The 54,239-nt window shown below is 66.4% G+C and carries 43 protein-coding genes and 2 riboswitches; of the genes, 18 read left to right on the top strand and 25 right to left on the bottom strand.

Annotated elements, in window-relative coordinates:
* Positions 1–31: 31 nt before the first annotated feature.
* Entirely contained in the window at positions 32–490 is a 459-nt protein-coding gene (locus B3T59_RS14815; RefSeq protein WP_005207860.1) for a succinate dehydrogenase hydrophobic membrane anchor subunit, read from the bottom strand.
* Positions 491–502: 12 nt separating this feature from the next.
* On the bottom strand, positions 503–910 hold the full coding sequence (gene sdhC / locus B3T59_RS14810) for a succinate dehydrogenase, cytochrome b556 subunit (RefSeq protein ID WP_005207859.1): 408 nt from the start codon (positions 908–910) through the stop codon (positions 503–505).
* 220 nt (positions 911–1,130) lie between these two features.
* On the opposite strand from sdhC, the gene B3T59_RS14805 reads away from it, so the two are divergent.
* From B3T59_RS14805 to B3T59_RS14795, 3 genes are all read left to right on the top strand, one after another.
* Positions 1,131–1,532 carry a cytidine deaminase gene (locus B3T59_RS14805; protein ID WP_287003989.1) on the top strand — a complete coding sequence of 134 codons (402 nt, stop codon included), beginning with the start codon at positions 1,131–1,133 and terminating at the stop codon, positions 1,530–1,532.
* A 1-nt stretch (position 1,533) separates the two neighbouring features.
* Complete coding sequence (locus tag B3T59_RS14800) at positions 1,534–2,835, top strand: thymidine phosphorylase (RefSeq protein WP_287003987.1); 1,302 nt, start codon at positions 1,534–1,536, stop codon at positions 2,833–2,835.
* Between the two features lie 559 nt (positions 2,836–3,394).
* Positions 3,395–4,522 carry an adenosine deaminase gene (locus B3T59_RS14795; RefSeq protein WP_005207855.1) on the top strand — a complete coding sequence of 376 codons (1,128 nt, stop codon included), beginning with the start codon at positions 3,395–3,397 and terminating at the stop codon, positions 4,520–4,522.
* Between the two features lie 30 nt (positions 4,523–4,552).
* On the opposite strand, the gene B3T59_RS14790 is transcribed toward B3T59_RS14795, so the two are convergent.
* From B3T59_RS14790 to B3T59_RS14780, 3 genes are read right to left on the bottom strand one after another with little or no spacing between them, the layout of a single operon-like run.
* Complete coding sequence (locus B3T59_RS14790; RefSeq protein ID WP_287003984.1) at positions 4,553–5,845, bottom strand: primosomal protein; 1,293 nt, start codon at positions 5,843–5,845, stop codon at positions 4,553–4,555.
* A 58-nt stretch (positions 5,846–5,903) separates the two neighbouring features.
* Positions 5,904–6,851 (bottom strand): C40 family peptidase, encoded by a 948-nt coding sequence (locus B3T59_RS14785; protein ID WP_287003982.1) that lies wholly within the window; start codon positions 6,849–6,851, stop codon positions 5,904–5,906.
* Entirely contained in the window at positions 6,848–7,171 is a 324-nt protein-coding gene (locus B3T59_RS14780; protein WP_287003980.1) for a type VII secretion target, read from the bottom strand. The genes B3T59_RS14785 and B3T59_RS14780 overlap by 4 nt, the downstream gene beginning before the upstream one ends.
* A 104-nt stretch (positions 7,172–7,275) precedes the next feature.
* Here B3T59_RS14780 and upp point away from each other — a divergent pair, with 104 nt between their 5' ends.
* On the top strand, positions 7,276–7,899 hold the full coding sequence (gene upp, locus B3T59_RS14775) for a uracil phosphoribosyltransferase (RefSeq protein WP_287003978.1): 624 nt from the start codon (positions 7,276–7,278) through the stop codon (positions 7,897–7,899).
* A 46-nt stretch (positions 7,900–7,945) separates the two neighbouring features.
* Here the strand turns inward: upp and B3T59_RS14770 are convergent, their stop codons facing one another.
* From B3T59_RS14770 to B3T59_RS14755, 4 genes are all read right to left on the bottom strand, one after another.
* Positions 7,946–8,740, bottom strand: a complete 795-nt coding sequence (locus tag B3T59_RS14770; protein WP_287003976.1) for an ABC transporter ATP-binding protein — start codon at positions 8,738–8,740, stop codon at positions 7,946–7,948.
* 53 nt (positions 8,741–8,793) lie between these two features.
* Entirely contained in the window at positions 8,794–9,432 is a 639-nt protein-coding gene (locus B3T59_RS14765) for a hypothetical protein (RefSeq protein WP_287003974.1), read from the bottom strand.
* Between the two features lie 48 nt (positions 9,433–9,480).
* Positions 9,481–11,058, bottom strand: a complete 1,578-nt coding sequence (locus tag B3T59_RS14760) for a phospho-sugar mutase (protein ID WP_287003972.1) — start codon at positions 11,056–11,058, stop codon at positions 9,481–9,483.
* Between the two features lie 32 nt (positions 11,059–11,090).
* Positions 11,091–11,903 (bottom strand): purine-nucleoside phosphorylase, encoded by an 813-nt coding sequence (locus tag B3T59_RS14755; protein ID WP_287003970.1) that lies wholly within the window; start codon positions 11,901–11,903, stop codon positions 11,091–11,093.
* 58 nt (positions 11,904–11,961) lie between these two features.
* Here B3T59_RS14755 and B3T59_RS14750 point away from each other — a divergent pair, with 58 nt between their 5' ends.
* Both B3T59_RS14750 and B3T59_RS14745 read left to right on the top strand, forming a co-directional pair.
* Entirely contained in the window at positions 11,962–12,675 is a 714-nt protein-coding gene (locus B3T59_RS14750) for an enoyl-CoA hydratase/isomerase family protein (RefSeq protein ID WP_005207846.1), read from the top strand.
* Positions 12,672–13,838 carry an amidohydrolase gene (locus B3T59_RS14745; RefSeq protein ID WP_064865159.1) on the top strand — a complete coding sequence of 389 codons (1,167 nt, stop codon included), beginning with the start codon at positions 12,672–12,674 and terminating at the stop codon, positions 13,836–13,838. Before B3T59_RS14750 ends, B3T59_RS14745 begins: the two co-directional genes overlap by 4 nt.
* Before the next feature lie 34 nt (positions 13,839–13,872).
* Here B3T59_RS14745 and B3T59_RS14740 read toward each other — a convergent pair whose 3' ends face one another.
* Entirely contained in the window at positions 13,873–14,355 is a 483-nt protein-coding gene (locus tag B3T59_RS14740) for a gamma-glutamylcyclotransferase (RefSeq protein WP_039856596.1), read from the bottom strand.
* Positions 14,356–14,521: 166 nt separating this feature from the next.
* Between B3T59_RS14740 and B3T59_RS14735 the strand changes: the two genes are divergently transcribed.
* The 5 genes from B3T59_RS14735 (at position 14,522) to B3T59_RS14715 (ending at position 20,224) form a co-directional block, all read left to right on the top strand.
* The gene (locus tag B3T59_RS14735; RefSeq protein ID WP_005207843.1) at positions 14,522–15,925 is read left to right on the top strand and encodes an NAD(P)H-quinone dehydrogenase; all 1,404 of its coding nucleotides are present in this window, start codon (positions 14,522–14,524) and stop codon (positions 15,923–15,925) included.
* Positions 15,926–16,207: 282 nt separating this feature from the next.
* Entirely contained in the window at positions 16,208–17,455 is a 1,248-nt protein-coding gene (locus B3T59_RS14730) for a hypothetical protein (protein ID WP_287003967.1), read from the top strand.
* Positions 17,452–17,937, top strand: coding sequence for a hypothetical protein (locus tag B3T59_RS14725; RefSeq protein ID WP_005207841.1), 486 nt, complete (start codon positions 17,452–17,454; stop codon positions 17,935–17,937). The genes B3T59_RS14730 and B3T59_RS14725 overlap by 4 nt, the downstream gene beginning before the upstream one ends.
* 36 nt (positions 17,938–17,973) lie before the next feature.
* Complete coding sequence (locus B3T59_RS14720) at positions 17,974–19,716, top strand: glycerol-3-phosphate dehydrogenase/oxidase (protein ID WP_287003965.1); 1,743 nt, start codon at positions 17,974–17,976, stop codon at positions 19,714–19,716.
* 85 nt (positions 19,717–19,801) lie between these two features.
* Complete coding sequence (locus tag B3T59_RS14715; RefSeq protein ID WP_005207839.1) at positions 19,802–20,224, top strand: pyridoxamine 5'-phosphate oxidase family protein; 423 nt, start codon at positions 19,802–19,804, stop codon at positions 20,222–20,224.
* Between the two features lie 10 nt (positions 20,225–20,234).
* On the opposite strand, the gene B3T59_RS14710 is transcribed toward B3T59_RS14715, so the two are convergent.
* Together B3T59_RS14710 and B3T59_RS14705 are read right to left on the bottom strand one after the other, a co-directional pair.
* Positions 20,235–21,047: a DNA-formamidopyrimidine glycosylase family protein gene (locus B3T59_RS14710; protein ID WP_064865173.1), complete on the bottom strand. Its 813-nt coding sequence runs from the start codon at positions 21,045–21,047 to the stop codon at positions 20,235–20,237.
* The gene (locus B3T59_RS14705) at positions 21,040–25,707 is read right to left on the bottom strand and encodes an ATP-dependent helicase (protein ID WP_287003963.1); all 4,668 of its coding nucleotides are present in this window, start codon (positions 25,705–25,707) and stop codon (positions 21,040–21,042) included. Before B3T59_RS14705 ends, B3T59_RS14710 begins: the two co-directional genes overlap by 8 nt.
* Positions 25,708–25,760: 53 nt before the next feature.
* Positions 25,761–25,915: riboswitch (cobalamin riboswitch) on the top strand.
* A 22-nt stretch (positions 25,916–25,937) separates the two neighbouring features.
* Here B3T59_RS14705 and B3T59_RS14700 point away from each other — a divergent pair.
* Both B3T59_RS14700 and B3T59_RS14695 read left to right on the top strand, forming a co-directional pair.
* Entirely contained in the window at positions 25,938–26,165 is a 228-nt protein-coding gene (locus B3T59_RS14700) for a CbtB domain-containing protein (protein WP_005207836.1), read from the top strand.
* A gap of 25 nt (positions 26,166–26,190) precedes the next feature.
* A complete protein-coding gene (locus tag B3T59_RS14695; RefSeq protein ID WP_287003962.1) occupies positions 26,191–27,009 on the top strand; it encodes a CbtA family protein in 819 nt (272 codons plus the stop codon).
* A 78-nt stretch (positions 27,010–27,087) separates the two neighbouring features.
* On the opposite strand, the gene B3T59_RS14690 is transcribed toward B3T59_RS14695, so the two are convergent.
* On the bottom strand, positions 27,088–27,759 hold the full coding sequence (locus tag B3T59_RS14690) for a (2Fe-2S)-binding protein (protein WP_287003961.1): 672 nt from the start codon (positions 27,757–27,759) through the stop codon (positions 27,088–27,090).
* Positions 27,760–27,890: 131 nt separating this feature from the next.
* Here B3T59_RS14690 and B3T59_RS14685 point away from each other — a divergent pair, with 131 nt between their 5' ends.
* Positions 27,891–29,123 (top strand): acyl-CoA dehydrogenase family protein, encoded by a 1,233-nt coding sequence (locus tag B3T59_RS14685; RefSeq protein ID WP_287003960.1) that lies wholly within the window; start codon positions 27,891–27,893, stop codon positions 29,121–29,123.
* A gap of 7 nt (positions 29,124–29,130) precedes the next feature.
* Here the strand turns inward: B3T59_RS14685 and madC are convergent, their stop codons facing one another.
* The 10 genes from madC to B3T59_RS14635 all read right to left on the bottom strand — a co-directional run bounded on the left by madC (position 29,131) and on the right by B3T59_RS14635 (position 43,457).
* Entirely contained in the window at positions 29,131–30,666 is a 1,536-nt protein-coding gene (madC, locus tag B3T59_RS14680; RefSeq protein WP_414652100.1) for a MadC family VWA domain-containing protein, read from the bottom strand.
* A gap of 1 nt (position 30,667) precedes the next feature.
* Positions 30,668–31,765 (bottom strand): MadB family AAA-type ATPase, encoded by a 1,098-nt coding sequence (locus tag B3T59_RS14675; protein ID WP_287003959.1) that lies wholly within the window; start codon positions 31,763–31,765, stop codon positions 30,668–30,670.
* A gap of 132 nt (positions 31,766–31,897) precedes the next feature.
* Positions 31,898–33,169, bottom strand: a complete 1,272-nt coding sequence (gene mdo, locus B3T59_RS14670; RefSeq protein WP_287003958.1) for an NDMA-dependent methanol dehydrogenase — start codon at positions 33,167–33,169, stop codon at positions 31,898–31,900.
* A gap of 190 nt (positions 33,170–33,359) precedes the next feature.
* Positions 33,360–34,070, bottom strand: a complete 711-nt coding sequence (locus B3T59_RS14665; RefSeq protein WP_197500809.1) for an MgtC/SapB family protein — start codon at positions 34,068–34,070, stop codon at positions 33,360–33,362.
* 321 nt (positions 34,071–34,391) lie between these two features.
* Positions 34,392–35,666: an Nramp family divalent metal transporter gene (locus tag B3T59_RS14660; RefSeq protein ID WP_287003957.1), complete on the bottom strand. Its 1,275-nt coding sequence runs from the start codon at positions 35,664–35,666 to the stop codon at positions 34,392–34,394.
* Between the two features lie 183 nt (positions 35,667–35,849).
* Positions 35,850–38,678, bottom strand: coding sequence for a molybdopterin-dependent oxidoreductase (locus B3T59_RS14655; RefSeq protein ID WP_064865597.1), 2,829 nt, complete (start codon positions 38,676–38,678; stop codon positions 35,850–35,852).
* Positions 38,675–39,520, bottom strand: coding sequence for an FAD binding domain-containing protein (locus tag B3T59_RS14650; RefSeq protein WP_064865600.1), 846 nt, complete (start codon positions 39,518–39,520; stop codon positions 38,675–38,677). Before B3T59_RS14650 ends, B3T59_RS14655 begins: the two co-directional genes overlap by 4 nt.
* Positions 39,521–39,548: 28 nt before the next feature.
* Positions 39,549–40,928, bottom strand: a complete 1,380-nt coding sequence (locus B3T59_RS14645; RefSeq protein ID WP_287003954.1) for an 8-oxoguanine deaminase — start codon at positions 40,926–40,928, stop codon at positions 39,549–39,551.
* Positions 40,929–41,310: 382 nt separating this feature from the next.
* Positions 41,311–41,916 carry a L,D-transpeptidase gene (locus B3T59_RS14640; protein ID WP_287003953.1) on the bottom strand — a complete coding sequence of 202 codons (606 nt, stop codon included), beginning with the start codon at positions 41,914–41,916 and terminating at the stop codon, positions 41,311–41,313.
* A gap of 86 nt (positions 41,917–42,002) precedes the next feature.
* A complete protein-coding gene (locus B3T59_RS14635) occupies positions 42,003–43,457 on the bottom strand; it encodes a short-chain fatty acyl-CoA regulator family protein (protein WP_287003951.1) in 1,455 nt (484 codons plus the stop codon).
* Between the two features lie 118 nt (positions 43,458–43,575).
* Here B3T59_RS14635 and prpD point away from each other — a divergent pair, with 118 nt between their 5' ends.
* The 4 genes from prpD to B3T59_RS14615 all read left to right on the top strand — a co-directional run bounded on the left by prpD (position 43,576) and on the right by B3T59_RS14615 (position 50,699).
* Positions 43,576–45,087 (top strand): 2-methylcitrate dehydratase PrpD, encoded by a 1,512-nt coding sequence (prpD, locus tag B3T59_RS14630; protein WP_287003950.1) that lies wholly within the window; start codon positions 43,576–43,578, stop codon positions 45,085–45,087.
* Entirely contained in the window at positions 45,087–46,052 is a 966-nt protein-coding gene (prpB, locus tag B3T59_RS14625; protein ID WP_287003949.1) for a methylisocitrate lyase, read from the top strand. Before prpD ends, prpB begins: the two co-directional genes overlap by 1 nt.
* Positions 46,049–47,179: a bifunctional 2-methylcitrate synthase/citrate synthase gene (locus B3T59_RS14620; protein WP_287003948.1), complete on the top strand. Its 1,131-nt coding sequence runs from the start codon at positions 46,049–46,051 to the stop codon at positions 47,177–47,179. Before prpB ends, B3T59_RS14620 begins: the two co-directional genes overlap by 4 nt.
* A 130-nt stretch (positions 47,180–47,309) precedes the next feature.
* Complete coding sequence (locus B3T59_RS14615) at positions 47,310–50,699, top strand: pyruvate carboxylase (protein ID WP_287003947.1); 3,390 nt, start codon at positions 47,310–47,312, stop codon at positions 50,697–50,699.
* Positions 50,700–50,814: 115 nt separating this feature from the next.
* Here the strand turns inward: B3T59_RS14615 and B3T59_RS14610 are convergent, their stop codons facing one another.
* Together B3T59_RS14610 and metE are read right to left on the bottom strand one after the other, a co-directional pair.
* On the bottom strand, positions 50,815–51,447 hold the full coding sequence (locus B3T59_RS14610) for a nucleoside/nucleotide kinase family protein (protein ID WP_251724043.1): 633 nt from the start codon (positions 51,445–51,447) through the stop codon (positions 50,815–50,817).
* 96 nt (positions 51,448–51,543) lie between these two features.
* Positions 51,544–53,868, bottom strand: coding sequence for a 5-methyltetrahydropteroyltriglutamate--homocysteine S-methyltransferase (gene metE / locus B3T59_RS14605; protein WP_287003946.1), 2,325 nt, complete (start codon positions 53,866–53,868; stop codon positions 51,544–51,546).
* 142 nt (positions 53,869–54,010) lie between these two features.
* Positions 54,011–54,229, bottom strand: a riboswitch (cobalamin riboswitch).
* Positions 54,230–54,239: the final 10 nt, after the last annotated feature.

Here is a 54,239-nt window from a genome sequence, read left to right as displayed (position 1 = left end):
TAACGGTGTTCCTGCATCTTCAGTGGTCTCCTTAGTTGGCGCTGTTCACGTCGAAGGTGAGCAGCGCGTAGGTGCCCAACACCAGCACGAGGATCATCGAGACCCCGAGCAGCACGTTCAGCCAGAAGCGGGTCGAGTCCTTGCGCGAGTAGTCGGCGATCACCGTGCGCACGCCGTTTCCGCCGTGCAGCTGGGCCAGCCACAGCATGGTGAGGTCCCAGATCTGCCAGAAGGGTTCACGCCAGCGGGCCGCGACGAACGAGGCGTCGATGCGGTGCACGCCGTTGTCCCACGCCAGCATGATGAACATGTGGCCGATGGTCAGGATGATCAGCGCCAGGCCCGAGAAGCGCATGAACAGCCATGCCCACTTCTCGAAGTTGCCGCCCCGCGGCTTACGCGGCGAGCGCGGATTGTCGAGGCTGGCGGGCCGGTCGTACTGCGTGCCCAGCGACTTGGCGACGTTCTGTGAGGCAGGAGATGTGGTCATTGTCGTATCTCCTTAGAACGAATACTCGATGAGGATCTGCAGGAGTCGGATCGCCGCGGCACCGAAGACCACCACGAACAGTCCGAGAATCACCCACAGCATCTGACGCTGGTACTTGGGGCCCTTCGACCAGAAGTCGATCAGGATGATGCGCAGGCCGTTGAGTGCGTGATAGAGCACGCACGCCACGAGCGCGATCTCCATGAGACCGATGATCGGGGTCTTATAGGTGTTGATGATCTCCGAGTACTTGTTCGGATCAATACGAATCACGGCAGTGTCGAGCACATGCACGAACAAGAAGAAGAAGATCGTCACGCCGGTTATGCGGTGCAGCACCCAGGACCACATGCCTGGATCGCCGCGGTACAGCGAACGTTTGCGCACCGGCTCCGGTGCGACCTCGGTCTCGGAACTCATCGGGGAATTGGCCTCCAACATCGTCGATGGACGCGGTGGCACCGGCTGGGTGTCACCTTGGACCCATGCAAGAGACTTTAAACCTATGCTGAGTGAGTCGTTAAATTGCCCGAACCGATCTGCGGGACAAGGCATTACGAATTAGGTTTGCCTTACCAAGCTTGTTTGGGTATCTCCCATCACATCGACTCCGATAGCGACCGCGCGGCAGGAGAGTGTCTTGACCCCCGATATCGATTGGAATCTATTGCGGGACAGCGCAACTGGAATGATTTCGCGCGCATATGCCCCGTATTCTTCGTTTCCGGTCGGGGCGTCGGCACTCACAGGCGACGACCGAATCGTGGTTGGTTGCAATGTGGAGAATGTCTCATACGGACTCGGTATCTGCGCCGAGGTCGGCCTCGTCGCGTCGTTGATCGCGTCGGGCGGCGGTCGACTGCTCGCAGTCAGTGTGTGCGACGCCACCGGGTCGATTCTGATGCCGTGTGGGCGCTGTCGACAGGTCCTCTACGAACACGGTGGCGGTGATCTGCTCGTCGACCATCGAGCCGGACCGACGACGCTGGCGCGACTGTTACCCGACGCATTCGGGCCCGACGACCTCGACGCGGTGCGGTGACATGAGCGACCTCATCCACGCGACGTCGGTGATCGCGACCAAGCGCGACGGAGCGGAACTCACCACGCCGCAGATCGACTGGGTCGTCGACGCCTACACGCGCGGCGACGTCGCGCCCGAGCAGATGTCATCGCTGCTCATGGCTATTGTGCTGCGCGGAATGACGCGTCGCGAGATCGACGACTGGACCCGCGCCATGATCGACAGCGGCACACGGATGGACTTCTCCGGATTACGTCGTGGCGGCGCTGTGCTGCCGACCGTGGACAAGCACTCGACAGGCGGCGTCGGCGACAAGATCACCTTGCCGCTGGCTCCGGTCGTCGCCTCCTTCGGCGTCGCTGTGCCTCAACTGTCCGGCCGAGGCCTCGGACACACGGGCGGCACGCTCGACAAACTCGAATCGATCCCCGGCTGGCGAGCCGACCTGACGACCGCTGAGATGCACGCGCAGCTCGAGAACGTCGGAGCGGTGATCTGCGCCGCGGGCGCCGACCTGGCGCCAGCCGACCGCAAGCTCTACGCGCTGCGTGATGTGACGGGGACTGTCGAGTCCGTCCCGTTGATCGCCAGCTCGATCATGAGCAAGAAGATCGCCGAAGGCACCGGGGCGCTTGTCCTCGACGTCAAGGTCGGGTCGGGAGCGTTCTTGCCCGACGAGGCGCTCGCGCGACAACTGGCGCAGACCATGGTGTCGCTCGGCGTCGACGCGGGCGTCCGGACCACGGCGCTACTCACCGACATGGATTCCCCCCTCGGGTTGACGGCGGGCAACGCGGTCGAGGTCGCCGAGTCCCTGGAGGTGCTGGCCGGCGGAGGACCGTCGGACGTCGTCGAACTGACGATTGCGCTCGCACGTGAAATGCTCGACGCCGCAGGCGTTTTAGACGCCGACCCGGCCGCCGCACTGGCCGACGGCAGCGCGATGGACACGTGGCGCGCCATGATCACCGCGCAGGGAGGCGATCCGGATGCTCCGCTACCACGCGCACCGCACACCGACGACGTGACCGCGCAGACGTCCGGATACGTCCACCGGATCGACGCGCGGGCCGTCGGCGATGCCGCGTGGCTGCTCGGCGCCGGACGGTCACGACCCGGCGAAGCCGTCCAGGCGAGCGCGGGGGTTGTGATGCACGCGAAGCCCGGCGACCGCATCAGCGCAGGCTCGCCGCTGTTCACGCTCCACACCCAGACACCGGAACGATTCGACGCCGCGCGCGCGAGGCTCGAGGAGGCGGCCGTGATCTTGCCGGATTCGCCGTCGGCCATCCGGCCGATCGTCCTCGACCGCATCGGTTAGACGTCTGCCTGAGGCCTTTCGCCGGGCGAGCCGGGCGCGAACCAAGGTGCGGCTTGGCCGATGACATCGCCTGCCGTTTCCGCTGCCGCCTCTGGCGGAAAGGTACTGGGCCAGTACACCTGCACCACCGGCGCGAGGAAGCAGAGCAATGCGGTGACGATTCCCCACGGGCGTGCACTCAGTGCCGCGATGAACGCTACGCCGATGGCTGGCCACCGGGGCGCGGACCGCGGCGGCAGAGCAACACGAGCCCGGGCAGAATCGAAAACAGCGAGCCGCCGATTCACACGACGAGTATGACCACCTTGGGGATATTCGGGTTGTCAAATGGCCCTATGTCGCCGCTTGCCAGACCCAGCGGATCGAAAGACATGCGCCGACCCCAAGACGCACGACTGCACCGTAGGGTCACTCGAAGCGAGGATTCGTCCGAACATACGAGCACGATTTCATCTGACCGGATCAACGAGGCCGGTGGGATTGCTCGGCGAGCGCGACCGCCGGGAAACTGCGCGTGTCCGGGCATGCCGTCGGTCGGCGCTGTCGGTAAGTTCGGGTCATGTTCTCGACGTCGACCAGCAGACCCCTCGACCTGAGCACCCTCGCGCTCGCACCGAAAGTCTTGCTCCACGATCATCTCGACGGCGGGCTCCGACCGTCGACCGTGCTCGAACTCGCCACCGAGGTCGGCTACGACGACCTCCCCGCCACCGATGCCGACTCGTTGGCGCGCTGGTTCCGGGAGGCCGCGGACAGCGGGTCACTCGAGCGATACCTGGAGACCTTCGCGCACACCGTTGCCGTGATGCAGACGGCATCTGCGCTCGAGCGCGTGGCCCGGGAGTGCGTCGAAGATCTTGCTGCCGATGGCGTCGTGTACGCCGAGATCCGTTATGCGCCCGAGCAGCACCTCGAGCGAGGACTGACGCTCGACGAGGTCGTCGAGGCAGTGCTGCGCGGGTTCGCCGAGGGCGAGGCGGTCGCCGCTGCGGGTGGGCGACCGATCACGGTTCGCTGCCTGGTGACCGCGATGCGTCACGCCGCCCGTGCGCGCGAGATCGCCGAACTCGCGGTGCGCTATCGCGACGAGGGTGTCGTCGGATTCGATATCGCCGGTGCGGAGGCGGGCAATCCGCCGACCCGGCATCTCGACGCGTTCGAGTACATGCGCGCCAACAGTGCGCCGTTCACCATCCACGCGGGCGAGGCATTCGGACTACCGTCCATCCACGAGGCGATCGCGTTCTGCGGAACCGACCGACTCGGCCACGGGGTGCGGGTGATCGACGACATCACGTTGCCCGACGGCGTCGACCTCGCGGCGTCGTCGTTTGCGGGTGCAGAACTCGGAGAGATTGCGAATGTGGTGCGCGACAAGAGGATTCCGCTCGAACTCTGCCCGAGCTCAAATGTGCAGACCGGCGCTGTCGCCTCGATGGCCGACCATCCGTTCAACGCGCTTGCGCGTCTGCGATTCCGGGTCACCGTCAACACCGACAACCGGCTGATGAGCGACACCACGATGAGCAAGGAGTTCTACCGGCTCGCGCAGCAATTCGGTTATGGCTGGGCCGATTTCGAGCGATTCACCGTCAACGCGATGAAGTCGGCGTTCATCCACTTCGACGAGCGCCTCGCGTTCATCGACGAGGTGATCAAGCCCGGCTACGCCGTCCTGATCGGCTGAGCGGGCAACCGACCTGCAGGCGGTGGCTCCTCAGCGCTTGATCTCGAGGCGGTCCTCGAAGTCATGCTCGAGTGCGCGCCACGCCTCGGCCTCGTTGTCGAACGGTGCCGACGGTGCCAATCGCTTCGGGTCCGGATTGATCGCGTAGTCGACGAACCAGCCGAGCGGGGTCGTGCTCGCCAAGGCCTCCGAGACTGCGTCGTCGTCGGCGTAATCGGCTGCGTCGGAGAACAATTCGACGGCGAGGTCGAGTTGGTTGCGGTCGATGCGGCGCGGGCCGTCGAGGATGTCCTCGGCCAGTCCGGGCAGCACGTACACGTTGTCGTCGATGACGTCGAACTCGAGCGCCCCATCGGTTGCCTCGGTGCGGACGTCGGTGAAGGTCGAGACGTCGGTGAGGTCGTGGTCGTTGTTCTCGGCGAGGAACTTCGAGAGTGTGCGCGGCGAGGTGAACACGAAGATCTTGCCCCGTGTACCGAGGAATACGGGATCGTCTCCGAGGTAGCAGCGCAGCGAGAGGTACTCACCGGTCCCGGTGACGATCTTGATCGGGTCGATGCCGACGCCCGCCCAGAAATCGTCGTCGTCGATGTCATCTAGGTCGTCTTCTTCGGAGTCGTCTGCGCCTTTCGCGGCTGTGACAACCGCCGCGGCCTCGGCGTCTTCGGAGTCGTCGTCGAGCAGGTCGATGTCGTCGTCGGGTTCGTCCTCGTCCTCGGCCGACGCGGCGGCTTCGAGTTCGTCGGCGGCGACCGTGACGGCCGCAGCGTCGACGTCAGGGGTCGTGATGACGTCATCGATGGAGTCGAGGACGTCGTCCCAGTGCTTGGCGATGAGACGTCCGATGCGGACCCACAGGTCGACGCCGTCGCGGCCCTCGAAGTTGCGGGTACCGGTGGTCACCGCGCCGAGGATCGGATTGCCGTTGAAGAACTTGGTGACGGTGATCAGTTCGCAGACCTCGCCGAGGATGCGCACGATCTCGAGCGCGTCCTCGAGTTCGGCGATCACCTCGGGCGTCGGGTCTTCTGCCGCGAGTTCCGGCACACCGACGAGATCGTAGGTGTGGCGGTCGTCGGGGATCAGTTCGTCGGCCGAGAGCTGCTTGACGGTGTCCCACGCGGGATGCTCGACGAGGTCGTTGTCGGTGTCGGTGCGGACGAAGCCGACGAGCTCGGCGACGCCGGGGAATACGTACAGGTCATCGTCGAGTCCGAGGAATGCCTCCCACTCGTCGTCGCCCTCACGCCAGCGTGGCGCCCACAGGGTGAAACCGTTTCCGTTGGTGAGTCCGAGTTCGATGGGAACGATGTCTCCGGCCATGAGGCAACAGCGTAGCGATGATCGCTGTGAACTCGATACCTGCCCCGTCCGCCCGGGATCACTTCGGCCGGAAGAAGCCCTGGAATCCCTGCCCCGCATTGGTGGTACGCAACGGCGAAACACCCACCGGATCGCCGGCCTCCACAAGCTGATCGTTGCCGATGTACATGGCGACGTGTCCATCCCACACGGCGAGGTCGCCGGGCAGCAACTGATCCTGTGTGACCGCCATGCCTGCGGTGTCCTGTTCCTGCGCCAGTCGAGGAAGTTCGACGCCCGCCTGGCGGTAGGCCCACTGGGTGAATCCACTGCAATCGAAGCCGTCGGGCGTGGTGCCACCCCAGACGTAGGGCACACCCTGCTGGCTCAGTGCTGCACGGACCGCGGTGGCAGCGCGTTCATTCGGTGCGTAGGCGACCGAACCGTCGGGGAGAGTGACCGCTACGCCCTTGCTTGTCGGCGACGTTGTGTTCGCGGCGGGCCGCGAGCCGACCTGCGCCGGCGCTTCGTGGCGGCCGAGTTCGCTCATCGCTCTGGTGTCGTCGGCGAGGTCGGCCTGTGCACGCGACACGATCGACAGCCCGCGCTGCACATGGTCGACTGCGACCGGCACGATGGCCACCAGGCCTGCTGGCGTCGACAGCGCGGGACCCATCGCGGTAGCCGCACGCTCGAACGAATCGACCAGCTCGCGCAGCTGTCGGGCCGCGAGTTCGATTCGAGCACTTGCGGTTTCCACCAGTGTGGCAATCTGCCGTCCGTCGTCGTCGACGGCGGTCGAGGCGCGGGCAGTGCGTTCGGCTGCCGCTACGGCGCCGCGTGACCCGGTTCCGTGCCACCCGTTCTGCACCGCCGACGTCGCCGCTGCCGAGGTTCGACGCACCTCGTCGAGGTCGGTGCTCGCCGACCGGATCGTCGTGGCGGGGTTCTCGACGGGCAGCACCCCGGTACCGAGTGCGGTGATCAGGATGCGTAAGGGCGCGATGAGGATGTCGACAGTGATCATGGCAGGCGGAGCCCCATGTCGGAGGCGTTCGCGGCGTCGGCGTCGGAGTAGGCGACGGCGGCGGTCGTCGTGGTGGTGCCGATCCGATCGTGAGCGCCGGCAATGGCGTCGAGACGCTCGGCGCGGGCCTGCATCGTCGCGGATAGTGCCGCGAGGAACTCGGCTCCGATCACGCCGAACGTCGGTGTCAGCGCCGCGAGGTCGGTACGGCTGGCAACAGCGTGTGCGGCGACACGGTGCTCTGCGGTGCGCTGGGTGTCCGCGTAGGCGTCGAGTGTGCCGGTGTCGAGTGAGGTTCGTTGGGAGGTGAGGTCCGTCATGCGAACTGAGACGGCGAGAAGCCCCGATCGGTTCCATCGAACTGCGTTCTCGTGGCTGCCGGACAAGCGCGCACTGCCGGTGGACGCGCCCTAGAGTGATCCGCATGCAGGTACAGATCGTCGAACATCCGCTTGCCGCGGCCCGGCTCACCACGTTGCGCGACAAGACAACCGGTAACGCGGAATTCCGTGCTGCGCTGTCGAGTCTGACGCAGATGCTCGTGTACGAGGCGTTGAGCTCTGCGAAATCCGCGGTCGTCGAGATCGAGACGCCGTTGCAGCCCTACACGGGGTCGAAACTCGAATGTGCGCCGCTCCTCGTTCCGGTCCTGCGCGCGGGGCTCGGCATGGTCGAGCAGGCGCTCGCGATGGTGCCCGAGGCGCACGTCGGATTCGTGGGTATCGCGCGCGACGAGGAGACCGCCCAGCCGGTGCCGTACCTCGAATCGCTGCCCGACGATCTGTCCGGGTTCCCGGTGTTCGTCCTCGATCCGATGCTCGCCACCGGCGGATCGATGCTGCACACGATCGAACTCCTCGTCGCACGCAACGCGACGGACATTACCGCGGTCTGCGTCGTTGCTGCTCCGGAAGGTGTTGCCGCACTGGATGATTCGGGGCATCCGGTACGACTGGTGGTCGCTTCTGTCGATGACGGACTCAACGAGGCCGCCTACATCGTGCCCGGACTCGGCGATGCGGGCGACCGCCAGTTCGGCCCTCGCTGAGGACCCCACATGGAGGACGCAGCGGGGATGTCGACGCCGAAGCGCGTTACGCGGCCGTCGCCGACCAGCGACCGTCGTGTCGTCGGACAGAGACCGGGTGGTCGAAGCAGGCGCTGATCGCGTCCGAGGTCAGCGTCTGAGCAACGGGTCCCGACGCCGTCACCTCGCCGTCGCGGAGCAGCATCGCGTGCGTCGTCGAACTCGGCAGATCCTCGAGGTGATGGGTGACAAGAACGCTGGCGAGGCGATCGACGTCTGCGCGCAGGCGGTCGATGGCCGACAGCAGACGTTCGCGCGCGGCGAGGTCGAGGCCAGTCGCGGGCTCGTCGAGCAGCAAGAGCGCGGGACGTGGCATGAGGGCCCGCGCGATCAGCGTGCGACCCCGCTCGCCCTGGCTCATCACCGGCCACTCGGAGTCTCTGCGAGCACTCATACCCAACATCTCGAGCAGGTCGTCGGCGTGGCGATGCTCCTCGTCGGTGTAGACGTGGCGGCGGTCGAGCTCCGGGGTGTTGGTGAGTCCGGTCAGCACGACGTCGTGTGCGGTGATCGGCACGTCGATACGCCAGCGCGGGTCGACGTGACCGATGTGGGTTCGCAACTCGCGCATGTCGACCCGACCGAGCCGACGACCGAGCACATCAACGGTTCCGGTCGTGGGATGACTGCGCGCGCCCAGGATCGCCATCAGCGTCGACTTGCCCGCGCCATTGGGTCCCAACAGTGCCCAGTGCTCGCCCGGCGAGACCGACAGGTTGACGTCGTGCAGTAGTTTTCGTCCGCTGCGGACGACGTCGACCGATGAGGCGTTCAGGACTGGCGCGTCGGGGGAGGTCACCAATCAGTTGTAATCCAGCGATCCCGACGCCCCGTCACTGGGTATGGAGGCGCAGGTCAGGATGCGCTCCAGTACGCGCTCATCGGCTCGGTGGCGATGGTCTCGCCGTTCTTCTCGATGTCGAGTTGGCTCGGCCCCACGACGTAGGTCACGTTGCCGTTGGTGGCGCTGTAGGTGTTGCCGCTGCGAGTCGGATAGCCGACCTCGACGGAATTTCCGTCGGCGTATCCCTTGTAGTACCAGCGTCCGGACTGCGAACCGACCTGGCAGATCACGATCTGCGAGCGATTCGTCTGGGCGATCACCATCGCCGGGTCGTCGGCCGCGTTGCAGCGCGGACCCCCGGTGAACCCCTGCCAGTCGGTTCCCGCGATGTCGGGGGTGGCGTGCGGGGTCGTGGGGCTACCCGTGTTCTGGTTGCCATTGTTCTGGGATTCGGTGGGGCGAGTGCCGTTCTGGGCACCACCGGAGCCGCCCGTGGTGGTCGCGGGTCCGACGCTGGCCGGTGCCCCGGTCGTCGGCACAGCTGAACTCGACGCCGCCGCCGAGCTCGAATCGTCGCCTTCGAGACGCGGGAGCAGGATGAGCGTGGCCAGAACGACGCCGACGACGAGGAGGACTCCCGTCACGATCGCGATGATCACCGCCGGAGACGACCACGGCGACCGCTGCGGGGGCAGCTGGGGGTAGGTCATGCGGAGCATTCCTTCCGTCGGTGACCCGTTGCCGGACTGTGGTGTCGATCAGGTGCGGCCATACTCGGCGAGTTCGGCCGCGACACGCAGCGTCATGTCGTCGAGCAGATGGACCAGTGCACGGGTATCTGCACCGTATGTCGTTGGCGCGGGCGATTGTGTTGCCGACACCACGAAACCGGGAGGTGTCGTCATTTCGATGTAGTACTTGAGCTTCGGCTCGGTGCCGGAGGGGCGTGCCATCACCCGCACCGACATCCCGTCACCAGCCACCCCGCTGAGCGCGATCGCGTCCGTGCGCAGGCCGTCGTCGCGGCGGGCGTAGTCCTCGGCGGTCACGGCGATGCCTGCCAGTGTGCTCGGCGGTGAGGTGCGTAGACGGTCCATCAGTGCAGCGATCACGGTGGTGTCGNNCGCCGCGCTGATGCCGTCCTTGTCGCGCACCGCGTCGGGGTCCACACAGTGCCCGATCGCCTCCTCGTAGGCGTAGCGCAGCGGTTCGCCCGCGCGCACAAGCCATTTGAAGCCGGTCAGCGTCGTGACATGACGTGCGCCCACGCGCCTGGCGATCTTCTCCAGCAGACTGCTCGACACCAGCGTGCTCGCAACGACCGGTGGCGAGCCGTCGGGGCCTGCGGCGGCGTCGGAGAGGATGAACGAGCCGAGCAGCGCACCTGTCTCATCGCCGGTGAGCATCCGCCAGGTGCCGTCGACGCGCGTGCCCACCGCGCACCGGTCGGCGTCGGGATCGAGTGCGATCGCAATGTCGGCTTCGACCTTCTCCGCGCATGCGAGCAGCAGGTCGCTTGCCCCCGCCTCCTCGGGATTCGGGAAGGCCACGGTGGGGAAGTCCGGGTCGGGGTCGAACTGTTCGTCGACGACGTGGACGTCGGTGAATCCGGCGCGCGCAAGGGCATCGACGGCGAGCGCGCCGCCGACGCCGTGCATCGGCGTCAGCGCGATTCGCAGTGAGGCGTCGGCGACCACCGGGAAACGGGTGCTGATGCGGTCGAGGTAGCGGCCGACGATCTCGTCGGCGCGGGGATCGTGCACGACGTCTCGGCGAGGAACGTCGACGGCGTGGGGCGATGCGGCGATGAGTTCCTCGATCTCACCGTCGGCCGGCGGAACGATCTGGGCGCCCCCCGCAAGGTAGACCTTGTAGCCGTTGTCGCCGAGCGGATTGTGGGATGCCGTGATCTGGACACCCGCGACGGCGTCGAGATCGCGACACGCGAACGCCACCAGCGGCGTCGGACCCGGCGCGGGAACCACGACGACGCGGAAGCCTGCCGCCGCGAGGACCTGCGCCGCCGCAGCGGCGAACTGCTCGGAACCATGACGGGCATCACGACCGACCACGACCGAACCGCCCCGGTGTCCGTGCTCGATCAGCCACGCGGCAAGGCCCGCCGTCGCTCGGGTGACGACTGCGACGTTCATTCCGTTGGGGCCCGCGCGCACCGGGCCACGCAACCCCGCGGTGCCGAACCGTAGCGGTGCGGCGAAACGCTCGGCGAGGTCGGGGCCGTCCAGTGCGGAGAGTTCGGCGCGGGTTGCGGGATCGGGATCGGCGGCGATCCACGCGGCGACCCACTCGTCCTCGACTCCTTCGCTCAGATCCATGACTCCGTCTCTCGCGTCCTCGACTCCGCCACTCACGCCGCGCCGAGTTCTTCGATGATCGCGGCGAGCAGCGTGCCCATCCGTGCCGCCGACGCCCGCCCGACCTCGAGAACCTCGGTGTGGCTGAGCGGTTCTCCGGTGATCCCGGCCGCGAGGTTGGTGACCAGCGAGATACCGAGAACCTCCATCGCCGCCGCGCGGGCGGCGATCGTCTCGTGCACCGTCGACATCCCGACCAGGTCGGCGCCGATGGTCCGGAGCATCCGGATTTCCGCGGGGGTCTCGTAGTGGGGTCCGGGTAGTCCCGCGTACACCCCTTCGGCCAGCGACGGCTCGATACCGCGGGCGACGCCGCGCAGGCGCGGGGAGTAGGCATCGACCAGATCGACGAACTGCGCACCGACAAGCGGCGAGCGCGCGGTGAGATTGAGGTGGTCGCTGATGAGGACCGGTTGGCCGACGGACATGTCGTCGCGCAGGCCGCCCGCCGCATTGGTGAGCACGATCGTGCGGGCACCGGCCGCAGCCGCAGTGCGTACCGGGTGGACGACGCGGGCGAGGTCGTGGCCCTCATAGGCGTGAATCCTGCCCAGCATCAACAGGACTCGACAGTTTCCGATCCGCACCGAGTGGATGACGCCGCCGTGTCCTGCGGCCGTCGGCGGCAGGAAGCCGGGGATGTGCGCCATCGGCACGGACGCGATCGGTGCGCCGAACGCCTCAGCCGCCGGGGCCCAGCCGGACCCGAGGACGACCGCGACGTCGTGTGTGGAGGCATCGGTTTCGGCTGCGATGGTCGCTGCCGCGGAGATGGCCGCGGCGTCGGCGTCGACGGTGGGATCCATGGGCATCACACTAGGGGCATCCTGCGTGCGGCGTGTGACCAGGCGATAAGGTCGACCCATGCCGTATCTGTCTGACGCAGCGCAGTCCGAGAATCCCGATATCGCCTACCTGTACCTCGGGTCGCCGGGTGTCGAACTCGACGAGAACAATCCCGAGAACCGGTTCAGCCCTGCGTGGCTCGACGCGATCGAAGGCCTGCTCGACGAGATCGCGGCGGGCCCGGCCAAGGGCCTGGTGATCACCTCGACAGGCAAGTTCTTCACCAACGGACTCGATACCGACTTCGTCTTCGCCAACGCGTCGGAGCTGCCCGCGTACCTCGACCGGGTGCATGCGCTCTACGCGAAGGTCCTGACGCTTCCGCAGTCAACGGTGGCGGCGGTCAACGGTCACGCGTTCGGTGCGGGCGCCATGCTCGCGCTCTGCGCCGACTACGTGGTCATGCGCACCGAACGTGGCTTCTGGTCGCTCCCCGAGGCCGCGTTGAACATGCCGTTCCCGCGCGGGATGGCAGGACTGCTCACCACGCGCCTGCCGGATCGCACCGCCACAGAGGCCATGCTGACCAGTCGCCGCTACGGTGCGGCCGACGCCGTGACGGCGGGCATCGTCGACGACGCTGTGGCGGCCGACGACCTGCTCACGCGGGCGAGTGAGGTCGCCGCTGAGCGTACGGCGGTCGCCGGGCCGAACCTCGCCAACGTCAAACGGGCACTGCGGCAGCACCTTCTCGCCGATCTCGCGGCCCCGACCCCTGCAGCGCTGCTATGAGCGACGGCGCGTCGATCATCGACGACTGGTGGGCGGCTCACCGCGCCGACGTCGTCGGCTGGCGGCGTGCCATTCACCAGCAGCCCGAGTTGTCTCGGCAAGAGGTCAAGACCACCGAGATGGTCATGGCGCTTCTCGGAGAAGTGGGCCTGAACCCCACGCGTCTTCCGCTGGGCACTGGTGTGGTCTGCGATCTCGGCCCGACGACGGGTCAGCGCATCGCGCTCCGTGCCGACATGGACGCGCTGCCCATCACCGAGCACACCGGATTGCCGTTCTCGTCGACCGTGGAGGGTGTCTCGCACTCGTGCGGCCATGATGCGCACACCGCGATCCTGATCGGGGTGGCCCGACTGCTCGCGGCCGTGCCGTTGCTACCGGTCGGTGTGCGACTGATCTTCCAGCCCGCCGAGGAGGTCATGCCCGGCGGTGCGCTCGACGCCGTCGCCGCCGGAGTGACCGAGGGCGTCAGTCGGATCTTTGCGCTGCACTGCGATCCCCGACTTCCTGTCGGCTCGGTCGGCCTCCGAGCCGGCGCGCTGACATCGGCGGCGGATCACATTGAACTGCAAATACATTCGCCCGGCGGGCACACATCGCGCCCGCACCTCACCGGCGACATCGTGTACGCGATGGGTACGGTGATCACCGGACTCCCCGGTGTGCTGTCGCGCAGGGTCGACCCCCGCTCGGGCACGGTCATGGCGTGGGGTGCGGCGCATGCGGGCAACGCGCCCAACGCGATTCCGCAGGAGGGCATGCTGCGGGGCACCGTCCGCACCGGAGACCACGGCACGTGGGACGAGTTGGAACCGTTGGTGCGCAGTGTCGTCGGGCAACTGCTCGGCCCGCTCGGAGTCTCCTACGACCTGTCCTACTTCCGTGGAGTGCCGCCGGTGGTCAACGACGAGACCGCGATCGCGATGTTGGCGAAGTCGGTATCGACGCTAGGGCCACAGGCCATCGCGGACACCCCGCAATCGCCTGGGGGAGAAGACTTTTCGTGGTATCTCGAGCACGTTCCGGGTGCGATGGGCAGGCTCGGCGTGTGGGACGGGCTGGGGCCGCAGATGGATCTGCACCAGCCCAACTTCGACCTCGACGAGCGCGCACTCGAGGTCGGCGTGCGCACCCTCGCGGGCGTCGTGCTCGACATAGGCTGAGCACGCTCGCCCCGGGTCGGGTCCGCGGCGTCGCTCAGGAGTCGATGGGGCCGGGTCCCGGTCCGACGTTGCGCGCCTCGCGCAGCCTGATGTCCTGCACGTAATCAGCTGGGGCGCCTGCACTTTCGGCCGCGTCGGCCATCACGCCGAGGTAGCGCGCCGACGGCAGTCCGCCTTCGAAGGCGTCCATCACGTAGAGCCACGCGAGGACGGGGCCGTCGGAGGTGTCGACGCGCGCACGGATCTTGCGGTGGATGCCGAGTTCTGAGCCCTCCCACCGGTCGAGGGTGGCCTCGTCCTCGTCGGGGACGTCGTAGAGCACGACGAAGACCTTGGCCTCGGGATCGTCGCGGTCCTCGGTGACCGTCGCGAGCGATCCCTCCCAGCCGATGTCGGCGCCGGCAAAGGTGAGTCGCCAACCACGCAGCCAGCCGGTCCCCGACATCGGGGAGTGCGGCGCGCGCTCGGTCATCTGATCCGGACTCATGTTGGACCCGTACGCGGCATATATCGGCACGTCGGGAAACTCTAGATGGTCGCGGCCCGTCACGAAAGCGGACGGTGAGCGACGCGACTCGCCCGGTGACGGCGTGGACGTCGGGGTGGGACTAGGTTGGAGGTGTTGAGCGGTGCCTCTATGCGCCGTACCCGATGGCCCCTCTCACCGAACAGGAGTGTGCTCTGTGACCAGGATCGTGATCATCGGCGGTGGCCCCGCCGGCTACGAGGCGGCGCTGGTTGCGGCAGCGTACGGCGCCGACGTCACCCTGATCGACTCCGACGGCATCGGCGGCGCGTGTGTGCTGTGGGACTGCGTGCCGTCCAAGACCTTCATCGCGTCGACCGGTATCCGAACCGAGGTTCGGCGAGCCATCGATCTCGGCATCAACCTGCGCACCGACGACGCGCTGGTCACGCTGCCGCAGATTCACCAGCGCGTCCGCGACCTCGCGTTCGCGCAGTCGGCAGACATCCGCGACAGGCTGCTCAGCGAAGGCGTGACACTCGTGTCCGGCTACGCCTCGCTGGAGGAGACGCACCCCGGCATCGCGTCGCACCGCGTCGTGGCGACGCTGCAGGATGGCACGACCGAGCACTACGACGGCGATGTCGTCCTGATCGCGACAGGCGCGTCGCCGCGCGTCCTGCCCGACGCCGCGCCGGATGGCGACCGCATCCTGACGTGGCGCCAGCTCTACGACCTCGACAAGCTGCCAGAGCATCTCGTCGTCGTCGGCTCGGGTGTGACGGGTGCCGAGTTCGTGCACGCCTACACCGAACTCGGAGTGAAGGTGACGCTCGTTTCCAGCCGCGACCGCGTGCTGCCCGGCGAGGACGAAGACGCTGCGCTGGTCCTCGAGGATGCGCTGGCCGAGCGCGGCGTCGAATTGGTCAAACATGCGCGTGCCGACAAGGTGGAGCCCACCGGCGACTCCGTGACCGTGTACCTCGCCGACGGCCGCACGGTGACCGGCTCGCATGTGCTGATGACCGTTGGTTCGGTCCCCAACACGGGGGAAATCGGTCTCGACCGTGCGGGAGTCGCGACGGACAAGGGCGGCTACATCACCGTCGACCGGGTGTCGCGCACCTCTGTGCCGGGTATCTACGCGGCGGGCGACTGCACCGGGTTGTTCCCGCTTGCCTCCGTCGCCGCCATGCAGGGTCGCATCGCGATGTATCACTCGCTCGGCGAGGGCGTGAGCCCGATCAAGCTGAAAACCGTTGCCTCCGCGATCTTCACGCGTCCGGAGATCGCCACCGTCGGCGTCTCGCAGCAGGCGATCGACGCCGGCGAGTACCCGGCGCGCACCGTGATGCTGCCGCTCTCCACCAACCCGCGCGCCAAGATGAGCGGTCTGCGGAGAGGCTTCGTCAAGATCTTCTGCCGCCCCGCGACCGGTGTCGTGATCGGGGGTGTGGTGGTCGCACCGACGGCGTCGGAGTTGATCCTTCCCATCGCCTTGGCCGTGCAGAACAAGCTGACCGTCGGCGATCTCGCCCAGACGCTCTCGGTTTATCCCTCGCTCTCGGGTTCGATCACCGAGGCCGCGCGACAGCTCGTGCGGCACGACGACCTCGACTGAGTTCTCTCGGCGTGCCCGCGGCGAAGGGCCAGCGCAGGTTGAGTTGGTGCACAGGCTGGAGTTGGTGCACAGGCGTGAGAATCCTCGGCCGCGCGCGGCGATGTCGCGGTACCGTTTCGGCGAGATCACGCGACGACTGACGGGGGGGTACGCGTGTCGGGTCGGTACTACGAGCATCCCGATTTGCCCGCGGTAAGCACTGGTACAGGCTCTCGGAACAGCTACCTGTTCAACGACGGGGGTGCTCATGCGACCAGCAACGGCCGCACTCCATGGGCTTCGATGAGTGTCGCCGAGATCCTCGCGAAGATCGAGAGCATCACCGACAGCTCTGCCAGCGGTGACGCGAACGCCATTCAAGCCGCGCTCGACGCTGTCGGGAAGGTCGTGAAGAGTCTGACGAGCGCCTTCGGAGACGACACGATGCTCGGGCGTGCGGCCGACGGAAGTACCGCGGCGGGTGCGGGTGTCGGCAAAGCCATCTCAGCGGCGGCCGAGTCCGTCCGGCCCGCGATCGACGCACTCGCGCAGGCCCAGGACGTCCTCACCGCTACCTCTCAGCAGGCCGGTGCTGTCAGGCATGCGGCCGCGCAGATCCGCGCGCATCCCGAGGATGCGTCGACGTTGCGTGCGGAGGTCGTGTCGTTGATGGAAGGCGTCTACACGAACCCGATGGTCAGCGTCCAGACGTGGCTACCCGAACTGCCGGCTGCGTCGTCGGATCCGATGGCGGGCAGCGACTCGGGCCAGGGTGTCGTCGCCGGCACCGGCGCGGGATCGGGGCGCACGCAGTCGGGCAACGTCGCCGATTCCGACCTGAGCGGCTCCGCCGGACCGGGATCGAGCGGCGAGGTCTCGACCTCGCCGTCGACGCCGGCGCCTGCGTCCCCCGCTGCGGGTGGAGTGGGCCCCGGCGGACCGTCGAGCTCCACCGGAACGTCGGCGGCAGGCACGGCCGACGCTGATGCCGACCGGCTGACGCGAGGAGGGTTCGGCAGCGCCGACTCTGCCGCGGCGAGCACACCGGTGAGCGGTATCGGTGGACCCGGTGCCGCGGACTCCGGGCGGACGGGATCGCTCGGCGCGGGTCGTAGCGGATCGTCCGGTCTCGGCGCAGGTCAGGGCGTCGGCGCCGGTTCTCCGAGTGCGCTTGCACCATCACTCGGCGCATCGCGACCGCCTGGGTTGGGCACCGCGCCGTCGACGCCTGCAATGTCGGCGAGCCCGAGTGCGGGACCTGCGATGCGGTCGGGTCCGAACTCCGCGATGCCACCGGCGTCGGGTGGCGGTGCCCGCGACCGTGGCGACAACAAGCACCAGTCGGCCCGCTACCTCAACACCCGTGAGCACGGCGAGGAGATCGTCGGCGACCTCCCGCTCGTCGGTCCGCCGGTGATCGGCGACTGGACGCCGCAGTCGATGCCGCCGCTCGATCCCGCTGCCGACACCAGCGCGAGCGAACCGAAGGTCGATGCGCAGCGATCCGGTGCGCACGCTGAGGCCTCTCGTGAGCGGGGTGCGGGCCGATGACTCCGAACGCCACCGCCGGTCGGATCGACAGGTTGTCGCCTGACGTTCGCGGTCTCGCCGACCGCATTGCCGACGACGTCGTCGACGATGCGCTCGGCCGACTGGCGGTCGTCGTTGTCGACGTCACCGACATCGGTGGGGTCGAATCGGTACGCGACGCGATGACCCAATGGCAGACCACTGGTCGGGTGTCGAAGGACACCCGCAAGCGACTCGACGCCGCGATGGTGCAGCGTGATGTCGACGGCCTCGCTGCGCACCGTGCGGGCGATGCGTTCACCCAACGGGTTCACTTTCGCGCTGCTCGCGGATTGACTTGTCTGGCAATCATTTTCGACGCCGACATCGTCGCTCGGCGTCGTATGCGAGAAGCGGTGTACGAGGCGTCGGTCGCTCTGGGTGGCAGCGCGGGTGTGGTCGGCGTGCTGGTCGACTTCACCCGACCGGGTGCCCGCGTGCCGGTCGGCGCGCCGTATCAATGACCGGTGAACCCCCGTGGTGTCGATTAGTCTCGGCTCATGGAGACGGAGTTCAATCCGGACCGACCAGCTGACCTTGGGCCGCTCTACCGCGAGCAGGCGTGGCGTCGGCTGGGTACCGAACAGTTCGACATCGTCGTCATCGGCGGTGGTGTCGTCGGCGTCGGAGCGGCTCTCGACGCCGCGACGCGTGGCCTGCGGGTCGCGCTCGTCGAGGCGCGAGACATCGCTTCGGGCACGTCGAGCCGCTCGTCGAAGATGTTTCACGGCGGACTGCGTTATCTCGAACAACTCGAGTTCGGGTTGGTGCGTGAAGCGCTCCACGAGCGCGAACTCTCACTCAGCCTGCTGGCCCCGCACCTGGTCAAGCCGTTGCCGTTCCTCTACCCGCTCACGCATCGCGTCTGGGAACGTCCGTACGTCGCCGCGGGGATCTTCCTCTACGACACGATGGGCGGCGCCAAATCGGTGCCGGGCCAGAAGCATGTGACGCGGTCGGGTGCGCTCCGCGTGGCGCCCGCGTTGAAGCGTGATTCGCTGATCGGCGGCATCCGCTACCACGACACCGTTGTCGACGACGCCCGGCACAGTCTCACCGTCGGGCGCACCGCCGCGAACTACGGTGCGGTGATCCGCACGTCGACGCAGGTGGTCGGATTTCTGCGCGACGCCGACCGCATCATGGGTGTGCGCGTCCGCGATACCGAGAACGGTGAGACCGCCGAGATCAAAGCGCACTGCGTGATCAACGCGGCAGGCGTGTGGACCGACGAGGTGCGGGCACTGTCCAAGCAACGCGGGCGGTTCAAGGTCCGGGCCTCCAAAGGCGTACACATCGTGGTGCCGCGCGATCGGATCGTGAGCGAGACGGCGATCATCTTGCGGACCGCGTCCTCGGTGCTGTTCGTGATCCCGTGGGAGACGCACTGGATCGTCGGCACGACCGACACCGACTGGCACCTCGATCTCGCGCACCCGGCCGCGACCCGCGCCGACATCGACTACCTGCTCGAACGTGTCAACGAGGTGCTGGTGACACCGCTGCGTCACGACGACATCGAAGGCGTCTACGCCGGGCTGCGACCCCTGCTCGCAGGCGAGGACGAAGCGACGTCGAAGCTTTCACGCGAGCACGCGGTGGCCGAGATCGCGCCGGGGCTCATCTCGATCGCCGGTGGCAAGTACACGACGTACCGCGTGATGGCCGCCGACGCCGTCGATGCCTGCGTCGATTTCATCCCGACACGCGTTGCGCCGTCGATCACCGAGCGTGTCCCGCTCATCGGCGCCGACGGGTACTTCGCGCTGATCAACCAGTGCGAGTCTCTCGGCGAGAAGTACGGACTGCACCCCTACCGGATCCGTCGACTGCTCAACCGGTACGGATCGCTGATCGACGACGTGTTGTTCTACGCGGCGGATGATCCGTCGCTGCTGCGTCCACTCGAGGCCGCGCCGCAGTATCTGCGCGTGGAGGTCGTGTATGCGGCCGTCGATGAGGCGGCACTGCACCTCGAGGACATCCTGGCGCGCAGAACCAGGATCTCGATCGAGTACGCGCATCGCGGCGTCGACTGCGCTCAAGAGGTCGCCGACCTCGTCGCGCCGGTTCTCGGCTGGGGCCCTGAGAAGGTGGCGTTCGAGGTCGAGACCTACAAGGCGCGGGTCGCCGCGGAGATCGCCTCACAACAGCAACCCGACGACGAATCGGCAGACGCGCTGCGTGCCGCTGCACCTGAGTCGCGGGTCGACATCCTGGAACCGGTGCCGATTCCGGACTGAATGGCACGCTTTCGCAACAGGACCAAATGCCCTTCGCCCGGCGCCTCGGCGGCGTGACAATGGATTCATGAGCAGAGGAGACGCCATGGTGCACAATCCCATTCACGAGCTTCCCGTCGACGAGGCATGGGCGCTGCTCGCCACCTCCGACGTCGGAAGGATCGCGTTGAGCGTCGGTGGCCAGCCCGACATCTTTCCCATCAACTATTTCGCCGGTGACGGTCGCGTGTTGATGCGCACAGCGGAGGGCACCAAGCTCGCCGAACTCGCCGTCAACGGCAAGGTGGCCTTCGAGGCCGATGCCTACGACGACGACGGCGGGTGGAGTGTCGTGGTCAAGGGGTCGGCGCGAATTCTGACCACCGGCGCCGAGATCGCCAAGGCCGACGAGGCCCCGTTGCGCCCGCTGATCCCGACGTTGAAGTACAACTACGTCGAGATCGTGCCGGACGAGGTCAGCGCGCGTCGCTTCGAGTTCGGGCCAGAGCCGGAGCGGTATCCGGTCTAGGCGCCGACGTTCAGCTCTGGCACCGCGGGCAGTAGTAGACGACCCGATCCTCGCTGGTCGAGTCCGGCCGGTCGCGCCAGAACTCGCGGGCGATGAGCGTTCCGCATCGTCGGCACGGTTGCCCGATTCGTCCGTAGACCCAGGTGCGCGCATTGTGTCCGGTGCGACCGGTGGTGGTGCGTGCCGTGCGAAGCCTGTTGGCCCACAACATTCTTCGGCACAGGTCGACGAGTGGTGGCACGTCGACGTCGGCGACGAGTCGGTCGGGTCGGACACCCCGGAGGAAGCACGCCTCACACCGGTACACATTGCCGACACCTGCCATGAGCCGTTGGTCGAGTAGCGCCTCGCCGATCTTCGCGTCCGGCCGTGCCTCGATGTTGGCGACGGCGCGCGCGGCGTCGAAGTCGTCGGAGAGAAGGTCGGGTCCGAGGTAGTCGAGGTCGGCGGCGGCACGGGGAAGTAGCTCGAGAATCCCGAGTTCGAAGCCGACGGCCTCGTACCCGTTTGCCTGCAACACGATTCGCGCCTGATACGCGGGTCGGCGCCACTTGGTGCCGACGCGATGTACGTGCCACACGCCTTCCATCTTCAGGTGGCTGTGGATGCTGACGCCATCGGGCGCCGACGTCGCAGTCGCCGCCGCGGGCACGACGTCGATGAGCAGATGTTTGCCCCGGGAGCGGACCGCGGCGACCCGTCCGCCGCGCAGGTCGGTGGTGGCCAGCGACGGAATGCGAAAGTCGGTGCGCTCCAACGTGGTCTGATCGAATGCGCGACGGAGACGGTCTGCGGCCTGGTAGACGGTGTCGCCCTCAGGCATGCTGTCCGTATCGCATTCGGAGGCCGCGGGGAGTGGTCGCGAATCCGGCGCCGACGAGCACCCGCTGCAGGTCGGAGCGCAACGCGGTGACGCCGTCGATGGAGTCGATGGTCAGGCGGGCGACACGACCGGCCCGCACGATGTCGGCGAGCGCTGCTGCCATGGCCTCTAATGCGGGGACGTCGTCGCTGAAGGTCAACACGGTCTTCCCGCCGCGTTCGACAAATGCGACGAGTTCGCCCTCGACGAGACATACGAGGGCGCCTGGTTTGCGGCCCGGTCGATGCCCGCCTGCGCCGGGCGTCGTGTCTGGCCAGGGCAGCGCTGCCCCATACGGATTGGCCGGGTCGGTGGCGGCCAGAACCGTCGCGGTGTTCGGTGCGCGGTGACTGCCCGGTGCGTCGTCGGTCAGGGCGTGGCGGCGCAATTGGTCGACGGTGGAGGTGCCCGCGAACTGGGCACCGCCGAGGCCGTCGACGTAGTAGCCTCGTCGCACCTGGCCGCTGTCTTCGAAGATGTTGAGCGCCTTGTAGATTCGTGCGAATCCTCCGACGACGTCCTCCGCCGTCACGCTGCCCCGGGTGACGACCCCGTAGCGTGCGAACAGTTGGTCGCACAGGGCCTGAGTCGCGACAGTGGTCTCGAGCAGCGCTGTAGGGGTTGCGAACCAACGACCGGTTGCCGTGGAGGGCGTCGTGGCGCCGCCTGTCTGCGAGAGGAGATGCCGCGTGCTCAACCGTCCGGGCCGCAGGCGCGGAGCCTGACCGCGCGATCGGTGTGACGGCATGGACCGACTCGACGACGAGGTGCGGCGAGGCGCCTGCAACGCACGGACCGGCGCAAACGTGTCGTTGCTGACGTGACCGGCCCAGACGAGGTCCCACAGGGCGTCCTCGACCTGCTGGCGCGTCGCGGTGGCGCCCGGCGATGCTTCGCTCTCCGTCGACGCGTCGTCGAGCAGTTGGGCGAAGCGCAGTCCGCCCCCGGTGCCGAAGGTGTCGAGGAGGCGGGTGTGGATCTCGGTGGTGTCGATCTCGACCTCGGTCGGTACGAACAGCGGTGCGAGGTCGGCGGGGAAGAAGCTGATCCAGCCGTCGGTGGAGCCGATCCGGCCGTGACCCGCCCACATGAAGTCGCCGCTGGAGAGGAGTTCGTCGAGCATGGCCGGCCGGTAGTCACTGATCCTGCTCGGCAAGATCAGCGACTCCCACGCCGACGCCGGGAGCTGATGGCCCGCCAGTTGGTCGAGGACCGCCGCGAGTCCGTCGACTCCGGTGAGCCTTTCGTCGTCGGCGACGTGCTGCCACGCTCCGAGAAATCTGGCGAAGGTCGGGCCGTCGACGGGTGCGACGTCGGCTCGGCTCGCGGCAAGTGAGCCTCGTCGGATCTGCCCGAGCACGTCGCTGTGACACCACTGTGTGGTCCACGCGGGGCTGCCGTCGGGGTCGTCGTCGGTGGCGGGTAGAAAGTCGCCTTCGACGACCTTGCGTTCGGCGGCAAGGCGAATCAGCGTGTCGCGCACCACCGCGGGTGCCATTCCGATCGACTCGGCGGCCTCGTCGACGGTGAACGGGCCGTGCGTGCGCGCGTACCGATGGACGAGATCGCCGACGGGATCGGGAACAGACTCGGTGAAAGCTGCCGGAACACCCAGTGGCGCAGGAACTCCCAAGCCGTCGCGCAGGCGTGCGGTGTCTTCGACAGCGGCCCAGAGCGGCACGCCACGGATGCTCACGGAGATGATCGCGCCACGCCGATGCAACTCGGTCAACACGTCAAGCGCCGCAGGGCTGTCGTCGTCGCGCCGATACCGCAGCGCCACCTCGTCGGTCGTGAGCGGACCGAGCCACCGCAGCAGGTCGGCGATATCCTCGGCGTCGCGTGCCTTGCGGTGCTCGTCGAGGCGTTGCAGCCGTGCGACCACGGCGGCGATGACGGCGGGATCGAGCAGTTCGCGCAGGTCGACGCGCCCGAGTAGCTGTGCGAGGAGCGCGGTGTCGAGGGAGAGTGCTGCGGCGCGACGTTCGGCGAGCGGGGCGTCGTCGTTGTACATGAACGCTCCGACGTAGCCGAACAGCAGCGATGCCGCGAACGGCGACGGTTCCGGGGTCTCGACCTCGATCAGCCGAACACGTCGCGATCGGATGCGAGTGAGGAGGTCGGTGAGCGACGGCAGGTCGTAGACGTCCTGCAGGCATTCGCGGACCGTCTCCAGGATGATCGGAAAGTCGGGGAATTGCGATGCGACGGAGAGCAATTGGGCGCTGCGCTGGCGCTGCTGCCACAGCGGTGCCCGACGGCCGGGGTCGCGGCGGGGGAGTAGCAGGGCTCTGGCCGCGCACTCCCGGAATCGTGAGGCGAACATCGACGAGTCGGCGAGGGCGTCGGTGACCATCTGCTCGATCTCGTCGGGATCGACGACGAAGACTGCGGCGCCCGGCGGTTCGTCGTCGGTGTCGGGGAGGCGCACGATGATGCCGTCGTCGGATGCGGTGACCGCACCGTCGAGTCCGAGGGTGGCTTGCAGGCGGGCGGAGATCGCTGACGCCCACGGCGCGTGTACGCGTAAACCGTAGGGGGAGTGCAGGATCAGGCGCCAGTCGCCGAGCTCGTCGCGGAACCGCTCGATGACCAGGGTCCGGTCGGTCGGTACCTGTCCGGTCGCGTCGCGCTGCTCGGAGATGATCGACGCGAGGTTGTCGCGTGCGTACTCGCTGAGCCCGAGTTCTGTTGCCTGACGGTCGAGTTCGGCCTCGTCGGCGATGGAGCCGACGAACTTCCCGATCGCCGCGCCCAGTTCGGCCGGGCGTCCCTGTGCGTCGCCGATCCAGAACGGGAGGCGGCCGGGCTGACCGAATGCGGGTGAGACGAGTACGCGGTCGTGGGTGATGTCCTCGATCCGCCAACTCGTCGCGCCGAGCGCGAAGACGTCGCCGACGCGCGACTCGTAGACCATCTCCTCGTCGAGTTCGCCTACGCGGCTGGACTTTTCGCCGACCATGAACACACCGAAGAGCCCACGGTCGGGGATGGTGCCGCCAGAGGTGACCGCTAGCCGTTGCGCACCACGGCGACCGGTCAGTGTGTCGGCATCACGATCCCAGGTGACACGAGGACGTAGTTCGGCGAACTCGTCGGAGGGGAAGCGACCCGAGATGAGATCGAGTGTCGCCTCGTAGATCGACCGGCTCAACTCCCGGTACGGCGCAGCGCGGCGGACGATCTCGTACCACTCGTCGACGTCGAGCACGTCGAGAGCGGCCGCGGCGATCGTCTGTTGCGCAAGCACATCCAGTGGATTGCGCGGTACCTGCAGCTCTTCGATTGCGCCCGCACGCATCCGCGAGACGGCGACCGTGCAGCCGATCAAGTCGGTGCGATGCTTGGGGTACAGAACCCCCTGACTGATCTCGCCGACCTGGTGGCCCGCGCGTCCGATCCGCTGCAGCCCGCTGGCCACCGAGGGTGGTGTCTCGACCTGGATCACCAGATCGACCGCGCCCATGTCGATGCCGAGCTCGAGTGAACTCGTCGCGACCACACAGCGCAGGCGGCCGCTCTTGAGGTCGTCTTCGATCTCGGCGCGCTGCTCCTTGGAGACCGACCCGTGGTGTGCGCGGGCCAGGACAGTCGCGGCGCCGGTGGTGGCCCCCGAGGCCATGACCATTGCGGGTGCGCCGCCACCGACGCGGTCGTTGCGTGGTGGTTCGCGGCCAGGCTCGTTGCGTTGCTCGTGGATCTCGTTGAGCCGCGCGGTGAGACGCTCGGCGAGCCGTCGAGAGTTGGCGAACACGATCGTCGTACGGTTGGTCTCGATGAGATCGACGATCGACGCTTCGACGTAGGGCCAGAGCGAACCCGCGGTCGGCGAGAACGCGTCGTCGAGGTCATCCGCATCCGGTGCATCCGGTGGCGGCGGGATATTGGCCATGTCGGGTACCGGGACGTCGACGCGGAGGTCGAAGGTCTTCGACGCCTGTGGCCGCACGATGGTGCACGGACGGGAGCCGGAGAGGAACTCAGCGACTAGCTCGGGCGGGCGGACCGTCGCCGAGAGTCCGATGCGTTGCGCCGGGGAGTCGAGCAGTTCGTCGAGGCGTTCGAGCGACAGCGCCAGGTGCGTGCCGCGTTTGGTGCCTGCGACGGCGTGTACCTCGTCGACGATCACCGTCTCGACCGTGGTGAGCGCTTCCCGTGCCGACGAGGTGAGCATCAGGTAGAGCGACTCGGGCGTGGTGATGAGGATGTCGGGTGGCGTTTTGGCGAGGAGTCGACGCTGGGCGGCGGGGGTGTCGCCCGAGCGCACGCCGACGGTGATCGACGGTTCGGTGATCCCGAGTTCCTGCGAGGCGCGTGTGATGCCCGCCAGTGGCGCGCGCAGGTTGCGCTCGACGTCGACCGCCAGTGCTTTGAGTGGGGAGATGTAGAGGACGCGCGTGCCCTTGGACCGATCGGGGCGGGCGGCAAGTGAATCGAGGGCCCAGAGAAACGCCGACAGGGTCTTGCCCGAGCCGGTGGGCGCGATGACCAGGGTGTTCTCGCCGTCGGCGATGGCTTTCCACGCGCCCTGCTGGGCGGGTGTCGGCGCGGGGAAGGCGCCGCCGAACCACCGACGCGTCGGGTCGGTGAAGCGGTTCAGGATGGAGGACGAGCTGGGCACTCTTCCATTGTTCCGCACGGGTCTGACAGTGCGGTGCGACGTGCTGGTCCGGCGGCGAGAACCTGGTATAGAGTCGATCCACGCTGGTTGCCAGGAACCCGGTGAGAATCCGGGACGGTCGCGCCACTGTAAGTCCGACGGGAAGCGACCTGTCGCGACGAGTCAGGACGTGGCAACCAGGCCACATTGCTCCACGTCAGGGACGCGTCATCCCGGAAGGAACCCTCTCAATGGTTGCCACCTCATCACAGGCCGAACGTCGGCCCGCTGCGCTCGCCGTACCGAATCTCTCGGTCGCTTCGGCCGCGCTCTGGCTCACCGCCACCGTGCTCATCGCCGCGCTGGCCTACTACTTCATCGGGTACGACCAGGGCGCCTGGTCGGTGTTCGGCAGCGACACCCACATCCACGAGTTCGTGCACGACTCCCGCCACTTCCTCGGCTTCCCCTGCCACTGAATCTGACCCGGGAGACAACAGAACAATGGAGAAGAAGTTCATCGGCGCGGGCCTGCTATCGGGCCTGATCGCCGGAATTTTTGCGTATGTGTTCGCTCGTATCTTCATCGAGCCGGTGGTCGCCAAGGCGATCGACTACGAAGAGGGTCGCAGCCACGCCGAGGAGATGCTCAGCGGCGAACACGGCCACGAGCACGAGGTGTTCACCAGGTCGGTGCAGGAAAACATCGGGGCCGGGGTCGGCACCGTGATCTTCGCGATCGCGATGGGCGCGTTCTTCGCGGTCGGGTTCACGGTCTTGTGGACCTACCTCGGACGGCGATACCCCGCGACCGATCCGCGCTGGGCGGCGGCCGCGCTCGGCGCGCTCGGATTCGTGGCCTTCTTCGGCGTCCCGTACTTCGCCTATCCGGCCAACCCGCCGGCTGTCGGCAATGACGAGACCATCGCCGACAGGTCGAGTGCCTATCTCACCATCACCGTGGTGTCGGTGATCGCGATCATCGCGGCCGTCGTCTTCGCGCTGTGGCTGCGTCCACGCATCGGTGGGCTGCTCGGTGCGATCGCGGGCGGCGTCGGCTACCTGGTAGTGGTCACCGTCGCGATCGCGTTGCTGCCGAGCTTCGACGAGGTACCGACGCCGGTCACCAACGACGCGGGCCAGATCGTGTTCCCAGGCTTCCCGGGCGACGTCATCGGCGACTTCCGCGTCTACGCGATCGCCAACCAGGTGATCCTGTGGACGGTGCTCACCGCGGTGTTCGCGCTGGTCCTGGGCGCGATGTCGCGCTCGCGGTCGTCGAAGCAGGTTGTCGACGACCCCGCGACGCAAACGGTCGCCTGACGCTCCTCCAAACGCGGCTCGAGTTGGCAGGCGCGGCTGGTACACCAGCCGCGTTCGCAAGTTCGGGCCGCGTTTGGCTTATCCGGACAGCACGCAGTCGCCGCACACGGCAGTGCGATCGCCCGATACCTGGTAGATCAGGCAGCAGCTGCGTCGTCGGAAAGTCGGTCCGGCCCGCAGGTATCCGCCCTCGATGTCGGGGCGTGCGAGGAAAAGGTCGGCGTGGCGTCGGGCCGCGTCGGCGAGTTCTGGCCGGGCGGTACCGATCATGCGCGCCGCCGAGTTGATCGCCGACGCGATGTTGCCGCCGAGGACGTGTGGCCCAACCGGGTACGACGCGTCGAAGAGTGCGGTGAGGTCGTCGACGGCGCGAGGGAACCCGTCGTCGAGCGCGGGCTCCGCGTCGACCGTCACGACGGATAGGGGGAAGGGCCCGCCGAGATGGTCCTGCCACCAGACGTCTGCGGGGTCGAGGGACAGGCGGGTGCCGATCACCGCTGCGGCGAGCGCCGGTGCAAGCAGCCTGGCGACGAGACCAAGGTGAGTCACCGACGCCGCGACGCGAGGTGAGACGTTCGACGCCGCGCCCGCAGCCAGAGCCGTCCGGACCCTTTCGACGCGGCTGTCGATGCGTCGTGGATTCGCCAGTGCCGCAGCCAGAGTCGACCACGGCCCGTCGACTGGTGCCGCGGCTGCGTGGGCGTCGGTCGCAAAGAACGGTCCGAACTCGGCGAACACGTGATCGTTCACGCTCTCTGCCTATCTCATCGACCGCTCGCGCGTCCAGCGAGCCCGCGAGGGCCGCCGCTGGACAAGTTGGGATCGGGGCTGACACAGTAATGGAACGTGTTCTAATTTCCGGCGTTGAACGGTGGGTGGCAATGTTCGAGTGGTCCGAGGAAGACCTCATGGTGCGCGACGCGGTGCGGTCGTTCGTCGACAAGGAGATCCGCCCACATTCCGACGAACTCGAGAGCGGTCAGCTGCCGCCGTACGACATCCTGCGCAAGCTGATGACGTCGTTCGGCGTCGACGCAATGGCACGCGAGAGCCTGGAGAAGGAGCTCGACGCAGAGGCCGCGGGCGAGAAGAAGCCCAAGGGTTCCCGGGGTTCCGGCGGCGGCATGATGAACTCGATGGCGCTGATCCTCAACATGGAACTCGCGGGCGCGAGCCTCGGCATGGTGGTGTCGATGGGCGTCAGTGTCGGGTTGACGGTGTCGACGATCCGGTCGAAAGGCACGCTCGCACAGAAGAAGCGGTGGCTCCCCGAGCTGGTCACGCTCGAGAAGGTCGGTGCCTGGGCGATCACCGAACCGGATTCCGGCTCAGACGCACTCGGTGGCATGAAGACGACGGTCCGCCGCGATGGCGACGGTTACATCCTCAACGGGCAGAAGACCTTCATCACCAACGGTCCGTACGCCGACACGATCGTCGTGTTCGCGAAGCTCGACGAGGGCGATGGCACCCCGATGCGTGAACGCAAGGTGCTCACCTTCGTCCTCGACAAGGGCATGGAAGGCCTCACCCAGGGCAAGCCGTTCAAGAAGATGGGCATCATGAGCTCGCCGACCGGTGAGTTGTTCTTCGACAACGTTCGCCTCGGACGCGACCGGCTGCTCGGCGAGACCGAGGATGCTGGGTCGGGTAGTCGTGGCGACGATGGCGTCAAGGCGGGCTTCACCGCTGAACGGATCGGTATCGCCGCACTGTCGATGGGCATCATCAATGAGGCGCAACGACTTTCGATCGAGTATGCGAAGTCGCGCACGCTCTGGGGTCAGGAGATCGGGAAGTTCCAACTCATCCAGCTCAAGCTGGCCGAGATGGAAATCGCACGGATCAACGTGCAGAACATGCTGTTCAACGCACTCGAACGAGCGAAGGCGGGTAAACCGCTGTCGCTTGCCGAGGCGTCGGCGATGAAGCTCTACTCGTCTCGCGCGGCCACCGAGGTCGCGATGGAAGCGGTGCAATTGTTCGGCGGCAATGGCTACATGACCGAGTATCGCGTGGAACAGCTTGCGCGCGATGCGAAGTCGTTGATGATCTACGCCGGCAGCAACGAGATCCAGGTGACACACGTGGCAAAGGGGCTGCTGGCGAAATAGCGATGTGTCAGGCCAGTGCTGAGCCGAGTTCGTCGACCTTCTCGATCAGTTCTGTCCCGTCGCGCGCGCTCACCGCGCCACTGCAATGCAGTGAGTACTCATCGAGCGCGCAACCTGTTTGGGTCCAGTAGCGGCGCGGCTCGGGGGTGAGCCAGGCCACCCGATGGACGCGCCTGGCCAGCTCGGCGAACAGATCGACTCGCGGATCGAAACCGTTGCTGCGCGCGTCGCCGACGACGAGAACCGACGTACGCGGCGTGATGAGACCGCGGTGGATCTCGAGCAACTCGGTGAGCATTCGGCCATAATCGCTGGTCGCTGACAGGTCCAGGTCGTCGGTGGCCAGCACGGCCGTGAGTGCGTCGTCAGCTGCTGCGGTTCGCAGTGCGGTGGTGACCAGCACGGGTCGGTCCACGAATGCGACGACCTCGCAGTGGTCGCCGAACTCGTACAGGGTTTGTGCGAGTCGCAGGATGAAGCCCGCGACTGGTCGCACCGACAACGAGACGTCGACAAGGACGAGAAGCCGTACCGGGCCGGGTGTGCGATTCCTGCGCCACAGTGTGAGGGGGACCCCGTCGGTGCGGACGGCGCAGCGCATCGTGCGACGCATGTCGAGCGATCCACGATCAGCCGCGCGCACCACCGTGCGCGGCGCTCCCCGAATTCGTTGGACGAGTCGGTGACATGCTCGGTCGATCTGTGCTTGGTCGGTGCCGTGAACCGGATCGGTGTCAGGACCGGTGATCACGGGTGTGGCGGCAAGACGTTCGGATAGGGCCGAGATGAACTGGGACAGAGCATGTTCGAGCTCCTCACGTTGCTCGTCGGTGAGGTTGTCCGCGCCGTCGTCGCCGTAGGCGCTGCGTGCGTCGGCGGCGTCGAGAGCGGCGAGAATCGCGGCGGCATCGGCCATGGAGAGCGACGTTCCGCTGACGCGGGCCGTCGAGCCGACGAGCTCCCCGGCCTTGGCTGCTGCTGCTCCGTCGATCTCGACCGTGTAGGTGATTCCGCCTGCGACGGTGTTGCTGTCAGAGTCGACAGCCAACTGTTCGGTCCCCGCCGATACCGAGAAGTCGTTTTCTTCGCGATGCGCGCTCTCCCCGTGACGCTCCCGTGCGTCTGGATCGTCGGCCATCAGTTCGCCGATCTCATCGGTGTGCTCGTCTGCGCCGATCCTCCTCGCCGCGCCGTCGAACTCATCATCCCAGGCGATGTCATCGGGCAGTTCGGCTGCCGTGCCGCGGGGTCGCGGAAGGTCGGTGACCGTATCGCGATGCGGTACCCCAACGAACACGAGATCGAAGGCGATCTCGAAGCCGTCTGCCTCGTGCGCATACTTGACGCTCACCGCGCGCAGCGCAGCCCGCAGTCGGTCGAGATCGTCGGCGCCGACGAGTGCCAGCGTGCGACGGATCTCGATGACCTCGGCCGGGGACACGGTGACCCGGTGGCCGCGGAGAAGGTGTCCGAACATCACCGAGAGTGCGTCAAGAACGCGATCACGTGTCCGGGCGCCGCTGCGCTCTCGAGAAGTGGTCACGTCAACGTCGACGGGCGCTACGCGCACGACCCGACCCGAAAGCTGTTGCTGTCAGCGACCCTCGCGGACTAGAACCGTCGCTCGCGGACGGCCTCGAATCCTGGATGTCGGACCCGGACGACGCTGGTGTGCCCACCATGGCCCTGGCGATATCGAGATCACTGCCGAACTTCACCAACAGTGCGAGAAGTGCACGGTCTGTCGACGTTCGATCGTGCGTGACGTCGGCTGCGTGTGCGGCAGCCGTCGTGCGCAGGTACGACGCTGCCCGCGCGGCATCGATCACCTCGGCGATGGAAGGACTCTTACGCAGCGGCAACTCCCGCAGACGGCGTGCGAGGTCGACGACGTCGGCGACCACCCCGGGTTCCACTTCCGGCGCGCGCACCGACACGATTGCCCGCTCGCGTTCGACGTCGGGATAGTCGACCTGGAAGTGCACGCAGCGTCGCTTCAGGGTGGGCGACAGTTCCCGGGTGTCGTTGGAGGTCAATATCACCCACGGTGACGACCGCGCGGCGAAGGTGCCGAGCTCGGGAATCGTCACCTGCCGCTCCGCGAGTACCTCGAGCATCACGGCCTCCATGGCCTCGTCGGTTCGATCGATCTCGTCGATGAGCAGCACGGTGGGCAGCGGTGCAGTGATGGCCGCGAGCAGTGGTCGTGCGACGAGGAAGTCCTCGGTGTAGACGCCGATGTCGGTGCGCGAGAGCGCCGCCGACGCCGCGGACAGGGTGGGCTCGTCGGCGAGCTCACCGCTGATTCTGTCGCGCAACATCTGCACGTGAAGAAGCTGGCGGGCGTAATCCCACTCGTAGAGTGCTCTGGAGTCGTCGAGACCCTCGTAGCACTGCAGCCGGAGGAGCTGCCGATCCGAGGCTGCCGCAAGGGATTTGGCGAGCTCGGTCTTGCCGACGCCCGCGGGTCCCTCAAGTAGGAGAGGTCTGTCGAGCAGTGTCGCGAGGTGCACAACGACGGCAAGGTCGTCGTCGATCAGGTATTCCTGCTCAGCGAGTGCATCGGTGAGTTCTTCGACCGTGTCGAATCGGGTTGTGGCGCTGGACAAGTGGCGGGACGGCACTGTGGTGCTCTCTGGCATGGCTCCTCATGACGATCGTGCGCGGTGACCTGGGGTGCGGATCGGTCCAGGTGAAGGGTCAGGTCGCGACCTCGCCCGGACCGATCCGCGGCTCGGGAGGTGCTCAGTCTCCCGAGTGCTTGTAGCGGTGGCTCAGTAGCTACCGGTCATTGCATGGGTCACCATCGGGATGAGTGACTCGACGGTGCACTCGCGCGGGTTACCCGGCGTGCACCAGTCGTCCATCATGTGTTCGGCGATTGCGCGGATCTGCTTGTCCGAGGTGTCCATCGTGTCTCCGCGGCCCTCGTACTTGCCGGTGTTCATCCGGTTCTTCTCGTAGCTGTTGACGCTGAGCTGTCCGAAGTTGTCGGGGATACCGAGGTCCTTGGACAACCGGATCGCCTCCTCGACTGCGGCGTCGGCTGCCTGCACGGTCGACATCTTGCTGGTGTCGATACCCAGCAGTGCGGCGATGTCGGCGTAACGCTCGTAGCGGCTCGGCAGGTTGTACTCCCAGACGCGCGGAAGTGCGATTGCGTTGTTCAGGCCATGGTGGCTGTCGTAGAAGGCGCTGACCGCATGTGACAGTGAGTGAATCAGCCCGAGGCCACCCGAGTTGAATGCTTGTGCCGCAATGTATTGCGCGTGCATCATGCCGGTACGTGCCGCGAGATTGCGAGGCTCGTACACGGCGGTGCGCAGGTGGTCACGGATGAGTTCGATGGAGTACTTCGCGTTGCCCAGTGACGGCGCGAAGTCGAGTCGCGAGACATAGGGCTCCGAGGCGTGGGCCAGCACATCGAAGCCGCAGAAGGCTGTGAAGTGTTCGGGGCAGCTGTAGTAGAGCAGCGGATCGTCCATGGCGAGGTCGACGAGGCAGGTGTCGTCGAACGCGACCCACTTGTGTGGCTTGTTCATGTCCGAAGTGTCGGTGATGACATAGGCCCAGGAGGTCTCCGAGCCCGTGCCCGCAGTGGTCGAGACGGCGATGTGCGCGGGGTTCTCCTTGTTGGTGGCCTTGGAGAAGCCTTCGAACTCGTTGATGTTGCGGCCGTCGTGGGCGATCACCATGCGTGCGCCCTTGGCGGCATCGTGGCTTGAACCACCACCGACGGAGATGATCCCGTCGCACTTCTCGGACTGGTAGAGCGCCGCGGCGTCCATGCAGTTGTAGTCCTTGGGGTTGGACTCGACCTTGTCGTAGAGAACGACGTCGACACCCTGGTACTCGATCTTGCCGACGAGTTCCTCGATGATCCCCGAGCCACGCAATCCCGTGGTCATGAGCAGGACGCGGGTCATCCCCAGGTTTTTTGCTTCAACGCCGAGCATGTCGTGCGCGCCGACGCCGAGCTTGGCATTGGGGAACGGGTGGAAGTCCTTGATCGGGAAGTCCCAGATCTGATTGAGCTCGATGGCCATGTGGCGATCTCCTTGTGACGTAACCGGTGATTCACGATCCACTCTGTGCGCCATATCACGTCTGAACAAGTCCACCTGCTCAGATGAAAAGATGATCAGACCAGAAGAGCAGCGGAATCCCTGTCCATCCGGACAGGGAATCCGTGCGTGCTCGTCAGTCGGCGCTCGTCTCTCAGTCGGCGCTCGTCTCTCAGTCGGCGCTCGGTTCGGCGCTCGCCGACCAGCGCACCGACGTCACCGGTTCGGCGCGCACCACCGTCGCGAGAGCGTCTTCGATGTCGCGGTCGTTGCGCTCGGCGCTGAACACATGCGCGGTGATCGTCACGATCCCGTTTTCGTCGTCGGTCGCGGCGATGGACCGTACGGTCAGCTCCGGACGGTGCACGGCGTCGAACACCATTGCGCGCACGGTGGTTTCGGCCGCTTGTGGACAGGTGACCTCGAAAATGTAGTTCGCGGAGGGCGATTCACGGCCGGTGTCGCCGGGGTGGCGGTCGATCAGCCTACCGAGGGGTCGGAGCAGCGTATTCGCGAGCATCACGGTTGCCGTGCCCGCGATGGCGACGAGGAGGAGTCCGCCGCCGGCGAGAGCGCCGACAGCGGCCGACGCCCACAGTGTCGCCGCTGTGTTGAGACCGGAGATCGACGCGCCCTGCTTCATGATCACGCCTGCACCGAGAAAGCCGATACCGGAAACGATCTGGGCAGCAACGCGAGTCGGGTCGGCGTCTGGACCGTGAAAGCTGAATGCCCCCATCACGACGAACAGGGCCGCTCCGAGCGCGACGAGTGCGTTCGTTCGCAGACCCGCTGTGCGAGAACGCCACTGGCGTTCGAAGCCGATCGCGGCTCCACATAGCAGTGCTACGGAGATACGGGCAAAGATGTCGAGTGCGGTGATGGACATGAGGACCGCCTTGGGGTCAGGGTTCCCCAACCCGCACACGGCCGCGGTACCGCACGCGATACGCGCGGCGTCGGCTCACCTGTGACGAGCGAGGGGAGGGCACGATTCGAACGATGTTCTGTCAGAAGAACTGTCACCAGATGGCATTCGGATCTCACCTCCCTGCAAGCGCATTCGCACCCGGTCGGTCGAGTGCATATCAGTGATAGCCGTGCTGGCCGGTGATGTCAACGTGACGGACGACATGTGGAGCCGAGATGTCGGAATAGAGAAGTCCCATGTGGCGCCGATGACAACACGCGGTGCTGCTGATGCTCACGCGCCGATGATCAGCAGCACGATGAGGGCAAGGTTCAGCACGACGATGAGCACCGACGACACCGCGGCTCCGATGCGCAGCGGCCACCCATCGGCGTACTCGCCCATGAGCCCGCGGTCGGCGGTGAGTCGGCCGAGGGGGATGATCGCGAACGGGATTCCGAAGCTCAGCACCACCTGACTGATCACCAGCGCCCAGGTTGGGTCCACACCGACAGCGAGCACGACGAGCGCGGGAATGAGCGTGACGAGTCTGCGCACCACGAGAGGAACCCGAACGTGCAGTAGGCCGTCCATGATCGCCGAGCCCGCCGACGAACCGACAGAGGTCGCTGCGAGCCCGCTGGCCAGCAGGCCGATTGCGAAGATGGTCGCCACCGAGGGGCCGAGGGAGTCGCGGACGGCGTCGTAGGCTCCCTCGATGGTGTCGGTGCCCTCCTTGCCGCGGAGGTTGGTGGCCGCGAGCAACAGCAGTGCGATGTTCACGGCGCCTGCCACGATGAGAGCGATGACGACATCCCACCGCGTCACCCTGATCAGGCGCCGCTTTCGCGACGGCGACGAGCTGATGCCGTGTCGGTCGACGACCAGTGAGGAGTGGACGTAGATCGCGTGCGGCATCACAGTCGCGCCGAGCATGGACGCGGCGAGCAGCACTGTCTCGGGGCCCTGCAGGCGGGGCACGAGCCCACCGAGAACCTCTCCGGCGGGCGGCGGTTCGACGACGAGGCCTGCGAGGAATCCCACGACGATGATCGCGAGCATGCCAAGGATGACCCGTTCGAAAACGTGTTGTTGGCGCGCATTCTGCAGAAGCAGCATCAGGAGAGACACCACGCCGACGATCACGCCGCCGAGGACGAGTGGCAGTCCGAACAGCAGATGCAGTGCGATGGCCCCGCCGAGCACCTCCGCGAGGTCGGTTGCCACTGCGACGGCCTCGGCCTGTGCCCAGAACGCGAGTCGAGAACGACGACCCATCCGCGCCCCGATCAGGGCGGGCAGTCCCTTGCCGGTGACGATGCCGAGCTTCGCCGACTGGTACTGAATCAGCATGGCGATGACGTTGGCCAGCACCAGCACCCAGACCAGCAGAAACCCGTATCGGGACCCTGCGGTGATGTTGGCTGCGACGTTGCCCGGGTCGACGTAGGCGATCGCGGCGACGAAGGCGGGGCCGAGTAGTGCGACGTTGCGCAACAGCGCACGCGGACGACGTATGCGTCGGGCCTCGGTCGGCTCCGGCTGCTCGCGCTCTTCGACCGTGCTCACCTGACCAATCTCGCACAGCTCGACGTCGAGTTCAACACGGGCGAATCAAAAAGTTCGGGTCACCGAAACTGTGCGACCGTCGGCTGACCCGACTCAGATCCCAGACGCGGCTCGAGTTGGCAGACGCGCGGCTGATACACCAGCTGCGTCCACACGCTCGGGCCGCGTCTGGAATGCCAATCGTCACTGGAGCAGGCGCCACACCCGATCACGCGACATCGGCAGCTCGTACGGGCGCTCGCCGATCGCCCGCCGGATCGCGTTGGCAAGAGCGGGGGCCACCGGGTTGTAGGGTGACTCGCTCATCGACTTCGCGCCATACGGGCCGAGTTCGTCGGCGGTGTCGGCGAAGTAGACCTCGGTCTCGGGGACATCGGCCATCTGCGGCACCCGATAGGTGCGGAACACGGGTGTGATCGGCACGCCCTTGCCGTCGAGCATGATCTCCTCATACAACGACGATCCGATCGCCTGCGCCACACCACCTTCCACCTGGCCGCGACACTGTTGCGGGTTCATCACCGTGCCCGCGTCGGCTGACTGGACGGACTGCAGGATGCGAACGTTGCCGGTCGCGGTGTCGACGGCTACCCGAAAAGCGTGCACGTTGAACGCAATCGAGCGCAGCGCGCCGCTCTCGGAACCGGTGGCGACCACGCGGTCGCCCACGCGGTGCGCAGCGTCGACGGTGTCGATGAGTTCGTCGAAGCTCACGAGTCGTTCACCGACGAGTGCGCCGTCGGGGACCAACCGGATGGCGTCGGGTGCCGTTGCGGTGATCGACGACGCCGCGTCGAGCAGGACCGTACGCAGCGCGAGTGCTGCGCCATAGGTTGCCTTTCCGGCGACCGTGATGCCTGCCGACGCAAAGGCGCCGGTGTCGTAGATCGCTGCGTCGGTGTCGCCGTGTGCCAACACGATTCGCGACGGTACGGTGCCCAACGCTTCGGCGACGATCTGGGTGAGCACCGTCGTCGTGCCGTTGCCGAACTCGGCCGTGCCCACACCGACGTGGTAGCTCCCGTCGGTGTCGACACCGACGGTGACGGTCGAGAAATGGCCGCGCGGAGCCATGGTGGCGATCGCGGCAATGGCCATGCCCTCGCCGATCCGCCACGAATCACCTTCTGGCGCAGCGACATCATTGCCGCGGCGTAGTGCTGTCTGGGCGAGGTCGAGGCACTGGTCGAGCCCGTAGCTCCCGTAGATCAGGTCGTCCTCGGGTTCGGGGTGCGCGATGAGAAGCGGATCGCCGTCGCGGACCGCGTTGAGTCGACGCAGCTCGAACGGATCGATGTCGAGGGCAATCGCGAGTTCGTCCATGGCGGATTCGACGGCGAGGATCACCTGCCCGAGGCCGTAGCCGCGGAACGCACCAGACGGTGGGTTGTTGGTGTAGACCACCTCGGCGTCGATCCGCTTGACCGGGCAGTTGTACACCGAGACCGACTCGGCGCACGCGTGGAACATGACACCCATGGAGTGATTGCCGTACGCGCCCGTGTCTGAGAGAACGTCGACCTTCATCGCACGCAGTCGGCCGTCCGCGTCGGCGCCGAGATCGACTGCGACACGAAAGGGATGACGATACGTGGTGCGGGTCATCTCGTCGGTCCGCGACATTTCGTAGGCAACGGGCATGCCGGTGCGTAACACCGAGATCGCCACCAGATCCTCGGTGAGCAGTTCCTGCTTGCCGCCGAATCCGCCGCCGACGCGAGCGCTGAACACACGGATGCGGTCTGCGGGAAGGTCGAGCAGCAAAGCGAGCTCGTCACGAACCAGGAACGGCACCTGCGTGCTGGTGCGGATCACGAGTCGACCGTCGTCGTCGAGCCAGCCGATGGAGCCGTGGGTCTCCAACTGTGCGTGGGAAACTCGTGCAGTCTGCCAGGTTCCGCCTACGGTGACGGCAGAGTCCGCGAGCGTGGCGTCGACGTCGCCACCGAATCCCTCGTGGAATGAGGAGATGACGTTGCGTTCTGCCTCGAACACGCGGTCCTCGGCAGTGCGTTCGGGATGAACCAGCGGGGCCCCGGGGCGTCGTGCTTGTTCCGGATCGAAGACACCGGGCAGGAGTTCGTACTCGACGTCGATCAGGCGGCACGCTTCCTCGGCGATTCCGGCTGTGTCGGCGACCACCGCCGCCACCCGCTGTCCGACGAACCGCATCACGGAGTCGAGGACGAGCATGTCGTCGGGGTCGTCGGCGCGCGACTCGTGCCTCGCGGTGGAAAACCTTCGCGTGCTGACGTTCTCGTGAGTGAGGACGAGCGCGACGCCGGGGAGAGCCTGCGCCGCCGACGTGTCGATCGAGACGATCCGGGCGTGCGGGTGTGGCGAGGTGAGCACCCGCAGGTGACGCGTCCCGGGCACTGCGACGTCGAAGGTGTATGGCTCGGTTCCCGTGACCACCCGGCGGCCTGCGGGCGGCGTGAGCGACGCGCCGATCGCGGGGGAGGCGGTCTGGACACGACGCTCGTTCCTCGCGTCTGCTCGACCGGCGGGGGACGCGTTCCTCGCGTCGGCTCGACCAGCGGGTTGGCTCGCGGGGGACCCAGCGGGGGGCGCGGCGTCGACGCCCTGCCGGATCGCCTGGCGGATTGCGCGATATCCCGTGCAGCGGCAGAGGTTTCCCTTCATCTTCCGCTGCAGTTCGTCGGTGTCGTGGACGGTGTCGGCGTCGAGTGTTGACGCCGTGACGATCATTCCGGCGGTGCAGAAGCCGCACTGGAAGCCGAAGTTGTCGACGAACGCTTGCTGCATGGGATGGAGGTCGTCGGGTGTGCCGAGGCCGGACACCGTTGTGACCGAACTACCTTCGATGCGCTGAGCCGGAAAGATGCACGAGTGCACCGGCGTGTCGTCGACCAACACCGAGCACGCGCCGCAGTCGCCCGCATCGCAGCCCTTTTTGACCTCGAAATGGGCTTGGTCGCGCAGAAACGTCCGGAGACACTGTCCCGCAGCGGGAGTCGCGTCAACCTGCTCTCCGTTGATCTCGAACTTCACGGTGCGCCAACCCCTTCCGTGTCCCGGTCTAGTTCGTCCCGTCCCAGCTCGTCACGGATCTGTTCGGCCAGCACCGCGCTGACCCCGCGTCGCCAATCGGCAGCGCCGAGCGGGTCGGTGTAGTAGCCGTCGGCTGACCAGATGTCGGAGCGCAGGCGTTCGGCGTCGGGTAATCCGTTGTAGCGCAGCACGGTAGGCCACAGAGTTGCCGCGGTGATACCGACGACGACGGTGTCGTCCTCGTCGCGGCGCCCGGTCACCACCACCCCGGACCGTCCCAATTCTGCCAAGGCGATCTTCCTGAAGCCGGTTCGGCCGCGCAGCGCGTATCCGGGAATGTCGATGGCGCGCAAGACTTCTCCCTCGCTCAGGATGTTGGTCCCGTTGCCGGTCACGAAATCGCCGACGTCGACGCTGTACTCGGTGCCGTCGGCGCGCCAGATCAGTGCGCGACCGTCGAGTCCAGCTGCCAGTGACACCATCGATGCGGCCGCGAACGAACGGCAGATGTTTCCGCCGACGGTGGCGACGTTCCAGATCTTGAAGGATGCCAGAAGTGCTGTCGCGCACTGGAAGAGCAGCGGATGTGCGCGCCAGCCGGGTTCGGCGGGCAGCTCGGCGAGCTGCGCGATTGTGGCAGTGGCCGCGATCCGGAGCCCGCCGTCGGGCAGATCCTCGAAGGGCTCCCAGCCGATTCGGCTGATGTCGACCACCCCGCTCGACGTCACCTGCGGTTCGGAGAAGAACCACGTGCCGCCCGCGACGATGCGTTCGCCTGCCGCCAAGGTGAGGTCGTCGCGGCTGTAGGCATAGCGGTAGGTCGAAATCGTGTGCAGATCCATCACATTCCTCTGGGTGCCATAGGAGGTGTCATGTGAGGGCCCCACGTGCTTTGTCGAGTAGTCGACGATGCTCGCGTGCGCAGTCCGCCGCGACGGTGGCCGTGTCGACGGTGAGCAACTCGGCGTCGGCGACGATCTGTGTGCCGTTGACCCACGACGCCTTGATCGGCGGGATGGCGCCGAGAACCAGTGCTGCCACCGGGTCGTCGATGTCGGCGTGCGCGAGCGTGGTGAGGTCCCAGAGGACGAGATCGGCGAGCTTCCCGACCTCGATGGAGCCGATCTCGTTGGCGCGGCCCAGTACTCGAGCACCGCCGATGGTCGCGAGCTCGATGGCTGTCCGTGTCGTGAGCGCGGTGGGGCCTCCCCGGGTACGCGCCATCAGCACGGCCTGGTGCGCCTCCTCGAGGAGTCGGGCTGATTCGTTCGACGCCGCGCCGTCGACGCCCAATCCCACGGGAACCCCTGCGTCGACGAGGTCACGAGTGCGACAGATGTGGTTGCCAAGGCGGGCGTTGGAGGTGGGGCAGTGGGCGACGCCGGTCGATGTCGCTGCGAGCCGGGCGATCTCGTCGTCGGCGAACTCGATCCCGTGGGCGAACCACACGTCGTCGCCCGTCCAGCCGACAGATTCCATGTATTCCAGTGGTGTGCAACCGAAATGCTCGTCGCAGTAGGTGTTCTCGTCGACTGACTCGGCGAGGTGGGTATGCAGCCGGACACCGAGTTCTCGTGCCAGCACGGCGGATTCGCGGAGCAGGTCGGTGGTCACCGAGAATGGTGAGCACGGTGCCAGGGCGACGCGCAGCATCGAATCCGGTGCCGGATCATGCCAGCGCGCAACGGCATCGGAGCTTGCGGCGAGGATCTCGTCGATGCTCTGCACCACGGTGTCCGGCGGTAGGCCGCCGTCCTTCTCAGACAGGTCCATCGAACCGCGCGTCGGGTGAAAGCGCACGCCGACGGCCTGGGCTGCACCGATTTCGGCACCGAGCAGGTCGCCGCCCTCGCGTGGGAAGACGTAGTGGTGGTCGGTCGTCGTCGTGCAGCCAGACAACGCGAGTGTCGAGAGACCGCCAAGCGCTGCTGTGTGCACTGCTTGCTCGTCGATACCCGCCCAGATCGGGTACAGCGTCGTCAGCCATTGGAAGAGCGTGTGATCGGCGGCGAGTCCCCGAGTGATCCACTGATAGAGGTGGTGATGGGTGTTCACGAGACCGGGCGTGAGCACGCAACCCGAGCCGTCGATCCGGATGACGTCGTCAGACAACGGCGCTGCCGGAGCATCAGCCTCGATGATCGCGCTGATCGTGGTGCCCTCGATCAGCACCGACGCGCGCGCCAATTCTCGACGTTCCGGGTCGACGGTTACCACGGAGGCATTCTCGATGAGGGTTGCTGAGGGCACAGCGACACGCTACGACGATCGGGCCCGCCCGGCATGTCGGGGGAGGGCGGTTGCTCTCAGAGACCGCCTCGCCAGGCAGCCAATGGGTCCTCGGGAGACGTCGTGCGAACCCGTCATCGTCGACGCGAGGCCGCCGACGGCGTTAACTCTCGTGACGCGACACAAGCGACGCGACTGACCCGACGAGCAGAGCACACCACACGCTCACCCGTTTCCGTCCGGCTTATTGAATTCGATAAGCCGGAAGGAAACGGGTGAGCGGGACCCGTGTCCCTCTCGATGTCTGGAGGCGCGCCTGACACGCTCCGCGAGGCGAGTTCTGCAGCCGGCGGCCAGTGGGACTCTCACGACTGGTACGCAGAATAAGCAGATCGGCCGACGGTCAGGCCGTAATCGTCACAGGCGTGCCATCGCCCGCCCAGTCGTAGAGATTCTTGATTTCGTTGCCGGGCACATGAATACAGCCTTCGGAGCCTCGGGTCTTGTATGCCGTCGTGTCGCCGTAGGGGAACTTCTGCCAGGGCGAGTCGTGGAATCCAATGTCGCCGAAAAGGTGCAACCAATAGTGCACGAACACGGTGTATCCGGGGCCGCTCAGCGTGCGATCGACATCATGACTTTCGATGCGCCAGGTGCCCAGCGGTGTGCCTGCGCCACGGTCGACGCTGCCGGTGGTGACAGGGACGTCGGAGATCTGTCGGCCGTCGAGGCACAGGACCATGTGTTGCGACGCGAGTCCGACGACGATGGCCTTTCCCTCGGACTTCTCGGGGCAGGAGGGGCGGGGGATGATCGGGGCCGCGACCGAGCGGGCGTTATTTGTCGGGAGTGCTGAGTCGACAGTCGCTGACGAATGCAGGGTGAGCCCCACGACCGTTGCGATGGTGACCGCCAAGACGGCGATGGCAGCAAGAGCCGGCCACGCGTACCCGAGTACGAGTGACCTCGCCGTGCGAGCACGGCTGTGCTTCTTGGTAACCGATATCATTTCGCCCGACGTTACCCCAGACGGGATACGCGCCGACGCATGCGTGACGGACCGAACGACGTCGGACTGTCACTCACGCAGGTCACCTACCCTGTGTGGGCCGGGCGATAGGGGATGGAGTCGCTGACGGTGACGTCGACGTCGATGGGCCTGCCGACCTGGGGGAACGCCCGTTGTGGGCAGGCTGGTCTTGGGCACACCTTGCATCCCGCGCCGATGGGTACCGTACGGCGGTCGTCGGCTAGGTCGATGCCGGTGGAGTAGACGAGGCGGTCGGCGTGTGCGAGATCGCAACCCAATCCGATGGCGAAGGATTTGTGCTGGGTGAGATAGCCCAACCCCTCGTCGGTGCTGCGTGCCAGCCAGAAATACGACCGGCCATCGGGCATCTGCGATACCTGGGTGACAACTCGCCCCGGCGAGGCGAAGGCGTCGTGTACGACCCAGAGCGGGCAACTCCCTCCCGCCCGCGAGAAGTGAAACGCGGTCGCGGATTGACGCTTCGAGATGTTTCCGGCCCGGTCGGTCCGGACGAATATGAACGGGACACCGCGATGTCCTGGACGCTGGAGCGTCGACAGCCGATGGCACACGGTCTCGAAGCCGACGTCGAAGCCGACGCAGAGCAGTTCGATGTCGTAGCGCGCTTCCTCCGCGGCGTCGCGAAAGTGTCTGTACGGCAACAGCAATGCTCCCGCGAAGTAGTTTGCGAGTCCGATTCGGGCCACGGGCCGAGACTCCTCGCTCAGTTCGACGGCGTCGGCGGTCACCGCGTCGATCACATCGCTCTGCGTGATCAACGCCAACTGGGTGGCCAGTTGGAACGCGCGTTGCCCGGAGGTGAGTCGACCCGCGAGATGGACGACGCGCCGAGTGGGATCGAAAACGCGTTTGGGGCGGCGCGCGGCGGCGACGGGGTCGGTGTCGCGGCTGATCGACACGGAGACGCCGTGCTCGCGTGAGAGCAGCGTCGCCAATTGCAGGGCGAGTCCTCCGACGCGCAGGCCATGCTGATCGAACATGTCCTCGGCTGCCCGATCGAGGACGTCGATGTAGTTCTTGCGGTCGTAGAAGAAGTCGCGGACCTCCTCGAACGGCATGGGAGTCGATGACGATCCGCCCGCGTCCGCGGCCTGTCCCCGATATGTGTCGAGCTCGGACTCCGCCGCGACGAGACGCCTGTGCAGAGCTGCGATCGTGCGGCCGACGTCGGGCATTCGGGAGCCGAGCTCGGTGATCTGCGCGCGCGTGACATCGCCGCCGTCCGGCGCGGTGGCAAGTGCGTCGGCCAGGTCGGCGACCAGGCGCGCGTCGGTGTCGGCTGCGAAGTAGTCGGCGTTGAGGTCGAACTCGCGGGTGAGTGCGAGAAGTACGCCGACGGTGATAGGGCGCTGGTCGTTCTCGAGCTGGTTGACGTAGCTGGTCGACTTGTCGATTCGGCGTGCCAGCGCGGCCTGGGAGAGTCCCTGCTCGTCGCGGAGTCTGCGTAGGCGAGCTCCTACCAGAAGTCGCCCGGGCGTCGCGGCGGAGGGGGATGGCATGCACAGAGCCTAACTCGTCGTGTGTTCACAACATTCGCAAATTTGCAGACAGCTTTCCACAAAAATACGCACTTTCCAGGACTTATGCGTAGCCGTACACAATGCGTACGGTGCGAACATGATCATTCACAACGTGCGTACCCACCGCAGTGCGGAGGACTTCCCTCAGTCCGAGCACCTCGCTCAGAAGATCGCCGAGGTCGCCGTCGACCCCGTCGAGGTGCCGACCGAGACAGCTGAGATGGTGATCAATCGGGTCATCGACAACGCGGCGGTCAGCGCTGCATCGGTGATTCGTCGGCCGGTGACCACCGCCCGTGCGCAAGCACTCGCTCACCCACCGGCAGCGGAGAAGACCGGTGCCCGAGTCTTCGGCGTCGGCGGGTCGTATTCACCCGAGTGGGCTGCGTGGGCCAACGGTGTCGCCGTCCGCGAACTCGACTTCCACGACACCTTCCTGGCCGCGGAGTATTCCCACCCCGGCGACAACATCCCCCCGCTGGCCGCCGTGGCCCAGCACGTTGGTGCGACCGGTGCCGACCTGATCCGTGGCTTGGCCACCGCATATGAGATCCAGATCGACCTGGTGCGCGGAATGTCGTTGCACGAGCACAAGATCGACCATGTCGCGCACCTCGGCCCCTCCGTGGCCGCAGGACTCGGCACCATGCTGCATCTCGACGTCGAGACCATTTACCAGGCTGTGGGCCAGGCGCTTCACCTGACCACCGCCACCCGACAGTCCCGCAAGGGTCTCATCTCCAGCTGGAAGGCATACGCGCCGGCCCACGCGGGAAAGATCGCCATCGAGGCCGTCGACCGCGCGATGCGCGGAGAGGGTGCGCCCGCGCCGATCTGGGAGGGCGAGGACGGTGTGATCGCGTGGATGCTGGGCGGACCCGACAAGGTCTACGAGATTCCGCTTCCGGGACCAGGAGAGGCCAAGCGTGCGATTCTTGACAGCTTTACGAAGGAGCACTCGGCCGAGTACCAGAGCCAGGCGCCCATCGACCTCGCGCGCCGGATGCGGGAGAAGATCGCGAATCTCGACGATATCGATTCGATCGTCCTGCATACCAGTCACCACACCCACTACGTCATCGGCACCGGGTCGGGTGATCCGCAGAAGTTCGATCCCACGGCGAGCCGGGAGACCCTCGATCACTCGGTGATGTACATCTTCGCGGTCGCACTGCAGGACGGCACGTGGCATCACGAGGCCTCCTACGCTCCCGAGCGTGCCAATCGGCCCGACACCATCGAGCTGTGGCGCAAGATCTCGACCGTCGAAGACCCAGAGTGGACACGTCGCTACCACTCGACCGACCCCGCTGAGAAGGCATTCGGCGCGAAGGCGGTCATCACCCTCAAGAACGGCGAGGTGATCACCGACGAATTGGCCGTCGCAGACGCGCATCCACTCGGTGCGCGTCCCTTCGCGCGTGCGCAGTACGAAGCGAAGTTCGCCACCATGGCCGACGGCGTCATCGAGGCGAGCGAGCAGCAGCGCTTCCTGACGGCTGCGGAGGGTCTTGCCGGTCTCGGTGCAGACGGCCTCGACGCTCTGGTCCCCCACGTGTTGCCGGTGGTGCTCGACAAGGCACCCTCGGTCGGCTCGGGGATCTTCTGATGCCCCAGCAGAACGCCACGTCCGGCCTGTTCTCCTCCGCGGTGAGCGCCGCGGACAAGCGTCGAGCGCTCCGAGCCGGACTCGCGTCCGGTGACCTGCAACGGTGGCCGGGAGCGTTCTCGCCGCTGGTGGCAAAACTCGTGGCAGACGTTGGGTTCGAGGGTGTCTACGTCTCCGGCGCTGTCCTGTCAGCCGACCTCGGACTCCCAGACATCGGACTCACCACGCTCAGCGAGGTGGCCGACCGGGGCGGGCAGATCGCACGTGCGACGGATCTGCCCACTCTCGTCGACGCCGACACCGGCTTCGGTGAACCGATGAGCGCGGCGCGGACGGTCGCAGCGCTCGAGGACACGGGGTTGTCCGGATGCCACCTCGAGGATCAGGTCAACCCGAAGCGGTGCGGCCACCTCGACGGCAAGGACGTTGTGCCCACGGCGGACATGCTCAAGCGCCTCGCCGCGGCCGTGTCTGCGCGCCGTGACGAGAACTTCGTGATCTGTGCGCGCACCGACGCACGGGCGATCGAGGGGCTCGACGCCGCGATCGACCGCGCCAGGGCCTACGCCGACGCGGGTGCCGATCTCATCTTCACCGAGGCGCTGCGTGATCTGTCGGAGTTCGAGGAGTTTCGCGCCGCGGTGGACGTTCCGTTGTTGGCCAACATGACCGAGTTCGGCAAGTCCGAACTCCTCACCGCCCGACAGCTCTCCGACGTCGGATACAACGCCGTCATCTATCCCGTCACCACACTGCGAATCGCGATGGGCGCGGTGGAGGCGGGATTGCGCGAATTGGCAACGGAGGGAACGCAAGTCGGTCTTCTCGACGGCATGCAGCATCGCAGCCGCCTGTACGAGCTGCTCCGCTACGCCGACTACAACGACTTCGATTCCGAACTCTTCACCTTCCGACTGCCCGCTGCCAATGACGCGGAGGTCACGACCACGGAGACAATCTCATGAGCGCACCATCGGTTGATCAGCCGACCATTCACAAGGGGCTCGCGGGCGTCGTCGTCGACACGACCGCGATCTCCAAGGTGGTTCCCGAAACGAACTCATTGACCTACCGCGGCTACGCGGTACAGGATCTGGCAACCCACTGCAGTTTCGAACAGGTCGCCTACCTTCTCTGGCACGGTGAGCTGCCGACCGACAACGAGCTGGCGGCGTTCACCCAGCGGGAGCGCGCGAGCCGTCGGCTCGATCGTTCGACCCAGGCCGTCCTCGCTCGAATCCCGGAGAACTGCCACCCGATGGACGTCGTACGGACGGCGATCAGCTACCTCGGCACCGAGGACCCGGACGAGGACGACGCCAGTTCGACTGCAAACTTCGACAAATCGTTGCGGATGTTCGCCGTACTGCCGATGATCGTCGCCGCGGACATGCGTCGACGACGCGGCCTCGACCCGATCCCGCCTCATCACGCGCTCGGCTACGCCGAGAACTTCTTGACGATGTGCTTCGGTGAAGTACCTGACCCCGTCATCGTCAAAGCATTCGAGAAGTCGATGGTGCTCTACGCCGAGCACAGCTTCAATGCCTCGACGTTCGCGGCCCGCGTGGTGACGTCTACCCAGTCCGACATCTACAGCGCAGTCACCGCGGCCATCGGCGCCCTGAAAGGATCACTGCACGGTGGGGCGAACGAGGCTGTCATGTACGACATGATCGAGATCGATCGTCCGGAACGAGCCCGTGAGTGGCTCCAACACAAGCTCGCGAACAAAGACAAGGTGATGGGATTCGGCCACCGCGTCTACAAGAACGGTGATTCGCGAGTCCCGACGATGCGCGACGCACTCGTGGAGATTTCCGAGCACGTGGAAGACACCAGGTGGCTGGGTATCTACACCGAGCTCGAGCAGCTCATGGCCGACCGGACCGGCATCAAGCCGAATCTCGACTTCCCGACCGGACCCGCCTACCACCTGATGGGATTCGATATCGGGTCGTTCACCCCGATTTTCGTGATGAGCCGCATCACGGGATGGACAGCGCACATCATGGAGCAGGCAGCGTCGAACGCGTTGATCCGCCCGCTGAGTGGATACACCGGTCCAGCGCAGCGCGAGCTCACATCGTGAGACAAAAGTGAGACAACGACCTCACTTTAGGATAAGTTGGACCGCGACGATTGTTACGGGACCCGCTGTGGGTCACGGCCACACACGGCCTTCACGGTGTGACCTCGACGAATGGAAGTTGTGACCCGAGATGTTTGAGAAAGTCCTGGTTGCCAATCGCGGTGAGATCGCGATCCGAGCGTTTCGCGCTGCATACGAACTCGGTGCGGGCACCGTCGCGGTCTTCCCGTATGAGGATCGCAATTCACTGCACCGCTTGAAGGCCGACGAGTCGTACCAGATCGGCGTACCGGGGCATCCGGTCCGCGCGTACCTTTCCGTCGACGAGATCATCGGTGCCGCACTGCATTCGGGTGCAGATGCGGTTTATCCCGGCTACGGCTTCCTGTCGGAGAACGCAGGCTTGGCCGCGGCGTGTGCCGAGCACGGCATCACGTTCGTCGGACCGCCCGCGCATGTACTCGAGCTGACCGGCAACAAGGCCGAGGCCATCGCCGCAGCGAAGGCTGCCGGGTTGCCGGTGTTGGCGTCGTCGGAGCCGTCGGCCGACGTCGACGAGTTGGTTGCGGCATCTGCCGACATGCAGTTCCCGGTCTTCGTCAAGGCGGTGGCCGGCGGCGGGGGTCGCGGTATGCGCCGCGTCGCGAAGCGTGAGGATCTCGCCGAAGCCATTTCGGCGGCATCCCGCGAAGCCGACACCGCATTCGGCGACCCGACGGTGTTTCTCGAGCAGGCCGTGATCAATCCGCGCCACATCGAAGTGCAGATCCTGGCCGACACGCAGGGCAATGTCATCCATCTCTTCGAGCGCGACTGCAGCGTGCAGCGTCGGCACCAGAAGGTCGTCGAGTTGGCTCCGGCGCCAAACCTCGATCCGCAACTACGGGAGCGGATCTGCGCCGACGCCGTTGCGTTCGCCAAGCAGATCGGCTATTCGTGCGCCGGGACCGTCGAATTCCTGGTCGATGAACAGGGTCGGCACGTCTTCATCGAAATGAATCCGCGCATTCAGGTGGAGCACACGGTGACCGAGGAGATCACCGACGTCGACCTTGTCGGTGCGCAGTTGCGGGTGGCGTCGGGGCAGTCCCTCGACGACTTGGGGTTGAGTCAGGACTCGATCGCCATCCGCGGTGCCGCGTTGCAGTGCCGGATCACCACCGAGGACCCGTCGGACGGTTTCCGGCCCGACGTCGGGCGTATCACCGCCTACCGCACCCCCGGTGGTGCAGGCATCCGACTCGACGGCGGTGCGGTTCTCGGCGGAGAGATCAGCGGCCACTTCGACTCGATGCTGGTTAAGCTGACCTGCCGCGGTCGCGACTTCGACACTGCGGTGCGACGTGCACGACGTGCCTTGGCGGAGTTCCGCATTCGCGGTGTGGCCACCAACATTCCATTCCTGCAGGCGGTGCTCGACGACCCAGACTTCGCCGCGGGACACGTGACGACCTCGTTCATCGAAGACCGCCCGTGGCTGTTGAATTCGCGTGGATCTGCCGACCGCGGTACGCGCATTCTCTCGTATCTCGCGGACGTGACGGTCAACAAGCCGCACGGGGAACGCCCGAGCACGGTGTATCCGCGTGACAAGCTTCCCGCGCTCGACCGCGCGCAATTACTCGCGCCGCCCGATGGCTCGCGGCAGCGACTGTTGACTTTAGGGCCCAACGGTTTTGCGCGCGACCTTCGCGAGCGCGCTGCGGTCGGTGTCACCGACACGACCTTCCGCGACGCCCATCAGTCGCTGCTCGCGACGCGCGTCCGGACGAGCGGAATGCTGGCGGTCGCCCCGTATGTCGCGGCGACCACCCCGCAGCTGCTGTCCGTCGAGTGTTGGGGTGGTGCCACCTACGACGTCGCGCTGCGATTTCTGAAGGAGGATCCGTGGGATCGGTTGGCGCAGTTGCGCGAAGAGATTCCCAACATCTGCCTGCAGATGCTGCTGCGCGGTGCCAACACCGTCGGCTACACGCCCTACCCGCAGAAGGTGACGACCGCGTTCGTCGCCGAGGCGACGGACGTGGGCATCGACATCTTCCGAATCTTCGACGCGCTCAACAACATCGAGCAGATGCGACCCGCCATCGACGCGGTACTCGAGACCGACCGTGCGGTCGCCGGGGTCGCGATGAGCTACACGGGTGATCTCGCGAACCCCGACGAGAAGCTCTACACGCTCGACTACTACCTGCGCCTGGCGGAGCAGATCGTCGACGCCGGTGCGCATGTCCTCGCGATCAAGGACATGGCGGGTCTGCTGCGTGCACCCGCGGCCGACAAGTTGGTCCGCGCGTTGCGTCGCGAGTTCGACCTACCGATCCACGTCCACACCCACGACACCCCTGGCGGGCAGTTGGCGACGTACCTGGCGGCCGTAAACGCCGGCGCCGACGCCGTCGACGGCGCGTCGGCACCTCTGGCGGGCACGACGAGTCAGCCGCCCCTGTCGGCAATCGTCGCGGCGTTCGCGCACACCGAGCGCGATACGGGGCTAGACCTCAAGGCGGTCTGCGATCTCGAGCCGTACTGGGAAGCGGTGCGAAAGGTGTACGCTCCCTTCGAATCCGGTGTTCCCGCACCGACCGGGCGCGTCTACTCGCACGAGATCCCGGGCGGACAGCTGTCGAATCTGCGTCAGCAGGCCATCGCGTTGGGGCTCGGCAACCGCTTCGAGGCCGTCGAAGAGGCCTACGCTGCCGCCGATGCGATGCTGGGGCGTCTGATCAAGGTGACTCCGTCGTCGAAGGTTGTCGGCGACCTTGCTCTTGCCCTCGTCGGGCAAGGCATCGCGCCCGCTGATTTTGCTGCGAACCCCGGCGCCTACGACATCCCCGACTCCGTGATCGGCTTCCTCCGTGGCGAATTGGGCGAGCCCGCTGGCGGATGGCCGGAGCCCTTGCGCACCCGTGCGCTCGCCGGTCGCACGGCCCCGCGCCCCGTCGAAGAACTCAGTGCAGCCGACGACACCGCACTCGACACGGCGGGCAGGCCGCGACAGGAAACCCTCAACAGGCTGTTGTTCCCTGGTCCGACAAGGGAATTTGAGGAGCATCAGGAAACCTACGGTGACACGTCGAGGCTCTCGGCCAATCAGTTCTTCTACGGACTGCGCTATGGCGACGAGCATCGTGTGGAGCTCGAGCCCGGCGTCGAACTTCTGATTGGGCTCGAGGCGATCAGCGAACCCGACGAGAAGGGCATGCGCACGGTGATGTGTGTGCTCAACGGTCAGTTGCGGCCGGTCGCCGTGCGAGATCGGTCCGTCGACTCCAAGGTCGCCGCCGCCGAGCGCGCCGATCGGGCGAATCCGAATCACGTGGGCGCTCCCTTCGCGGGCGTCGTGTCGCTCTCGGTGAATGTCGGCGACGAGATCGCAGCGGGCGCGGCGATCGGCACGATCGAGGCCATGAAGATGGAGGCGACCATCACTGCGCCGGTCGGCGGCAAGGTCGCTCGGGTCGCGGTGACGTCGGTGCAGCAGGTTTCACCCGGCGACTTGCTGATCGAAATCGGTTGAGGCGCAACGGTTTGTTGACCGGACTAGTCGCTGCCCGGGAGTAGACCCGGGAGTAGATCAGTATGCGCTGAGCCCGGTTATGCGGGCGAGCTGTCATACGGATCTCAGCGGCGGCTCACTCGATGACGGTTGCGTCGAGTGTGCCGTCGCAGCGGTCACGGATCGTTCGGATCAGGGCAGCGTTCGGGTCGTCGACGCTCCTGATCCACTCGAGCGCATCGTCGACGCTCCGCCCGGTGGCCACGTGCCGCGCCAGGAGGCGTTCATGTCGGATGGCGTCGGGGAGGTCGACGAACCATATGCGGTCGATGAGTCGACGAACCGGCGCCCATGCGCCGTCGAATGCGAGGTAGTTGCCTTCGACGACAACGATTCTCGCTGTTGCGGGGATCAGTGCCGACGCGGCGATCGGCTCGCCGAGGTTGTGATCGAAGTCGGGTGCGTAGACCTCGGTGTCGGGCGTAGCGGCCCTGCGGAGCGCCGTGACGAATCCGTCGACGTCGAAGGTGTCTGGCGCCCCACGTCGTTCGGTGCGGCGGAGGAGGTGCAGCATCGGTGTCGCGAGATGGAAACCATCCATCGGGAGATATCCGATGTGTGCGTCGCCGAGGCGACCGGCGAGTTCGAGAGTCGCCCGACGTGCGACCGTCGTCTTGCCCGCCCCCGGTGGCCCGGTGAATCCGACGACCACTCGGGAGCGGGTGTCCGCGAGGTCGATGATCTCTGCGACCAGCGCCTCGATGATCATGACTGAAACGATACGAGACAATCGACGGGGAATCGACGAGATGGAGTCATCCCGCCGACTCCCTGGTCGTCAGCGCTCTACGTCAATCCCCCGACGTCAGCGCTCGACGTCGGCACGCACTGTCGTCGCGGCGGTGACGAGGTTGCTCAGCGACGCGATCACCTCGCCGGGTGTGCGGGTCTTGAGTCCGCAGTCGGGGTTGACCCAGAGTCGTTGCGGGCCAACGGCCTTCAACGCCGCGCGTAGTGACCGTTCGATCTCCGCCGTGCCCGGTACGCGAGGCGAGTGGATGTCGTAGACACCCGGACCCACGCCGTTCGAGAACCCGACGGCGTTGAGGTCGTCGAGGATCTCCATCGCCGAGCGGGCAGCCTCGATCGACGTGACGTCGGCGTCGAGGTCGGCAATCGCGCCGATGACCTCACCGAACTCCGAGTAGCAGAGATGGGTGTGGATCTGCGACGAGTCGGCCACTCCGGATGTCGCGAGCCGGAACGCGCGTACCGCCCAATCGAGGTAGTTCTGCTTGTCAGCGTCACGCAGGGGGAGGAGCTCGCGCAGTGCCGGTTCGTCGACCTGGATGATGGTGATCCCGGCATTCTCGAGGTCGACGGTCTCGTCGCGGATCGCCAGCGCAATCTGATCGGCCGACTCCGCGAGCGGCTGGTCGTCACGCACGAACGACCACGCGAGGATCGTCACCGGGCCGGTCAGCATTCCCTTCACCGGTTTGTTGGTCAGCGACTGCGCGTAGGTGATCCAGTCCACGGTCATCGGATGCGTGCGCTCGACGTCGCCGTACAGGATCGGCGGCCGCACGCACCGGGTTCCGTACGACTGAACCCACCCGTTGGCCGTGGCGAAGAAGCCGTCGAGCTGTTCGGCGAAGTACTGGACCATGTCGTTGCGCTCGGGTTCCCCGTGCACGAGTACGTCGAGTCCGATTTTCTCCTGTAGCGCAACCACATCGGCGATCTCGGCGCGCATGCGCCGCTGGTATTCGGCCTCGTCGATCTCACCCGAACGCAGCGCGGCACGGGCAAGTCGGATCGCCGAGGTCTGCGGGTAGGAGCCGATCGTGGTGGTCGGCAGGGGCGGAAGGTCGAGCTGCGAGTTCTGAGCCGCGATGCGCTCTTCGGCGGGCATCCGTGTGACGTCGTCGTCGGTGACCGCGGCCAGACGAGAACGAACGGCAGGGACGTGGACACGCGGATCACTTGCACGCGTGGCCAGCGCCGCGGCGGACGCCTCGAAGGCCTCCCGCTCCGACTCCCGACCGTTGCGCAGTGCGCGCGCGAGCACCCCGACCTCGTCATACTTCTGCGCGGCGAATGCCAGCCAGCCTCGCAGCTTGTCGTCGAGTTCGTCCTCGGTGTCGAGCGTGTAGGGCACGTGCAGCGTCGAGCACGATGTCGAAACAGCAAGCGCGCGTGCCGATCCCAACAGGGTGCCAAGGGTCGCGAGCGCCTTGTCGAGGTCGGTGCGCCAGATGTTGCGACCGTCGACGACGCCTGCGACGAGCAGCTTGTCGGCGAGTTCTGGGACCACGACGACCGAGTCGACCGAACCCGCGACGAGGTCGACACCGATGGCCTCGACGGGCGTGCGTGCCAGGGCAGCGAGAGACGCGCCGGGGTCACCGAAGTAGGTGTTGACGAAGAGCGACGGACGGTCGGCGACAGCGCCGAGCCTCGAGTACACCGAATTGGCCAGTGCGGGAAGGTCTTCGGCATAATCGGTGACCAGCACCGGCTCGTCGATCTGGACCCACGCGACCTCGGCCCGTGCGAGTTGTACGAGCAACTGCTCGTACACCCCGAGTAGGTCGTCGATCCTCGTCAGCGGCGCCGGAGCGTCGTCGCCGGCCTTGGCGAGTGCCAGGAAGGTGATCGGCCCGACGATGACCGGTCGGGCTTCGACGCCGTGTGCGTGTGCTTCGGCGATCTCGCCGAGGACCTTGTCGGGGTGCAACCCGAACGTGGTGTCGCCGCCGATTTCGGGAACCAGATAGTGGTAGTTGGTGTCGAACCACTTGGTCATCTCAAGGGGAGCGATGTCGGCGGTGCCACGTGCCGCGGCGAAGTATCGGTCGAGTGGATCGGCGATGCCGTCGAACCGCTGGGGGAGTGCACCGAGAAGGACTGCGGTGTCGAGTATCTGGTCGTAGTAGGAGAAGGTGTTGACCGGTATCGAGTCGAAACCGACTGCGGCCAACTGTTCGACGGTGTCGCGTCGCAGTCCGGCTGCGATCTGGTCGAGCTCGGCAGCGCTGACGCTGCCCGCCCAGTAGCCTTCGATTGCCCGCTTGAGTTCGCGGCGCGGGCCGATCCGCGGCGTGCCGGGCACGGTGGCGGTGAACGGCTTGCCAACCGAGTTCGACGCCATCTCGGCGACGGTGGTGTGTGCTGAATTGATGGACATGAGTTCGTGAACTCCTGCATTCGACGTGGACGGTTCACCGCCATGCAGGGAGAGTCGACGAGCCCCGGGTGGTGTGCAGAAGACACCACGACACGCTGATCGACCTGCGCCCGGTCCACGAGGCGGCGAGCCACCGGTCGCGGCGCGACCGGTACAGGAGGCAGGTCTTCGGACTCGTCGGCGGGCTCACATGAGGCGAGATTCCTAGTGGCCGTCGCTTCCCGGGCTTTCGCCCAGTGCGTGGTGACGGCGGTCGTTCCGACATACCGCTGCGGGACAGTTCCGGATTCTCACCGGATTCCCTCTCATCCGAACGCCGGTGACGGTGGTCGGATTCGACGCCGCGCGCGGAGCTTGTCAAGATGTTTGTG

This window comes from Gordonia sp. UBA7860, assembly GCF_002500165.1.
In the GTDB taxonomy this organism is placed as follows: domain Bacteria; phylum Actinomycetota; class Actinomycetes; order Mycobacteriales; family Mycobacteriaceae; genus Gordonia; species Gordonia sputi.
Note: the sequence above shows the minus strand (reverse complement) of the source record. Positions and strands in the feature narration are given on the sequence as shown.

What these genes read in the sequence shown, in the direction of transcription:
- B3T59_RS14815 (WP_005207860.1), bottom strand. Translation starts at nt 490, where the DNA reads ATGACCACATCTCCTGCCTCACAGAACGTCGCCAAGTCGCTGGGCACG.
- sdhC (WP_005207859.1), bottom strand. Translation starts at nt 910, where the DNA reads ATGAGTTCCGAGACCGAGGTCGCACCGGAGCCGGTGCGCAAACGTTCG.
- B3T59_RS14800 (WP_287003987.1), top strand. Translation starts at nt 1,534, where the DNA reads ATGAGCGACCTCATCCACGCGACGTCGGTGATCGCGACCAAGCGCGAC.
- B3T59_RS14795 (WP_005207855.1), top strand. Translation starts at nt 3,395, where the DNA reads ATGTTCTCGACGTCGACCAGCAGACCCCTCGACCTGAGCACCCTCGCG.
- B3T59_RS14790 (WP_287003984.1), bottom strand. Translation starts at nt 5,845, where the DNA reads ATGGCCGGAGACATCGTTCCCATCGAACTCGGACTCACCAACGGAAAC.
- B3T59_RS14785 (WP_287003982.1), bottom strand. Translation starts at nt 6,851, where the DNA reads ATGATCACTGTCGACATCCTCATCGCGCCCTTACGCATCCTGATCACC.
- B3T59_RS14780 (WP_287003980.1), bottom strand. Translation starts at nt 7,171, where the DNA reads ATGACGGACCTCACCTCCCAACGAACCTCACTCGACACCGGCACACTC.
- upp (WP_287003978.1), top strand. Translation starts at nt 7,276, where the DNA reads ATGCAGGTACAGATCGTCGAACATCCGCTTGCCGCGGCCCGGCTCACC.
- B3T59_RS14765 (WP_287003974.1), bottom strand. Translation starts at nt 9,432, where the DNA reads ATGACCTACCCCCAGCTGCCCCCGCAGCGGTCGCCGTGGTCGTCTCCG.
- B3T59_RS14755 (WP_287003970.1), bottom strand. Translation starts at nt 11,903, where the DNA reads ATGGATCCCACCGTCGACGCCGACGCCGCGGCCATCTCCGCGGCAGCG.
- B3T59_RS14750 (WP_005207846.1), top strand. Translation starts at nt 11,962, where the DNA reads ATGCCGTATCTGTCTGACGCAGCGCAGTCCGAGAATCCCGATATCGCC.
- B3T59_RS14745 (WP_064865159.1), top strand. Translation starts at nt 12,672, where the DNA reads ATGAGCGACGGCGCGTCGATCATCGACGACTGGTGGGCGGCTCACCGC.
- B3T59_RS14730 (WP_287003967.1), top strand. Translation starts at nt 16,208, where the DNA reads ATGAGTGTCGCCGAGATCCTCGCGAAGATCGAGAGCATCACCGACAGC.
- B3T59_RS14725 (WP_005207841.1), top strand. Translation starts at nt 17,452, where the DNA reads ATGACTCCGAACGCCACCGCCGGTCGGATCGACAGGTTGTCGCCTGAC.
- B3T59_RS14720 (WP_287003965.1), top strand. Translation starts at nt 17,974, where the DNA reads ATGGAGACGGAGTTCAATCCGGACCGACCAGCTGACCTTGGGCCGCTC.
- B3T59_RS14715 (WP_005207839.1), top strand. Translation starts at nt 19,802, where the DNA reads ATGGTGCACAATCCCATTCACGAGCTTCCCGTCGACGAGGCATGGGCG.
- B3T59_RS14710 (WP_064865173.1), bottom strand. Translation starts at nt 21,047, where the DNA reads ATGCCTGAGGGCGACACCGTCTACCAGGCCGCAGACCGTCTCCGTCGC.
- B3T59_RS14700 (WP_005207836.1), top strand. Translation starts at nt 25,938, where the DNA reads ATGGTTGCCACCTCATCACAGGCCGAACGTCGGCCCGCTGCGCTCGCC.
- B3T59_RS14695 (WP_287003962.1), top strand. Translation starts at nt 26,191, where the DNA reads ATGGAGAAGAAGTTCATCGGCGCGGGCCTGCTATCGGGCCTGATCGCC.
- B3T59_RS14685 (WP_287003960.1), top strand. Translation starts at nt 27,891, where the DNA reads ATGTTCGAGTGGTCCGAGGAAGACCTCATGGTGCGCGACGCGGTGCGG.
- B3T59_RS14675 (WP_287003959.1), bottom strand. Translation starts at nt 31,765, where the DNA reads ATGCCAGAGAGCACCACAGTGCCGTCCCGCCACTTGTCCAGCGCCACA.
- mdo (WP_287003958.1), bottom strand. Translation starts at nt 33,169, where the DNA reads ATGGCCATCGAGCTCAATCAGATCTGGGACTTCCCGATCAAGGACTTC.
- B3T59_RS14650 (WP_064865600.1), bottom strand. Translation starts at nt 39,520, where the DNA reads ATGGATCTGCACACGATTTCGACCTACCGCTATGCCTACAGCCGCGAC.
- B3T59_RS14640 (WP_287003953.1), bottom strand. Translation starts at nt 41,916, where the DNA reads ATGATATCGGTTACCAAGAAGCACAGCCGTGCTCGCACGGCGAGGTCA.
- B3T59_RS14635 (WP_287003951.1), bottom strand. Translation starts at nt 43,457, where the DNA reads ATGCCATCCCCCTCCGCCGCGACGCCCGGGCGACTTCTGGTAGGAGCT.
- prpD (WP_287003950.1), top strand. Translation starts at nt 43,576, where the DNA reads ATGATCATTCACAACGTGCGTACCCACCGCAGTGCGGAGGACTTCCCT.
- prpB (WP_287003949.1), top strand. Translation starts at nt 45,087, where the DNA reads ATGCCCCAGCAGAACGCCACGTCCGGCCTGTTCTCCTCCGCGGTGAGC.
- B3T59_RS14620 (WP_287003948.1), top strand. Translation starts at nt 46,049, where the DNA reads ATGAGCGCACCATCGGTTGATCAGCCGACCATTCACAAGGGGCTCGCG.
- B3T59_RS14615 (WP_287003947.1), top strand. Translation starts at nt 47,310, where the DNA reads ATGTTTGAGAAAGTCCTGGTTGCCAATCGCGGTGAGATCGCGATCCGA.
- B3T59_RS14610 (WP_251724043.1), bottom strand. Translation starts at nt 51,447, where the DNA reads ATGATCATCGAGGCGCTGGTCGCAGAGATCATCGACCTCGCGGACACC.
- metE (WP_287003946.1), bottom strand. Translation starts at nt 53,868, where the DNA reads ATGTCCATCAATTCAGCACACACCACCGTCGCCGAGATGGCGTCGAAC.